The organism is Pectobacterium polonicum (genome assembly GCF_005497185.1).
Classification (GTDB): Bacteria; Pseudomonadota; Gammaproteobacteria; order Enterobacterales; family Enterobacteriaceae; genus Pectobacterium; species Pectobacterium polonicum.
In genome coordinates, this window is record NZ_RJTN01000009.1 from 1 (window position 1) to 57,671 (window position 57,671).

At 53.5% G+C, this 57,671-nt stretch carries 53 protein-coding genes, 4 tRNA genes and 1 pseudogene; 22 read left to right on the forward strand and 36 right to left on the reverse strand.

Annotated elements, in window-relative coordinates; genetic code table 11:
• From EDI29_RS10950 to EDI29_RS10970, 5 genes and pseudogenes are all read right to left on the reverse strand, one after another.
• Nucleotides 1–682 (reverse strand): annotated as a pseudogene (locus tag EDI29_RS10950) (tyrosine-type recombinase/integrase); the annotation flags it as partial.
• A 197-nt stretch (nt 683–879) separates the two neighbouring features.
• Nucleotides 880–953, reverse strand: a tRNA-Gly gene (locus EDI29_RS10955).
• Between the two features lie 81 nt (nt 954–1,034).
• A complete protein-coding gene (locus tag EDI29_RS10960; RefSeq protein WP_137740948.1) occupies nt 1,035–1,718 on the reverse strand; it encodes a LysE family translocator in 684 nt (227 codons plus the stop codon).
• A 62-nt stretch (nt 1,719–1,780) separates the two neighbouring features.
• Nucleotides 1,781–2,536 (reverse strand): AraC family transcriptional regulator, encoded by a 756-nt coding sequence (locus tag EDI29_RS10965; protein ID WP_137740949.1) that lies wholly within the window; start codon nt 2,534–2,536, stop codon nt 1,781–1,783.
• A gap of 119 nt (nt 2,537–2,655) precedes the next feature.
• Nucleotides 2,656–3,051 carry a winged helix-turn-helix transcriptional regulator gene (locus EDI29_RS10970; RefSeq protein WP_137740950.1) on the reverse strand — a complete coding sequence of 132 codons (396 nt, stop codon included), beginning with the start codon at nt 3,049–3,051 and terminating at the stop codon, nt 2,656–2,658.
• A gap of 227 nt (nt 3,052–3,278) precedes the next feature.
• On the opposite strand from EDI29_RS10970, the gene EDI29_RS10975 reads away from it, so the two are divergent.
• Both EDI29_RS10975 and EDI29_RS10980 read left to right on the forward strand, forming a co-directional pair.
• The gene (locus EDI29_RS10975; protein WP_137740951.1) at nt 3,279–3,650 is read left to right on the forward strand and encodes a nuclear transport factor 2 family protein; all 372 of its coding nucleotides are present in this window, start codon (nt 3,279–3,281) and stop codon (nt 3,648–3,650) included.
• A 22-nt stretch (nt 3,651–3,672) separates the two neighbouring features.
• Nucleotides 3,673–4,680, forward strand: coding sequence for a zinc-dependent alcohol dehydrogenase family protein (locus tag EDI29_RS10980; protein ID WP_137740952.1), 1,008 nt, complete (start codon nt 3,673–3,675; stop codon nt 4,678–4,680).
• A 156-nt stretch (nt 4,681–4,836) separates the two neighbouring features.
• Here EDI29_RS10980 and lysS read toward each other — a convergent pair whose 3' ends face one another.
• The 5 genes from lysS to xerD all read right to left on the reverse strand — a co-directional run bounded on the left by lysS (nt 4,837) and on the right by xerD (nt 11,079).
• Nucleotides 4,837–6,354: a lysine--tRNA ligase gene (lysS, locus tag EDI29_RS10985; RefSeq protein WP_137740953.1), complete on the reverse strand. Its 1,518-nt coding sequence runs from the start codon at nt 6,352–6,354 to the stop codon at nt 4,837–4,839.
• 8 nt (nt 6,355–6,362) lie between these two features.
• Nucleotides 6,363–7,461 (reverse strand): peptide chain release factor 2 gene (gene prfB / locus EDI29_RS10990; RefSeq protein WP_107167844.1). Its coding sequence is split into 2 segments (ribosomal slippage): nt 6,363–7,385 and nt 7,387–7,461, totalling 1,098 coding nucleotides; the frame shifts between segments, so codons are not numbered across the junction.
• A 106-nt stretch (nt 7,462–7,567) separates the two neighbouring features.
• Nucleotides 7,568–9,331 carry a single-stranded-DNA-specific exonuclease RecJ gene (gene recJ, locus EDI29_RS10995; RefSeq protein WP_193555659.1) on the reverse strand — a complete coding sequence of 588 codons (1,764 nt, stop codon included), beginning with the start codon at nt 9,329–9,331 and terminating at the stop codon, nt 7,568–7,570.
• Between the two features lie 6 nt (nt 9,332–9,337).
• Nucleotides 9,338–10,054 (reverse strand): bifunctional protein-disulfide isomerase/oxidoreductase DsbC, encoded by a 717-nt coding sequence (gene dsbC, locus EDI29_RS11000; RefSeq protein ID WP_137740955.1) that lies wholly within the window; start codon nt 10,052–10,054, stop codon nt 9,338–9,340.
• A gap of 125 nt (nt 10,055–10,179) precedes the next feature.
• On the reverse strand, nt 10,180–11,079 hold the full coding sequence (gene xerD, locus EDI29_RS11005; protein WP_137740956.1) for a site-specific tyrosine recombinase XerD: 900 nt from the start codon (nt 11,077–11,079) through the stop codon (nt 10,180–10,182).
• Between the two features lie 311 nt (nt 11,080–11,390).
• On the opposite strand from xerD, the gene EDI29_RS11010 reads away from it, so the two are divergent.
• Complete coding sequence (locus tag EDI29_RS11010; RefSeq protein WP_137740957.1) at nt 11,391–12,716, forward strand: MFS transporter; 1,326 nt, start codon at nt 11,391–11,393, stop codon at nt 12,714–12,716.
• Nucleotides 12,717–12,877: 161 nt separating this feature from the next.
• Complete coding sequence (fldB, locus tag EDI29_RS11015) at nt 12,878–13,396, forward strand: flavodoxin FldB (RefSeq protein ID WP_137740958.1); 519 nt, start codon at nt 12,878–12,880, stop codon at nt 13,394–13,396.
• 176 nt (nt 13,397–13,572) lie between these two features.
• Here the strand turns inward: fldB and rlmF are convergent, their stop codons facing one another.
• The 3 genes from rlmF to sdhE all read right to left on the reverse strand — a co-directional run bounded on the left by rlmF (nt 13,573) and on the right by sdhE (nt 15,411).
• Nucleotides 13,573–14,508: a 23S rRNA (adenine(1618)-N(6))-methyltransferase RlmF gene (rlmF, locus tag EDI29_RS11020; protein WP_137740959.1), complete on the reverse strand. Its 936-nt coding sequence runs from the start codon at nt 14,506–14,508 to the stop codon at nt 13,573–13,575.
• 242 nt (nt 14,509–14,750) lie between these two features.
• Complete coding sequence (locus tag EDI29_RS11025) at nt 14,751–15,164, reverse strand: protein YgfX (protein WP_137740960.1); 414 nt, start codon at nt 15,162–15,164, stop codon at nt 14,751–14,753.
• Complete coding sequence (gene sdhE / locus EDI29_RS11030; RefSeq protein ID WP_107167852.1) at nt 15,145–15,411, reverse strand: FAD assembly factor SdhE; 267 nt, start codon at nt 15,409–15,411, stop codon at nt 15,145–15,147. The genes EDI29_RS11025 and sdhE overlap by 20 nt, the downstream gene beginning before the upstream one ends.
• 227 nt (nt 15,412–15,638) lie before the next feature.
• Between sdhE and ygfZ the strand changes: the two genes are divergently transcribed.
• A complete protein-coding gene (gene ygfZ / locus EDI29_RS11035; protein WP_137740961.1) occupies nt 15,639–16,628 on the forward strand; it encodes a tRNA-modifying protein YgfZ in 990 nt (329 codons plus the stop codon).
• Between the two features lie 54 nt (nt 16,629–16,682).
• On the opposite strand, the gene trhA is transcribed toward ygfZ, so the two are convergent.
• A complete protein-coding gene (gene trhA, locus EDI29_RS11040; RefSeq protein ID WP_137740962.1) occupies nt 16,683–17,330 on the reverse strand; it encodes a PAQR family membrane homeostasis protein TrhA in 648 nt (215 codons plus the stop codon).
• 398 nt (nt 17,331–17,728) lie between these two features.
• Between trhA and EDI29_RS11045 the strand changes: the two genes are divergently transcribed.
• From EDI29_RS11045 to EDI29_RS11060, 4 genes are all read left to right on the forward strand, one after another.
• The gene (locus EDI29_RS11045) at nt 17,729–18,337 is read left to right on the forward strand and encodes an HD domain-containing protein (protein ID WP_137740963.1); all 609 of its coding nucleotides are present in this window, start codon (nt 17,729–17,731) and stop codon (nt 18,335–18,337) included.
• Between the two features lie 53 nt (nt 18,338–18,390).
• Entirely contained in the window at nt 18,391–19,395 is a 1,005-nt protein-coding gene (locus EDI29_RS11050) for a LacI family DNA-binding transcriptional regulator (RefSeq protein ID WP_137740964.1), read from the forward strand.
• 208 nt (nt 19,396–19,603) lie between these two features.
• Nucleotides 19,604–21,748, forward strand: a complete 2,145-nt coding sequence (locus tag EDI29_RS11055; RefSeq protein ID WP_137740965.1) for an alpha-galactosidase — start codon at nt 19,604–19,606, stop codon at nt 21,746–21,748.
• Nucleotides 21,749–21,842: 94 nt separating this feature from the next.
• Nucleotides 21,843–23,105, forward strand: a complete 1,263-nt coding sequence (locus EDI29_RS11060) for an MFS transporter (protein ID WP_137740966.1) — start codon at nt 21,843–21,845, stop codon at nt 23,103–23,105.
• 45 nt (nt 23,106–23,150) lie between these two features.
• On the opposite strand, the gene EDI29_RS11065 is transcribed toward EDI29_RS11060, so the two are convergent.
• The 6 genes from EDI29_RS11065 to EDI29_RS11090 all read right to left on the reverse strand — a co-directional run bounded on the left by EDI29_RS11065 (nt 23,151) and on the right by EDI29_RS11090 (nt 29,379).
• On the reverse strand, nt 23,151–24,458 hold the full coding sequence (locus EDI29_RS11065) for an ABC transporter substrate-binding protein (protein WP_137740967.1): 1,308 nt from the start codon (nt 24,456–24,458) through the stop codon (nt 23,151–23,153).
• Entirely contained in the window at nt 24,451–25,539 is a 1,089-nt protein-coding gene (locus EDI29_RS11070; protein WP_137740968.1) for an ABC transporter ATP-binding protein, read from the reverse strand. The genes EDI29_RS11065 and EDI29_RS11070 overlap by 8 nt, the downstream gene beginning before the upstream one ends.
• Nucleotides 25,539–26,363, reverse strand: a complete 825-nt coding sequence (locus EDI29_RS11075; RefSeq protein WP_137740969.1) for a phosphodiesterase — start codon at nt 26,361–26,363, stop codon at nt 25,539–25,541. The genes EDI29_RS11070 and EDI29_RS11075 overlap by 1 nt, the downstream gene beginning before the upstream one ends.
• 246 nt (nt 26,364–26,609) lie before the next feature.
• On the reverse strand, nt 26,610–27,530 hold the full coding sequence (locus tag EDI29_RS11080) for a carbohydrate ABC transporter permease (protein ID WP_137740970.1): 921 nt from the start codon (nt 27,528–27,530) through the stop codon (nt 26,610–26,612).
• Nucleotides 27,520–28,392, reverse strand: coding sequence for a carbohydrate ABC transporter permease (locus EDI29_RS11085; protein WP_039470781.1), 873 nt, complete (start codon nt 28,390–28,392; stop codon nt 27,520–27,522). Before EDI29_RS11085 ends, EDI29_RS11080 begins: the two co-directional genes overlap by 11 nt.
• A gap of 237 nt (nt 28,393–28,629) precedes the next feature.
• Entirely contained in the window at nt 28,630–29,379 is a 750-nt protein-coding gene (locus EDI29_RS11090) for an SDR family oxidoreductase (protein WP_137741050.1), read from the reverse strand.
• Nucleotides 29,380–29,483: 104 nt separating this feature from the next.
• Between EDI29_RS11090 and EDI29_RS11095 the strand changes: the two genes are divergently transcribed.
• Nucleotides 29,484–29,861 (forward strand): winged helix-turn-helix transcriptional regulator, encoded by a 378-nt coding sequence (locus tag EDI29_RS11095; RefSeq protein WP_103971800.1) that lies wholly within the window; start codon nt 29,484–29,486, stop codon nt 29,859–29,861.
• 148 nt (nt 29,862–30,009) lie between these two features.
• Here the strand turns inward: EDI29_RS11095 and gcvP are convergent, their stop codons facing one another.
• The 3 genes from gcvP to gcvT all read right to left on the reverse strand — a co-directional run bounded on the left by gcvP (nt 30,010) and on the right by gcvT (nt 34,753).
• A complete protein-coding gene (gene gcvP / locus EDI29_RS11100; RefSeq protein ID WP_137740971.1) occupies nt 30,010–32,883 on the reverse strand; it encodes an aminomethyl-transferring glycine dehydrogenase in 2,874 nt (957 codons plus the stop codon).
• 114 nt (nt 32,884–32,997) lie between these two features.
• Complete coding sequence (gene gcvH, locus EDI29_RS11105) at nt 32,998–33,390, reverse strand: glycine cleavage system protein GcvH (RefSeq protein WP_039491184.1); 393 nt, start codon at nt 33,388–33,390, stop codon at nt 32,998–33,000.
• Between the two features lie 247 nt (nt 33,391–33,637).
• The gene (gene gcvT / locus EDI29_RS11110; RefSeq protein WP_137740972.1) at nt 33,638–34,753 is read right to left on the reverse strand and encodes a glycine cleavage system aminomethyltransferase GcvT; all 1,116 of its coding nucleotides are present in this window, start codon (nt 34,751–34,753) and stop codon (nt 33,638–33,640) included.
• 754 nt (nt 34,754–35,507) lie between these two features.
• On the opposite strand from gcvT, the gene EDI29_RS11115 reads away from it, so the two are divergent.
• Complete coding sequence (locus EDI29_RS11115; protein WP_137740973.1) at nt 35,508–35,888, forward strand: hypothetical protein; 381 nt, start codon at nt 35,508–35,510, stop codon at nt 35,886–35,888.
• Between the two features lie 335 nt (nt 35,889–36,223).
• Here EDI29_RS11115 and alsS read toward each other — a convergent pair whose 3' ends face one another.
• Together alsS and budA are read right to left on the reverse strand one after the other, a co-directional pair.
• Nucleotides 36,224–37,903: an acetolactate synthase AlsS gene (alsS, locus tag EDI29_RS11120; protein WP_137740974.1), complete on the reverse strand. Its 1,680-nt coding sequence runs from the start codon at nt 37,901–37,903 to the stop codon at nt 36,224–36,226.
• A 21-nt stretch (nt 37,904–37,924) separates the two neighbouring features.
• Nucleotides 37,925–38,707, reverse strand: a complete 783-nt coding sequence (budA, locus tag EDI29_RS11125; protein ID WP_137740975.1) for an acetolactate decarboxylase — start codon at nt 38,705–38,707, stop codon at nt 37,925–37,927.
• A gap of 129 nt (nt 38,708–38,836) precedes the next feature.
• Between budA and EDI29_RS11130 the strand changes: the two genes are divergently transcribed.
• Both EDI29_RS11130 and EDI29_RS11135 read left to right on the forward strand, forming a co-directional pair.
• Nucleotides 38,837–39,739: a LysR family transcriptional regulator gene (locus EDI29_RS11130; RefSeq protein WP_137740976.1), complete on the forward strand. Its 903-nt coding sequence runs from the start codon at nt 38,837–38,839 to the stop codon at nt 39,737–39,739.
• 105 nt (nt 39,740–39,844) lie between these two features.
• Nucleotides 39,845–40,135 (forward strand): DUF1435 domain-containing protein, encoded by a 291-nt coding sequence (locus EDI29_RS11135; RefSeq protein WP_107167871.1) that lies wholly within the window; start codon nt 39,845–39,847, stop codon nt 40,133–40,135.
• Between the two features lie 101 nt (nt 40,136–40,236).
• Here EDI29_RS11135 and EDI29_RS11140 read toward each other — a convergent pair.
• The 4 genes from EDI29_RS11140 to EDI29_RS11155 all read right to left on the reverse strand — a co-directional run bounded on the left by EDI29_RS11140 (nt 40,237) and on the right by EDI29_RS11155 (nt 41,645).
• Nucleotides 40,237–40,323 (reverse strand) — tRNA-Leu (locus EDI29_RS11140).
• A gap of 61 nt (nt 40,324–40,384) precedes the next feature.
• Nucleotides 40,385–40,471: transfer RNA gene (locus EDI29_RS11145), tRNA-Leu, on the reverse strand.
• Between the two features lie 78 nt (nt 40,472–40,549).
• Nucleotides 40,550–40,636 (reverse strand) — tRNA-Leu (locus tag EDI29_RS11150).
• Nucleotides 40,637–40,739: 103 nt separating this feature from the next.
• On the reverse strand, nt 40,740–41,645 hold the full coding sequence (locus EDI29_RS11155; protein WP_137740977.1) for a LysR family transcriptional regulator: 906 nt from the start codon (nt 41,643–41,645) through the stop codon (nt 40,740–40,742).
• 113 nt (nt 41,646–41,758) lie between these two features.
• Between EDI29_RS11155 and EDI29_RS11160 the strand changes: the two genes are divergently transcribed.
• The gene (locus tag EDI29_RS11160; RefSeq protein ID WP_137740978.1) at nt 41,759–42,751 is read left to right on the forward strand and encodes an aldo/keto reductase; all 993 of its coding nucleotides are present in this window, start codon (nt 41,759–41,761) and stop codon (nt 42,749–42,751) included.
• 5 nt (nt 42,752–42,756) lie between these two features.
• On the opposite strand, the gene rsmC is transcribed toward EDI29_RS11160, so the two are convergent.
• Entirely contained in the window at nt 42,757–43,800 is a 1,044-nt protein-coding gene (gene rsmC / locus EDI29_RS11165; RefSeq protein WP_137740979.1) for a 16S rRNA (guanine(1207)-N(2))-methyltransferase RsmC, read from the reverse strand.
• Between the two features lie 159 nt (nt 43,801–43,959).
• Here rsmC and EDI29_RS11170 point away from each other — a divergent pair, with 159 nt between their 5' ends.
• The 7 genes from EDI29_RS11170 to EDI29_RS11200 all read left to right on the forward strand — a co-directional run bounded on the left by EDI29_RS11170 (nt 43,960) and on the right by EDI29_RS11200 (nt 51,620).
• Nucleotides 43,960–44,391: a DNA polymerase III subunit psi gene (locus EDI29_RS11170; RefSeq protein WP_137740980.1), complete on the forward strand. Its 432-nt coding sequence runs from the start codon at nt 43,960–43,962 to the stop codon at nt 44,389–44,391.
• Nucleotides 44,342–44,785, forward strand: a complete 444-nt coding sequence (rimI, locus tag EDI29_RS11175) for a ribosomal protein S18-alanine N-acetyltransferase (RefSeq protein WP_137740981.1) — start codon at nt 44,342–44,344, stop codon at nt 44,783–44,785. The genes EDI29_RS11170 and rimI overlap by 50 nt, the downstream gene beginning before the upstream one ends.
• Before the next feature lie 202 nt (nt 44,786–44,987).
• Complete coding sequence (locus EDI29_RS11180) at nt 44,988–45,467, forward strand: discoidin domain-containing protein (protein WP_137740982.1); 480 nt, start codon at nt 44,988–44,990, stop codon at nt 45,465–45,467.
• Nucleotides 45,468–45,690: 223 nt separating this feature from the next.
• Complete coding sequence (locus EDI29_RS11185; protein WP_137740983.1) at nt 45,691–46,233, forward strand: sigma-70 family RNA polymerase sigma factor; 543 nt, start codon at nt 45,691–45,693, stop codon at nt 46,231–46,233.
• Nucleotides 46,230–47,207, forward strand: a complete 978-nt coding sequence (locus EDI29_RS11190) for a FecR domain-containing protein (protein WP_241664925.1) — start codon at nt 46,230–46,232, stop codon at nt 47,205–47,207. Before EDI29_RS11185 ends, EDI29_RS11190 begins: the two co-directional genes overlap by 4 nt.
• Before the next feature lie 120 nt (nt 47,208–47,327).
• Complete coding sequence (locus tag EDI29_RS11195) at nt 47,328–49,823, forward strand: TonB-dependent siderophore receptor (RefSeq protein ID WP_137740984.1); 2,496 nt, start codon at nt 47,328–47,330, stop codon at nt 49,821–49,823.
• A gap of 48 nt (nt 49,824–49,871) precedes the next feature.
• Nucleotides 49,872–51,620 carry an ABC transporter ATP-binding protein/permease gene (locus tag EDI29_RS11200; protein WP_137740985.1) on the forward strand — a complete coding sequence of 583 codons (1,749 nt, stop codon included), beginning with the start codon at nt 49,872–49,874 and terminating at the stop codon, nt 51,618–51,620.
• Between the two features lie 50 nt (nt 51,621–51,670).
• Here EDI29_RS11200 and deoD read toward each other — a convergent pair whose 3' ends face one another.
• The 4 genes from deoD to EDI29_RS22745 form a co-directional block, all read right to left on the reverse strand.
• Nucleotides 51,671–52,390, reverse strand: a complete 720-nt coding sequence (gene deoD / locus EDI29_RS11205) for a purine-nucleoside phosphorylase (protein ID WP_137740986.1) — start codon at nt 52,388–52,390, stop codon at nt 51,671–51,673.
• 45 nt (nt 52,391–52,435) lie between these two features.
• Entirely contained in the window at nt 52,436–53,659 is a 1,224-nt protein-coding gene (gene deoB, locus EDI29_RS11210) for a phosphopentomutase (RefSeq protein WP_137740987.1), read from the reverse strand.
• Between the two features lie 89 nt (nt 53,660–53,748).
• Nucleotides 53,749–55,077: a thymidine phosphorylase gene (gene deoA / locus EDI29_RS11215; RefSeq protein WP_137740988.1), complete on the reverse strand. Its 1,329-nt coding sequence runs from the start codon at nt 55,075–55,077 to the stop codon at nt 53,749–53,751.
• 181 nt (nt 55,078–55,258) lie between these two features.
• Nucleotides 55,259–55,429, reverse strand: a complete 171-nt coding sequence (locus EDI29_RS22745) for a hypothetical protein (protein WP_167494502.1) — start codon at nt 55,427–55,429, stop codon at nt 55,259–55,261.
• A 613-nt stretch (nt 55,430–56,042) separates the two neighbouring features.
• On the opposite strand from EDI29_RS22745, the gene EDI29_RS11220 reads away from it, so the two are divergent.
• Nucleotides 56,043–56,342: a GIY-YIG nuclease family protein gene (locus EDI29_RS11220; protein WP_137740989.1), complete on the forward strand. Its 300-nt coding sequence runs from the start codon at nt 56,043–56,045 to the stop codon at nt 56,340–56,342.
• Between the two features lie 11 nt (nt 56,343–56,353).
• Here the strand turns inward: EDI29_RS11220 and EDI29_RS11225 are convergent, their stop codons facing one another.
• Together EDI29_RS11225 and ubiT are read right to left on the reverse strand one after the other, a co-directional pair.
• Nucleotides 56,354–56,896 (reverse strand): GNAT family N-acetyltransferase, encoded by a 543-nt coding sequence (locus EDI29_RS11225; protein ID WP_137740990.1) that lies wholly within the window; start codon nt 56,894–56,896, stop codon nt 56,354–56,356.
• The gene (gene ubiT, locus EDI29_RS11230; protein WP_137740991.1) at nt 56,890–57,414 is read right to left on the reverse strand and encodes a ubiquinone anaerobic biosynthesis accessory factor UbiT; all 525 of its coding nucleotides are present in this window, start codon (nt 57,412–57,414) and stop codon (nt 56,890–56,892) included. The genes EDI29_RS11225 and ubiT overlap by 7 nt, the downstream gene beginning before the upstream one ends.
• Nucleotides 57,415–57,671 lie beyond the last annotated feature (257 nt).

Genomic DNA, 57,671 nt, shown 5'->3' on the forward strand with positions numbered 1-57,671 from the left:
ACAATTAAACTGCCACTGTAGGTATTCAGCGTTTGAAAGAACTCAGGTAACTCTGGTGCCGTTAAAAAAGCATAGTGTTCTTTTTTATGAGCAACGAATGCACTCACCAGATCCGGCGCGGGGTTATATTCTGCTCTGCCCGTTATAATCGCGTACTTCCACACTTCGCCACATCGCTGCCGCACCTTACGCATTTTCTCGGTAGCACCACGATCATTTAACTTGGACAGTACCGCCAGGAGTTCCATAGGCTTTATTTCCGCAATCGGGCGATGCCCGATAAACGGGAAAACATCTTTCTCAAAGGTACTCATCATTTCTTCGCTGTATGACGCTGACCAGCGATCCAAGCGTTTCTCGTACCATTCACGCGCTATCGACTCAAACGTGCTTTCATTTCGTCCCTGTTTCGCCAGCTTCTGCTCTTTGCGTAAATCACTGGGGTTTATCCCTGCGGCAACCAGCTTTTTGGCTTCGTCTCGTTTTTGTCGCGCCTCATTCAACGTGATCGTAGGGTATGTCCCGAAAGACAGCATTTAGCCTTGCCATCAAAGCGGTAGCGAAAACGCCACCCTTTAGATCCATTCGGCTCGATCAGCAGCGAAAGTCCATAGCCATCATTCTTGGTATAGGGCTTTTCCTGTGGCTTGGCGCGGCGTATCTCAAGGTCTGTAAGCGGCATGTGTATAGTTTCCGGTATGTATAGCTACCTAATGTGTATAGAAATGGGTATGTATAACACCTCCTATTCACATTACTATACACATTTAACACATGATTTGGGTAGATACCAGTTGACACACAGAGGCCAACAAAAGCGTAATTACGTTGATTTTACTGGTTTTTATTGATTTCAGGAGACATGCAGAGAAGTGTTTTTGGAGCGAGTGAAGGGAATCGAACCCTCGTATGCAGCTTGGGAAGCTGCCGTTCTACCATTGAACTACACTCGCACAGAGAGGCGAGTGGCATTATAGCGCTATGCCGTTGCCGAGCAAGTAAAAAACCCGGCAAAGTGCTGTTGTTTTGACCGGTCATACAGCCGTGGCTAGCGGTAGGAACAACGTCTCATAACCATTGGAAATGACGTGCCAGGCAAAGTAGGCAAATAGCAACGCAGAGATCAGACTGCAATAGAATGAAATACGTTCTTTTAGCAGGCGCTGACCATATTTCACCAACGCTGCGAGGAAAAACGTCCACAGTACGCCTCCGGCGAAAAAGCCCAGCAGAAACAGGCCTATCATGAAAGCAGAACCATCGGTAGACTGCGCGATAATGGTGCCGCCAATCGCCGCAAACCACAGTAACGCGGTTGGTGATGCCAATGCCATGCCGACACCACTGAAAAATTCAGTGTACCGGGCTGGTGGCGCAGTGGAGTCCATAGCATTCTCTGTCGTAGATAAATCGGCGAAACGCTTAATCTGATAGTCACGCCATGCCGCACGCGCCATGCTGATCGTCATCCAGATCAGAATCAGCCCGCCACCAATCCATAACACCCAGCGTACCGGCGTAAGGTTAAATACCACCGCCAGCCCCAGCACCGACAACGTGGCATAAAACAGATCGCCGAAACAGGAACCCAGTCCGATATAAAACGCAGAACGCGCCCCGTGCCGCAACCCACGGTTAATAATCGCGGTGTTGACCATTCCCAGATCGAGACACAGTGACAGGGAAAGCAGCATCCCCGTGAAGACAACTAACAGCATGATATTCCCTTAGAGCGTTAAGCAATAAGGCGAGTGTAGAACCCAAGGGAAAAGCTGTATTGTCAAAAATTGATACGGCGGAACTGTCCCGGGGTCATGGCGTTATAGCGATTGAAAGCTTTAGTGAAATGCGCCTGATCGGCAAACCCGACATCGCCTGCGACCTGACTGATCGCTGTCCCCTGTCGCAGCAGTTCTCGTGCTTTGCACATACGTCGCTGCATTAGCCACGCCAGTGGTGGCAGCCCGACCGCCTGATTAAACGAACGTATCAGATGTGCAACCGACAGATTTTCCTGCTGCGCGAGCCGATCGAGCGTGGGGATATCGCTGAGATCGTTCAGCAGCCCCTCTTTGATCCGCGTGATCCGCTCAGCCTCTTTGACTTGGCTTTGGGGCGGCATTCGATGCTGATTTTCCATCAACCCCGCCAGCAGCAGGATAATACGTTCCTGACGCGTGCTGTCGTCCAAATCAGAGGTGACGAGCTGTTTTAACTCGGACGCCAACTGCGCCGACGGATTCCAGCCCCGTGAGAACAGAAAGGTTTGGTGGAAATAATGTTCGAATGCCCGTGGGTGAACGTACAAAGATGCGCACTGCCAGCGGTCGGAGACATTGTCGCTGCCCTGTAGCTGATTGGGATTGTAGGTCGTCACCATATCGTTGGTAGCAATAAAGGTCTCCCCATCCAGCCAGACCGTTTCCAACCCACTGAGATTGGCGCTGATGACGAACTCGTCGTGCGTATGGCGTGGAAAACTGCGGCCGTTGGTTAACAGCGCCAGTTCAAACCAGGCATCGCGGTAAGTCATCATAGTCGTGTTCCGGCAGTGAATGAATACCTGAAAATAGCATCTTCCCGCATTGGGCAACAATCACAGAATGACGAGGGAAAATCAGAAGCCAATAAGCTCATAGACTGTTTGAAAAGCGTCTACGCGGCCCCCTTCTCCCGTCTGGAATCCATGATTTTTGAAATGTTAAGTTCGATCCAGTCGGCGAGTGTCGCAATCTGGTCGGAAACCTCGCGCCCCAGCGGGGTCAAACTGTATTCCACATAAGGTGGAACTACCGGATGAGAGAAACGTAAAATAAATCCATCTTCTTCCAGACGCTTCAGCGTTTGAGCCAGCATCTTCTCACTGACGCCAGTAACCTTACGACGCAGTTCTCCGAAACGCAGTGTCCCTTCACGCAGGCTGATCAAACACAACACACCCCAGAGGCTGCTGACATGCTTGAGCACCTCCCTTGATGGACAATCCACCGTAAACAACTCCCCCTGTCTGACCTTATCAGTCAGAGCCCTACCCTGCGCTTCTAACGACATTATCACTCCTGATGTACATTCAATTGCCATGACACTAACTTTTTGGTGCGTACTGTCAAAAATAAAGTGTAGCCGCTACCATTCAATTTTTGAAGTTAAACAAGGTTGATTGGAGACTTTCTGCTTTGTGAAAACGCGGTAACCGACGTCGATATCGTCACAGAGCAGCCAACATTCCACATCCTTCGATAACTATCGATAAGCCATTTTTTATAAAAGGAGCGTCCATGAGTAATAAAGAGATCGTCATCGAATATCTGAATATCGTGTTCAATCAACGCAGTCTGGTCAAAGCAGAGATGTACTGGGCTGGCGACATGATCCAGCACAACCCCAGCATGCCCAACGGCCTGAACGTACTACGTGATTTTATCAGCAGCCCCAATCCAAGCCCCACCTACGAGGCTGGTGTTGCTATGGAAAACGGCGATTTGGTGATGGTTCATGGCCGCTATAGTAACTGGTTTGGAAAAACGATGATTGCCGTAGACATCTTCCGTCTGAATAACGGCAAGATCGTGGAACACTGGGATGTGATGCAGGAAGAAGTGACCGTGGATAAATCGGCAAACGGCAACGCCATGTTCCCAGTAAAATAGCACCCATATTGGAGATCATTTAATGAAAGCGATTCAACTACGAGCCCCCGGTGGGCTTGACCGCCTTGAGGTTGTCGATTTACCCGATCCTGGCGCACCGGGGGCAGGACAGATTCGCGTCCGTATCCATGCCAGCTCGCTGAACTACCATGACCTCGGCGTGGTGAGCGGCCATATGCCTTCAGCTGACCGCCGAATTCCAATGGCGGATGGCGCAGGCGTCGTCAAAGCCGTCGGTGCTGGCATCAGTGATTTCGCCATCGGCGATCGTGTCGTCTCAACCTTCTTTCCCACCTGGCTGAATGGCGATCCAGTGAATGGGGACTTTTCGACGGTTCCCGGAGATGGTGTTGACGGCTATGCCCGCGAGTGGGTGGTCGCCGAAGCAACAGCATTTACCCACGCGCCACAGGGTTGGAGCCATGCGGAAGCCGCTACATTGACGACAGCAGGTCTAACGGTCTGGCGTGCATTGGTCGTTAATGGCGGCATAAAGGCTGGTGATACCGTGCTGGTGCAAGGAACTGGCGGCGTCTCTGTCTTCGCGCTACAGGTCGCCAAGGCTCTGGGAGCGACGGTCATTGCAACCTCGTCTTCGGACGAGAAGCTTGAACGCGCACGCCAGCTTGGTGCCGATCATCTGATCAATTACCGACGTGAACCCGAGTGGGCCACACCGGTACTGGAGATCACCAACGGACGTGGAGTCGATCATGTGATTGAAGTCGGCGGTGCCGGTACGCTCGCACAATCGATCAAAGCGGCACGCGTGGCGGGCCACATTGCGCTCATCGGCGTCCTTACCGGCGCGGCAGGCCCCGTGCCAACCGCAGGTTTAACAGTGCGACAGCAGCGCTTACAGGGGCTGATCGTCGGCAGCCGCCAACATCAACAGGATCTTGTTCGTGCACTCAACGTCCTGCCCATCCGACCCGTCATCGACAAATCCTTCCCGCTTGCCGATCTCGCCGAGGCCTTCCGTTTACAGCAGGCTGGCGGGCATTTTGGCAAAATTTGTCTCGAATACTGAATCAAATCCTGAGCAAAAAAATGATGAACTCTTTACATGAGAAGCCGCGTGTAAAGGCGGGACTGGCAGCGTAATGAGAGGCTTGAGACGCGGTAAACATAAAAAAACCGGTGCAGTAGCACCGGTTTAAAAGGCTCAGATTCAGCTACAGCAGACTTACTTCTGCGGACGCATCGCCGGGAACAGAATAACGTCGCGGATAGTGTGGCTGTTAGTGAACAACATCACCATACGGTCGATACCAATACCCAGACCCGCTGTCGGCGGCAAACCGTGTTCCAGCGCCGTCACGTAGTCTTCGTCGTAGAACATCGCTTCGTCATCACCGGCATCTTTCGCGTTGACCTGCTGCGCAAAACGCTCAGCCTGATCTTCGGCATCATTCAGCTCGGAGAAGCCGTTACCAATTTCACGACCGCCGATGAAGAACTCAAAGCGATCGGTGATTTCCGGGTTCTGATCGTTACGACGCGCCAGCGGTGACACTTCAGCCGGATATTCGGTGATGAAGGTCGGCTGGATCAGGCTGCTTTCTGCTGTTTCTTCGAAGATCTCGGTAACGATACGGCCCAGACCCCAGCTTTTCTCGATCTTGATGCCCAGAGACTGGGCGATCGCGGTCGCTTTTTCCAGATCGTCCAGATCGGCAACGTTGGTTTCAGGACGGTATTTGCAGATCGCTTCGCGCATCGTCAACTTCTCGAACGGCTTACCGAAGTCGAATGTCTGGTCGCCGTATTCCACCGTCGTCGAGCCCAGCACGTCCTGCGTCAGCGTGCGGAACAGGTTTTCCGTCAACACAATCAGGTCTTTATAATCGGCATACGCCATATAAAGTTCCATCATGGTGAATTCAGGGTTGTGACGCGGAGAAACGCCTTCATTACGGAAGTTACGGTTGATCTCGAACACGCGCTCAAAACCACCGACAACCAGACGCTTCAGGTACAACTCCGGCGCGATACGCAGGTACATGTCGATGTCCAGCGCGTTGTGGTGGGTGATGAACGGACGGGCAGACGCGCCGCCGGGGATCACCTGCATCATCGGCGTTTCGACTTCCATAAAGCCGTTATCCACCATGAAGCGGCGGATAGCTGCCATCACGTTGGAGCGGATGCGGAAGGTGTTGCGAGATTCGTCGTTGGCAATCAGATCCAGATAGCGTTGACGATAGCGGGTTTCCTGATCGGCCAGGCCGTGGAATTTATCCGGCAGCGGACGCAGCGCTTTGGTCAGCAGACGCAGTTCGGTACAGTGGATAGACAGCTCGCCCGTTTTGGTTTTGAACAGCTTGCCGCGCGCGCCCAGGATATCGCCCAGATCCCACTTCTTGAACTGCTCGTTATAGATGCCTTCCGCCAGATCGTCGCGGGCAACATACAGTTGGATACGGCCACCGACGTCCTGCAAGGTCACGAAAGAGGCTTTACCCATGATGCGACGCGTCATCATACGGCCTGCAACGGTCACTTCGATGCCCAGTGCTTCCAGCTCTTCGTTCTCTTTGGCATCGAACTCAGCGTGCAGACGATCGGAGGTGCTGTCACGGCGGAAATCATTCGGGAAGGCGATCCCGTTTTCACGCAGCGTCATCAGCTTTTCACGACGCGTTTTTAATTCATTATTCAGATCTTGCGCCTGATCGGCACCCTGTGATTGTGATTCAGCCATGTGAATTCTTATAACCCCGCTTTTAAACTTGCTTCAATAAATTTGTCCAGATCGCCATCCAGCACGGCCTGAGTGTTACGTGTTTCCACTCCGGTACGTAAGTCTTTGATGCGCGAATCATCCAGAACATAGGAACGAATCTGGCTGCCCCAGCCGATATCAGATTTGTTATCTTCCATCGCCTGTTTCTCAGCATTTTTCTTTTGCATCTCAAACTCGTACAGCTTGGCTTTCAGCTGTTTCATCGCCTGATCTTTGTTTTTATGCTGGGAACGGTCATTCTGACACTGCGTAACAATGTTGGTCGGAATGTGGGTAATACGTACCGCAGATTCTGTCCGGTTAACATGCTGACCACCCGCACCGGATGCGCGGTACACGTCAATACGCAGGTCAGCCGGATTGATTTCGATATCAATATCGTCATCCACTTCCGGGTAGACAAACGCTGAGCTGAATGAGGTGTGGCGACGACCGCCGGAATCGAATGGACTCTTACGAACCAGACGGTGTACACCGGTTTCGGTACGCAGCCAGCCAAACGCGTAGTCACCGATGATCTTAATAGTGGCGGACTTCGTCCCCGCCACGTCACCGTCTGACTCTTCAATAATTTCGGTTTTAAATCCTTTGGCTTCCGCCCAACGCAGGTACATACGCACCAGCATGCTGGCCCAATCCTGCGCTTCCGTACCGCCAGAACCCGCCTGAATATCCAGATAGCAGTCTGCGCTGTCGTACTGGCCGGAGAACATGCGACGGAATTCGAGCTGGCCTAATTTATTTTCCAGCGCGTCCAGTTCTAGCGAGGTTTCATTAAACGTGTCTTCATCGTCTTCTTCCACCGCGAGCTCAAGCAGACCAGCCACATCTTCCAGCCCCTGGTTCAGTTGATCGATGGTGTCCACGATCGCTTCCAGCGAGGAACGTTCTTTCCCCAGTGCCTGAGCGCGTTCAGGCTCATTCCAGACATCTGGCTGTTCCAGTTCGGCGTTGACTTCTTCTAGGCGTTCTTTCTTGGCATCATAGTCAAAGATACCCCCGAAGAACGGCGCTACGTTCAGACAGATCCTGAATGCGGTTTTTTACCGGATTAATTTCAAACATGATTTTTTGTATTCTTACGTTAAGTCGTTGACAACGGAATGATGTAACCCGCCATTCTAGCGGATAAAACGCCCAGTTTATAGACTTTCTGCCCGCCGTATGTGGTTCACGCGCGCGGCCACAAATGTTGAATCAACAGTTGCACCGAGCGTTTACCGCGAAATTCGTTAATATCCAGCCGATACACCATCTCTACTTCTTTAATGCTTGGATCGGGCCAGATGGTGGGATCAATATTAAACGCGATACCATCTAACAGCGGCACGGTTCCTGTTGCACCGATCGGTTCAAACATCGCTTTCAAATGGCGTTCTTTGAGCAAGCGGGGTTGCAGAATACGGAAGCAGCCATCAAACGTCGGTTCAGGGAATGCCTGTCCCCACGGCCCCGCATAACGCAGCATTTCCGCCGTTGATAGCAAATCCAATTCCGGCAGCACTAGCTCGCCATCAGACCAGACGACCCCTTCAAGCTGAGAGGGTTCGAGCCACTCCCCCACCAATTCGCCAAAGCGCTGACGGAAATCCTCGAACTGCGTTTCATGCAGCGATAATCCTGCCGCCATCGCGTGTCCGCCGAATTTATCCATCATGCCGGGGTACAGCGTATCCAATCGTTCCAGCGCATCACGCAGATGCAAACCGGCAATGGAACGTCCCGATCCTTTCAACATGCCGTTGCCTGCGGGTGCAAAGGCAATCACCGGGCGATGGAAACGCTCTTTAATACGCGAAGCCAGAATACCCACAACGCCCTGATGCCACTCAGGGTGATACATCGCCAAACCGTAAGGTAATTCGGTACGGGTACGTTCCAGGGATTCGCACAGGCGCAAGGCTTCGACCTGCATTCCCTGTTCGATTTCGCGCCGATCCTGATTCAACGCATCTAAATCGTTAGCCAACATGCGCGCCTGAGTAATATCGTTACTCAATAGCAGTTCGACCCCGACCGTCATATCATCCAGCCGTCCGGCGGCATTGAGGCGCGGCCCGATGGCAAAGCCTAAATCGCTGGCGACCAACTGGCTGGCATCGCGGTTAGCCACTTCCAGCAACGCTCGAATACCCGGACGACACTCGCCAGCACGAATACGATTCAGCCCCTGAGCCACCAGAATCCGGTTGTTGGCATCCAGCGGTACCACGTCCGCCACAGTGCCCAGCGCCACCAGATCCAGTAATTCAGTGAGATTCGGCTTCGCCAGCCCCTGTTGCGTAAACAAGGGTTGCGTAAACCAGTCGCTGTCACGCAGGCGTACAAACAGCGCCATCATCAGATAGAACGCCACACCCACGCCAGCCAGCGCTTTGGAAGGGAATGCACAATCTGGCAGATTAGGGTTAATCATCGCATCGGCATCAGGCAGGGTTTCGCCTGGCAGATGGTGATCGGTCACCAGCACCGAAATACCGCGCCGATGTGCATCCTCGACCCCTGCATGGGAAGAGATTCCGTTATCAACAGTAACGATAAGCTCCGCACCCAAGGCGGCGGCTTGCGCCACCACGGCGGGGCTTAGCCCGTAACCATCTTCAAAACGGTTTGGCACCAGATATTTTATGTTCGTGCCGCCCATGCTGCGCAACGCCAGTACGGCAAGCGTGGTGCTGGTGGCACCATCGGCATCAAAGTCACCCACAATCACGATGCAGCGCTTCTCTGCCAGCGCTAATTGCAGCAGGTCGATCGCTTTATCAATGCCGCTGAGTAAACGGTAATTGAGTAAACCACTCAGACTACGTTCCAGCTCCTGAGCACCTTTAACACCGCGCTGCGCATAGAGGCGACGTAGCAAGGGCGGAACGGTATCAGGTAAATCACTATCCTCCACCAGCGGACGCCGGCGGAGTTGGGTAATCATGTTCACGTAGCATCAACCGCCGGTTTTTTTCGAGGCTTTGTGTGCTTCCAGCATTGCCAACATCTCTTTTGGCCCTTGATATCCCGGTACAACCAGGCCGTCTTGCAGCACGATGGCGGGGGTGCCCTGCACGCCAAACTGAATACCCAGTTGGTAATGCGCAGCGATATCAGTTTTGCACGTTGCTGGCGAGATCGCTTCACTCTTCATCGCGTTATCAAACGCTTTATTGCGATCGGCCACGCACCAGATGGACTGCATATCTTTGGCTGCTGGGGATTTCATGCCCTGGCGCGGGAACGCCAGATAGCGCACGGTGATGCCCAACGCGTTGTAATCTTTCATCTGCTCATGCAGTTTGTGGCAGTAGCCGCAGGTGATGTCAGTGAAAACGGTAATCACATGTTTTTCCTGCGCGGCTTTATAAACAATCATCTGCTCCTGTAACGCATCCATCTTGCCGATCAGGATTTGATTGGTGGTGTTGACCGGCATGGTGCCGCTCACGTCATAAAGCGGGCCTTGCAGCAAATGTTTGCCATCTTCGCTGATGTACAGCACGCCGCTCTCGGTAATGACGGTTTTCATACCCGCCATCGGCGAAGGCAAAATTTCCGCCCCCTGCATATCCAGACGCGTCAACGTCTGCTTGATCGCGGCATCGTCAGCGTGGGCAAAGTGGGTCGCCGTCGCCACCAGTAAAGAAAGCAGTAATAACCCTTTTTTCATTTCATCAATCCTGTTTGTGTCGCAACGTCATGGTGAATACGCCGCTCGTAGCAATACGCCAAGGTAGTCGGCGAGAAGCCCCGCCAGTCAGATAACATCCTGTTACTCTGTCTATTTACTCTATATCAGGCGCGCGGATGGTGCTGCTGATGAAGCTGCTTCAACCGCTCCGTCGCCACATGGGTGTAAATCTGCGTCGTGGAAAGATCGCTGTGCCCTAAAAGCATCTGTACGACCCGTAAATCCGCGCCGTGGTTCAATAAATGGGTAGCAAACGCATGGCGCAGAACGTGCGGCGAGAGCTTTTCGCTGTCGATGGACGCCAGTACCGCATAATACTTGATGCGGTGCCAGAACGTCTGGCGCGTCATTTGCCGTGCGCGATTGCTGGGAAACAGGACATCCAGCGTCTGTCCATTCAATAACCACGGGCGACCATGTTCCAGATAATACTCGATCCAATACACCGCTTCTTCACCCAGCGGCACCAGCCGTTCTTTATTGCCTTTCCCCAGCACGCGTACCACACCCTGCCGCAGGCTGACATCGCTCATCGTCAAACCGACCAGCTCGGAAACACGCAGCCCCGTCGCATACAATACCTCAAGCATGGCCTTATCGCGTAATTCCAGCGGTTGTTCAATGCTTGGGGCGTTGAGCAACGCATCAACCTGCGCCTCGCTCAGATCTTTGGGTAAACGCTGTGGCAGTTTTGGCGATGACAGCACTGCACTCGGATCGTCGCTGCGAAGCTTTTCACGATAAAGGTACTGAAAGAAACGGCGCATCGCACTCAGCAAGCGGGCCGAGCTGGTTGCCTTGTAGCCCCCCTCGACTCTGTCAGCGAGAAACGCCTGAAGATCGAGCGACTGTGCCTGTAGCAAACCGTTCTCATGATGTGCAAGCCACTCCGCGAGCGTTCGCAGATCAAGCCGATAAGAGGCCAGCGTATTCTCTGCCAGATTTCTTTCCAGCCACAGCGCATCGAGAAACTGTTCGATAAGCGCCTGATCGTGTTCTTGCATCGCCGTGTCCTTCTTCACTGATTGGCAATATTATGCCGATGAAGCGACGACTTTACATCTTCATCAAGGCGATATTCTCGCGCAGACAGAATTGTGCGCGATCTCACATATTCCGTGAATGCCAACATCACCATAACATTCTCCGGCAAAAATAAGGCCACATAACATTATATTTTATGTATCGACAGTATACTGGAACAGGTGCCTTGAAGCCTTGTTCGTACGGGTATTGACCTTACTTAATCAACGTTGAAAAGCCGATTTTTCTGTGCGTAGAATGGCTGTTCGTGTTGTTAAAATAAAGAAACATTATGCAAGCCACCATCACTCCCACTCTCGATGCCGAAGCGGAAGCGCCACCCGTAAACTCACGCAATAAGGTTATTGTGGCGTCACTCATTGGCACCGCCATCGAATTTTTCGATTTTTATATCTATGCCACCGCTGCGGTGCTGATTTTTCCGCATATTTTCTTCCCGCAAGGCGATCCAACGGCCGCGACGCTACAGTCACTGGCCACCTTTGCGATTGCCTTTGTGGCTCGCCCTATTGGTTCGGCAGTCTTCGGTCACTTCGGCGACCGCGTTGGGCGTAAAGTCACGCTGGTTGCTTCTCTGCTGACCATGGGGATTTCAACCGTTCTGATTGGACTGTTACCGACCTACGAAACCATTGGTATTTTTGCACCGATTCTGCTGGCACTGGCGCGCTTCGGCCAGGGGCTGGGTCTGGGCGGTGAATGGGGCGGTGCGGCACTGCTGGCGACCGAAAATGCCCCGTCCAATAAACGTGCGCTGTATGGGTCGTTCCCCCAGCTTGGCGCACCGATTGGCTTCTTCTTCGCTAACGGCACCTTCCTGCTGTTGTCCTGGCTGCTGACGGAAGAGCAGTTCATGACCTGGGGGTGGCGCGTGCCGTTCGTGGCGTCCGCTGCGCTGGTACTGGTTGGCCTGTATGTTCGTATCTCTCTGCATGAAGCCCCGGTCTTTACCAAAGCGGTCAAAGCCGGTAAGCAGGTGCGCATGCCGCTGGGAACGCTGCTTAGCAAGCATATGAAAGTGACGATTCTTGGCACCTTTATCATGCTGGCGACCTACACGCTGTTCTACATCATGACCGTATATTCCATGACGTATGGCACAGCCCCCGTGCCGAAAGGGCTTGGTTTCTCGCGCAACAGCTTCCTGTTAATGCTGATGATCGCGGTGATCGGCTTTGGCCTGATGGTACCCGTAGCAGGCTATTTGGCAGATGCCTTCGGCCGCCGTAAAACCATGATTGCCATCACCTGCCTCATGATCATCTTCGCCATGCTGTTCCCTTATATGCTCGGTTCAGGTAATCAGGCGCTGGTAATGGGCTTTCTGGTGCTGGGTCTGAGCATCATGGGGCTAACGTTCGGCCCGATGGGTGCGCTGCTGCCGGAACTGTTCCCGACGGAAGTGCGTTACACCGGCGCATCGTTCTCCTATAACGTCTCGTCGATTCTGGGCGCATCGGTCGCACCGTATATCGCGGCGTGGCTGACGGCCAACTACGGTCTGTTCTATGTTGGCGTTTATCTGGCGGCGATGGCGTCACTGACGCTGATTGCACTGCTGCTCACCAAAGAAACGCGTCATCAGTCGCTGGGATAATTTCCCTTCTGTGAGGGCTACGGCCCTCACTGCACCTTTCCTTACGCCTGTTCTCCTTTTAGAATACCGATATCCGGCGGCATCATTCGCCCGTCACGTCCTCTTTGTGACCTAAAGCGAACGCGCTCTTGTTTATAAAAAGTGTTTATAAAGAACTGAATATGAAAATCGGTCTGTTTTACGGCTCAAGCACCTGCTACACCGAAATGGCAGCGGAAAAAATTCGCGACATGTTGGGCGAAGAACTGGTGGATCTGCACAACGTTAAGGATGTCGACCCTCAACGTATGGAAGATTACAGTACGCTGATTCTCGGCATCCCCACCTGGGATTTCGGTGAGATTCAGGAAGACTGGGAGAACATTTGGGGCCAATTAGCGACGCTGAACCTCAAAGGTAAAGTGATAGCGCTTTACGGTATGGGCGATCAGCTTGGCTACAGCGAATGGTTCCTTGATGCGCTGGGCATGCTGCATGACCAACTGCTGCCGTTAGGTGTCACATTTATTGGATATTGGCCAATAGAGGGCTACGACTTCACCAGTCCGAAACCACTGACTGCCGACGGCAAACACTTTGTCGGGCTGGCGCTGGACGAAGTGAATCAATACGATCTCAGCGATGAACGGCTGGAACAGTGGTGCGAACAGATTCTGCAAGAGATGGCATCACTACTGTAAATGGTATGAACCGACAGGAGTAAGCACGATGAAGATGTTACTCATAGCGGTCACAGGATTGTTGCTTGCCGGTTGTGCTCAAACAGGCACAGGGAAATACGCCAGAGAGATGGGGCACTGACAGCAACACGTTCACGGATACCTTTGTGACAGATATCCGTGAACGTTACATCAGCTTAGCGCTTTTGTAACCAGCGGGTTCGCGCAGCGGTATCCAGAAAACTCCACGCCACAAAGCGGCTTTGCTTCTGGCCTTGCGCCATATCTATCGTTCTGACCTTCTCCGCGTCAACCGCTTCCAGCGCACGATAAATCTCCGGCAGGTTCTCTTTGCGCGATACCAGCGACGTAAACCACAGGCACTGACGGGCAAAACCGGCGCTCTCTTTGATCATCTGGCCAATGAAAGCTGACTCGCCGCCCTCACACCACAGCTCATCCTGCTGGCCGCCAAAATTCAGCGGTGAGCGTTTATCCAGTCCCAGATTATGCAATTTACGCTGCGATCCCTGACGGGCATCTTCAGCGGAGGCATGGAACGGCGGATTACACATCACGGCATCAAACGTATCGTTCTTGTGAATAATGCCTGCCAGTATCGCTTTGCTATTTTTCTGACGACGCAGACGAATCGACCGATTCAAACCGGGATTCGCTTCAATCGTTTCATTGGCCGCTTTCATCGCCAGCGGGTTAATCTCGCTGCCGGTAAAACGCCAGCCGTACTCGCGATGCCCAATCAGCGGGTAAACGCAGTTGGCACCGCAACCGACATCCAGTACGGATGCATCACGCGGCACCACCGAGCGGTTATCTTCCGCCAGTAAATCGGCCAGATGGTGGATATAATCAGCACGGCCGGGGATCGGTGGGCACAGAAAACCGTCAGGGATCGTCCAGTGCGCAATCTGATAAAAGTGCTGCAACAATGCCTGATTCAGCGTTTTCACCGCCTCGGGATTGGCAAAATCCACTGACTCATCACCGTAGGCATTCACCTTCACAAACGGGATCAGCGCAGGATAGCTCTGTTTGAGCGCGGGAAAATCATAACGGTCGCGATGGCGATTACGAGGATGCAGACCACTTTTTTGCACTGCGGGCTTAGTCATCAGTTATACCCAATAGGTTGTTATACCCTATAGATTGTAAGGCACGGCCAGACAGTGGCCGAATAAGAACATTTCCCCGAATAGCACGGGGAAAAAGAAAGGAAAGCCGACATTCCCGTGACGGGAACAGCCGATATCCTATCCTCACGAAGCGGCGTAAGATACCTGCTGCGATTATTTCCGTAAATCACCGTGGTGATGTTTCTACACACTGGACGTGATACCCACGCCAAAATGCGCTTTTATCTCGCCCAATGTTTCTGCTGTAAGAGAAGTTGGCGCAAATGGCGCCATTCGTCATCGCCCATGCTGTCTGATGCCAGCCACAGCTGCTGCTTGTCTTTAGCGTTAACCGCCTGCAATGACAGCAACACGCCATTCTTCAGCAGCCACGGTCGCTTAACGATTTGCCACTCCTGCTGCCGCCAGTTCAGGGTCGTTTCGCTGAGCAGAGTAATACACCCTTGCCGCGATTTGATATTCCTTTGGCTACGAATAAAACCAAACATCACCATGGTAACAAGACAGAGCCACAGCCACGCATAGCCGTCCGGCCACGGTGCCAGCAGAATGAGCAACACTAATAGGCCATGCACAACCAATGACAGCAGTTGCATACGCCAGGAAACGCGAAGGTCACATTGCCACTGGGCCACGATCTTTATTTCGCGTCTGAATAAGGGAAATCATGCGTTTCAGCTCTCCGTCTTCCGGCTCACCGTGGTTCATCAACCAATTGAATAAATCAGGGTCGTCGCTTTGTAACAAGCGTACAAACGTGTGCTTATCACTGTCATTAAGTGTGTCATAGTCATGCTCAAAAAACGGCATGATGGCGATATCCAGTTCGCGCATACCACGGCGGCATGCCCAATGAATACGTGATTTATTATCGATTTCCATATTTCATGTCCACCTTGTTATCGCTGCTTGCCGCTAGTGTACTCCGATTCCGGTAGCGGACATCAACTAATAGTAACATTTTGACATAACTTACTGACATGTACTGCGCCAGGTGTACTCATCAGCGTCAGGATGTGCGATGTCATAACGCCGCATGAATAACCACTTGCAAACCCTGAGCGCTCTTTTACCATTAGGCCATCGCCCCTAGCGCAGGATTGTACTATATGGTTAACCAACAACGCCCTTTTGCCTCACAACTCCCATTTGCTTCTGCCCAGCTCGCCGCCACACTCATCTCACTGGATGACTGGGCGCTAGCCACGCTGATCGGGCCGGATACCGTCAAATATCTTCAGGGACAGGTCACCGCGGATGTCAGCGCTCTGGCTGACGATCGGCACATCCTTTGCGCCCACTGCGACGCGAAAGGAAAAATGTGGAGCAACCTGCGTCTGTTCCATCACGGCGAGGGGTTTGCTTTCATTGAACGCCGTAATCTACGCGACGCCCAGCTTAGCGAACTGAAAAAATACGCCGTTTTTTCGAAAACCACCATCGCACCAGACGACAACGCTGTACTGCTGGGCGCGGCAGGAGCGGGTATCCGCGAGCTGCTGGCTTCAGTATTTAACCAACTCCCCGATGCCGAACACCCTGTCGTGCAACTCGAAGGGGTCACCTTACTGCATTTCACTCATCCCGCAGAGCGTTTCTTGCTGGTGCTGTCTCCAGAGCAAAGCGCTGCGCTGCTTGAACAACTCGGCGATAAAGTCAGCCTGAATGACAGCCGCCAATGGCTGACGCTGGATATTGAAGCAGGTCAGCCCATCATTGACAGCGCAAACAGTGCGCAGTTCATCCCGCAAGCGACTAATTTACAGGCATTAAATGGGATTAGCTTCAGCAAAGGGTGCTATACCGGTCAGGAAATGGTCGCTCGGGCAAAATATCGCGGTGCGAACAAGCGCGCACTCTACTGGCTGGCGGGTAAAGCAAGCCAGATGCCGCAGGCGGGGGACGACCTCGAATTGCAGCTCGGTGAGAACTGGCGCCGTACCGGTACAGTGTTGGCTGCCAGCAAATTGCAGAACGGCGATGTTTGGGTTCAGGCGGTATTGAATAACGATCTGAACGCAGAGAACCTTCTGCGCGTACGTGAAGATGCCGAAAGCCAACTCACAGTTCAGCCTCTGCCGTATGAAATAACGGATTAACCCGACGAGTGATACCGCGCATGAGCCAGCTTGGCTCATGCGTTTTATGCAGGCTTAAATATAAAGATAAATCGCCAGAAAGTGGCAGACGCTGCCGCCTAAAACAAACCCGTGCCAAATCGCATGATTGTAGGGAATACGCTTGCTAGCGTAGAAAATCACCCCCAACGTATACACCACGCCGCCCACCGCTAACAGCGTCACACTCCCTGCCGACAGCTTCATCACCATCTGATAAATCACCACCAGCGACAGCCAGCCCATCACCAGATAGGTGATCAACGATAGCACTTCAAAACGATGGGCAAACGCCAGTTTGAAAAGTACGCCCAACAGCGCCATGCTCCAGATGACGACCATCAGGCCATGCGCCAGCGGCGAATCCAGCCCCACCAGCAAAAAAGGCGTGTAGGTTCCGGCAATTAGCAGATAGATGGCGCAGTGGTCGAACTTTTTCAACCACGGTTTAATTCGCTGAGAAGGGATGGCGTGATACAGCGTCGAGGCCAAAAATAGCAGGATAATGCTGCCGCCATAGAGGCTATAGCTGGCGATCGCCACGCTGTCGGCATCGTTGTTGACCGCCTGTACCAGCAGTAAAACCAGTCCCACAATCCCGAAAATCACGCCGACTCCGTGGCTGATGCTGTTCGCAATTTCCTCTGCCAGAGAATACTCCGGCTTGTGTGCACTGTTTGACATCAATAAATTCCGCAGTATTTCGCAAAGAGAGTGTTATGACGTTATCTGCCCCACCTTTCGCGCTTTTGAGCGGAATGGCGCAGGTGTTTAACCTTTGAGCAGATTAACGGAGAATAGTTTCAGTGTACACGTGTAAGCTAAAATAATTATCCTCACGCCTTCTTCCCGTTTCTCTCTGACTAACATCAATCATGCATGTCAATCTCAGGCAACATCCCCTACAATGACCGACTTCGATATCTCCCTGTTTTTTGAAGGGCTCTGCCGTTCTTACCGGTTATTCGCGTTAACGGTCACCCGGTTCTAACGCCCACAGTGCCTTCCTCTGGTCTTATTGCATAATTTTGTCATGCACGACGTTGTCACGCATCGTTTTCACTGCAAGAGGTACGCTTTTCATGTCATCTTCCCCATCTACTCTGAATTTCGGTTCCATGACCGATGTGTTCGGCTTTCTGATAGAAATCGATAAATTAAAAAGCGTACAGCGCCGCACCAAGATTATCGCCAGCGAACGCCACGAAGATTCAGCCGAACATAGCTGGCATTTTGCCGTCGCCGCGATGGCGCTGGCCCCTTACGCGGGTGAAGGCGTGGATATTCAGCGCGTCATCCAAATGGCGTTGATTCACGATATCGTCGAAATCGATGCCGGCGATGTGCTCGTTTACGATCTTTCCGCACGTCTTGCGATTCACGATCAGGAAGTCGCTGCCGCAGCGCGCATTTTCGGCCTGCTGCCAGAGCCACAGCGCCAGCAATTCCACGATCTGTGGGAAGAATACGAAGCGAATGAAACGCCCAGCGCCCAGTTCGCCCTGATGCTCGATCGCGTCATGCCGATGCTGATGAATCTGTACAACGGAGGTCAAAGCTGGGTAGAAAACGGTATCCGTCTGGCACAGGTTCTCGACCGCGCCGAATTCATCGCCGCTATCAACCCGGAACTCTGGCAATACCTGAAGCAGCATCTGGAAGACGCCAAAGCCAAGGGATGGTTGCTATAATTCGATGTTGCCGATAAACGCCCGTCGCTGGGCATTCGCGTCAGGAGAGAGTGGTGTCTTTAAAAACAATCGCAAATAACCTGGGTTTGTCGGTGGCAGCAGTGAGTCGTGCCCTCAACGGCCATCGGGATATCTCCGAAGCCACGCGCCAGCGTATTCAGGAAGAAGCGGAACGCATCGGCTATCGCCCTAATACGCACGCGCGCCGCCTGAAAATGGGCAAAAGCGACGCAGTCGGGCTGGTCTATCCCTATGCCTCTTCTCTGAGTAACGATATCTTTTTTGAGATGATCGGCGCGATCAGTCGCAAACTGGCACAGCACGACGTCGATTTTCTCCTGCTGGCAGATGAACAAGACGAATGTCAGGGCGGTGTTCGGTTGATCAACAGCCACCGTATCGACGCGCTAATCGTCGCGCACACGTGCGAGCAGGATGCACGCCTGACGCTACTGCAACGTAACAAGGTGCCTTTTCTCGCGCTGGGGCGCAGCCAGTTACCGCATCCTTATGCCTGGTTCGATTTTGACAACCGCGCAGGCATGGCGCTAGCAACGGAACACCTGATTGAACTTGGCCATCGCCGTATCGCCATGTTGAGCGAAGACCACCCGCAGGCGTTCATCATGCAACGTCGTCAGGGCTATCGCGATGCTCTGCAACACCACAGCCTCCCCTTTCACGATGCCTACCTGCGCTGTGTCAGCCCTACGCGCCGTGCGGGCTACCAGGCCATACTCGACCTTCTGGCGCTGCCTGAGCCGCCAACAGCAATGGTGATGGATGGCAACGTTCACGGCGACGGCGCTGTCGCCGCATTGCAGCAAGCAGGCCGCCTTTCCGGTTCACACCCTATCGCGTTAGTGATGTATGACGGTTTGCCACAGGACAGCCTGACAGACATTAGCGTGACGGCGATAGAGCAGGCGACGCGGGAACAGGTGGGTGAACAGATTGCCAGCATGACGCAGGCGCTCATCGCGGGCGAAGCCGTAGAAAATTTGCAGGTGTTATGGCAGCCGACGCTACGCCTCGGTAAAACGAGCTTTCCCGCCTAAGCTATTCAGCAAGCTGCCACCGTGTAAGCGACATCGGTTGGTTTCTTACGCCAGCCGCAAGCGAGATCCCCTTCACATCGTCATCGAAATCCTTTTCCATTCCCTAATGATTATTTTAACAACATCACAATTCTTAAACGTTTAAGTTGATGACTTAAACGTTTAAGCTTTCACTGGGAAGCACGAGCCGTAATTTGGAGCCTTCCTCATGAAGCGTGATATTGTTCAATTAACCAGCGCACAGTGCGATGTCATCGTACGCTGCGCCCCAGCAGCAGAAATTCTCTATTGGGGGCCGCGGCTACGCGGTTTTTCGCCAGAAGATGTCATTTCTCTGCAACGCCCCGTCGCCAACGGCCGTCTGGATGTGGATCTCCCCCTGACGCTGGCAATGGAATACGGGCGTGGTCAGTTCGGTTCGCCGGGTATTGAAGGGCATCGAGCGGGCTACGACGCCGCGCCGATCTTCACAACCACGCAGGTTGACGTTCAAGACAACACACTCACTATCACAGCAGACGATACGCAGGCTGGTCTTCGCCTGACCAACGAACTGCACCTGGACCCGCAGACCGATGTGCTGCAACTGCGCCACACGCTACATAATCTGCGCGCTGACGCCTGGCAAGTACAGCGCCTCGCTGTCACACTGCCTGTCCCGGAACGGGCGAATGATGTCATGGCGTTTCACGGCCGCTGGCTGCGTGAATTTCAGGCTCATCGCCTCACGTTGCAGCACGGCGGCTTTATTCAGGAAAGCCGTCGGGGAAGAAGCTCCCACGAATATTTCCCGGCGCTGATTCTCGGCGAGTCCGCGTTCAGCGAACAACGTGGCTCAGTATGGGGCGTGCATTTAGGCTGGAGCGGCAACCATCGCCTGCGTGCCGATATCAAAACTGACGGTCGTCGCGTCGTACAGGCGGAAGCCCTTTATCTGCCGGGCGAAATCACGCTGGCGCAGTCAGAATCCCTCACCACACCGTGGGTCTACGCCGCGTTCTCCGATACCGGTTTGAACGGCATGAGCCAGCGTTATCACACCTTCCTACGCCAGTCCTTAATCCAATTCTGTGGTGATAAACCACGCCCGGTGCATCTCAATACGTGGGAAGGGATCTATTTCGATCACAATCCAGAGTACATCATGCAGATGGCGAGCAAAGCCGCCGACGTCGGCGTAGAGCGCTTCATTATCGACGACGGTTGGTTTCGCGGGCGTCACCACGACCAAGCCGCACTCGGCGACTGGTATCTGGATGAGGAAAAATACCCTAACGGGCTGATGCCCGTGATTGAGCACGTTAAAGCCTTGGGGATGGAGTTCGGCATTTGGGTCGAACCGGAGATGATTAATCCCGATTCCGACCTGTTCCGCGCCCATCCCGACTGGGTGCTGCAATTGCCCGGCTACGCACAGCCAACGGGCCGCTACCAGTACGTGCTGAATTTAAACCAGCCCGACGCTTTCGCTTATCTACTGGAGCGGCTGAGCTGGCTGCTGGGCGAGCATCCCGTCGATTATGTGAAATGGGATATGAACCGCGAACTGGTGCAGCCCGGCCATGAGGGACGTCTGGCCGCCGATGCGCAAACCCGACAGTTCTATCGTCTGCTCGATACCCTGCGTCAGCGTTTTCCCCATGTCGAATTTGAATCCTGTGCCTCCGGCGGCGGCCGCATCGACTACGGCGTGCTGGAGCGTACCCAGCGTTTCTGGGTATCGGATAACAACGATGCACTGGAGCGCCAGACTATCCAGCGCGGCATGAGCTACTTCTTTCCACCAGAAGTGATGGGGCAGCACATCGGCCATGCGCGCTGCCACGCGACGTATCGACGCCATACCATCGCCTTTCGCGGCCTGACAGCCCTGTTCGGCCACATGGGAATCGAGCTAGATCCTGTCAAAGCGGATGACGACGAACTGGAAGGCTATCGCCACTACATTCAGCTGCATAAGACGCTGCGCCCGCTGCTGCACAGCGGCACCACCTGGCGGGTAGAGATGCCGGACGATACGGTACAGGTCACTGGCGTGGTGAGCCGCGATCGCCAGCACGCGGTTTTCCAACTAGCCCAATTGCGTATGCCGGATTATTCGCTGGCAGGCACGCTCCGCTTCCCCGGCCTGCTGCCCGATGCACGCTATGAAGTCAAACTGTTGGATGGCCCGGAGATCAAAACGGTGCGTGAAGGTGGCGGCACCATGCGGGAGCTTCCGCCTTGGTTACGTCAGCCGATTGTGGTTTCCGGCGATTGGTTGATGCAGGCCGGCCTTGCCCTTCCCGTCCTGACGCCAGAAACCGCCATTCTGGTCACGCTTTCAGCGGTGGCTGAGACCTCCGGCAGCTAGCATTTTCACTTGCTTTAGACATTCGCAACACGACCGCGCGGGACAGCAACGTCCCGCGTCATGATGCTCGCTACCCTCTTGGGGGGAAATAAAGATGCCTACTACCTCGTGCTACTACAAAAATAACCGTAACTTCTGGATTTTCGGCGCATTCTTCTTTCTTTATTTTTTTATCATGGCGACATGCTTTCCATTTTTGCCGATTTGGCTATCGGATGTTATCGGGCTCAATAAAACTGATACTGGCATCGTCTTTTCCTTCCTGTCCTTGTTCGCCATCCTGTTTCAGCCGTTCCTCGGCATTCTGTCCGACAAGCTGGGCATGAAGAAGCACCTGCTCTGGGTAATCTCCGTGCTGTTGCTCTTTTTTGCCCCTTTCTTCCTGTATGTCTTCGCTCCGCTGTTAAAAATCAACGTAATATTGGGTGCCTTGGTCGGCGGCCTGTATATCGGCTTCTCTTTCAGCGCGGGGGCTGGAGCCATTGAAGCCTACATCGAACGCATCAGCCGGCAGCACCACTTTGAGTACGGTAAGGCACGCATGTTTGGCTGCTTTGGCTGGGGAATCTGCGCCTCAACGGCGGGTATGTTGTTTAACATCAACCCCGATATCGTATTCTGGATGGGGTCTGGGTCGGCGATTATTTTGCTCGTATTACTGTGTCTGGCAAAAACAGAGAGCAACCCAACCGCCGCCGTCATAGATTCACTGGGGGCTAACGCCTCGCCTTTTAGCCTCAAGCTGGCATTAGGGCTGCTGACTAACCGTCAATTCTGGCTGCTGGTGCTGTACGTAGTCGGCGTCGCCTGTATTTATGACGTCTACGATCAGCAATTCGCTAACTTCTTTAAATCGTTCTTTAGTTCACAGGAACAGGGCAATCAGATCTTTGGTTTTGTCACCACCGCAGGGGAAGCTGCGAATGCGCTGGTGATGTTCTGCACGCCGTGGCTGATCGGTCGGATCGGTGCCAAAAATGCACTACTGGTGGCAGGAACAATTATGTCGATCAGGATCTTGGGCTCGGCCTGCGCCACATCCGTCACGGAAGTCATCATTCTGAAAATGCTGCACGCCTTCGAAGTGCCATTGCTGCTGATCGGGATCTTCAAATACATCGCCAATACGTTTGATTCGCGCTTATCGGCCACGATTTATCTGGTGGGCTTCCAGTTCGCCAAACAGTTCATGGCGATATTTCTCTCCTCTGCCGCGGGCAATCTGTACGATCGTATCGGTTTCAACCAGACTTACCTGATTCTGGGCGGCATTGCGATCGCCTTTACGGCGATTTCCGCCTTTACGCTGTCATCATCATGTAGCTCGACGAGGATGAGTTCTCAGGCTGCGCATTAACGTGATCACGCCCCGTTGAGTCAGTATCAACGGGGCGGGACTTCCTTATTTCACGTCTCGTAACGCGGTTTTATCCACATAAGGTTTCATGATGTTATCTGCCTCTTTTTGCGCAGCCGCCGCGGCGTCCTCGACTTTTTTCGCCGGATCGTTTAGCAGCGCCGCCAGCTGATTTTCCATCGCTTTGCGTACTGCGACCGTTTCATAAGTGGCGTACCACGGATGAGCATATTGCAACTGCGACAAGGCAATGGCCGCACGCGGATCTTTCGCCAGATAGTCTTTCATTTCCGGCAGGTCGTAGGCCGCCATACGCGGTGCAAAGTAGCCGGTAAAACGGCTCCAGCTTCCGCTGACTTCCGGGCTGACCAGATAGTTCATAAACTGCCAGGCCGCTTTCTTCTGCTCCTCGGAAATCCCTTTGAAGCTCACCAAACTCGCCCCGCCGAGGGTCACACCACGACGCTCTTTTTCCGGCATCATTGCCACGCCAAGCTGGAAATCTTTGGTGTTTTCACGCATAAAGCCCAGCGCACCCGTGCTCAGCATCGCCATACCCAGCTTACCGGAGAAAAACGCGGCGCTGATCTGTTTGGAATTCAGCACGCCAGCGGGCATTGCTTTGTCGCGGTATACCAGATCGCGCCAGAACTGGAGCGCGCCCTTGGTCGATGCGGTGTTGTAATACACTTCACCCGGATAGTCAGCATTGTAATACGCTCCGCCGTTGGCACGCGTCAGTGCAGACAGCATCCAACCGCCGTAGTCATCGTTCGTGGACGGAATCATGATGCCCCACTGCCCTTTTGCCGGGTCAGTCAGTTTCTTCGCGATCGCAGCGACTTCATCCCAGTTTTTCGGCGGTTCGTTAAAGCCTGCCTTCTTCAGCATGTCTTCGTTGTAATAGAGGATCGGCGTCGAGTTGTGGAACGGGATCGCGTAAGTCACGCCCATCACCTGCGCGTTCTGATGCAGCGCAGGCCAGAAGTTTTTAGTCAGGAAAGGCGTAGCTTTTTCGTTGCCGTATTTAAACAGCTCGTCCATCGGCAGGATTTCATCTTTGATGACCAGATCGGCGGTGAAGTTAGCCGACATAATGACCAGCGCCGGAGGATCGCCCGCTTTAGCGGCCGCTTCTGCTTTCACTTTCGTCGTATCGTAATTGCCGGTGAAGATCCCACGCACTTCAACCTGATCCTGTGATTGGTTGTATTCCTTGATGATGCGCGTCATTTCCATCGTCAGCTTGCCATCAACTGGGGCGGGGAACATAAAATCGATACTCTCTTTTGCCAGCACCGGGCCAGACATCAGCAAGGCTATCGCCAGCGCCATCATACGAGGCTTACGCATTTCTTTTCTCCTGGGATAAATTACGGGCGGTTTGCCCGGAAAACCAATGACAATCCTGCGGTGAAAAATGAAGCACAACGGACGTACCAATGTTCGGCACGCCATCACGATTTGGCCGACGGTAGCGGATATTGCCCAGCGGCGTATCCACATGAATCAGATACTCTGCGCCAAACAGCTCCCGTTGCTTCACCGTTCCCGATAACGATAAATCGCCGTCTGACGCGGCGTGTTCGGTCATATGCTCAGGGCGAACCCCTAGCAGCACACTGGTTAATGAACGCGTTTCTTCACTGGCGGGCAGCACCACAGGCAATGCTTGCAAAAACGCATAACCATCGGAACAGGCCAACGTCACCATGTTCATTGCAGGCGTACCGATAAATCCGGCGACAAAAACGTTCGCCGGATGGGAGTACAGTTGTTCTGGTGTACCAACCTGTTGCAGCACGCCACGATCCAGTACGGCAATCCTGTCCGCCATCGTCATCGCCTCGATCTGATCGTGCGTGACGTAGACGGTGGTGGTTTTCAACTGCCGATGCAGATCCATAATGCCGTCCCGCACGTCGCTGCGCAGCCGAGCATCCAGGTTCGACAGCGGTTCATCCATCAGAAACAAGCGTGGATCGCGCACGATCGCTCGTGCCATCGCCACGCGCTGACGCTGGCCGCCGGACAGTTTTCCCGGCTTGCGTTTGAGTAATGGCTCAAGCTGGAGCAAGCTGGCAACGCGCTGTACCCGCTGTGGATACTCCGCTTTCGGCTCACCGCGCATCCGCATACCAAAAGTGATGTTCTGCTCGACCGTCAGGTGTGGAAACAGCGCATAGTTCTGGAAGATCATCGAGAAATTGCGCTGCTTCGGGCTCCACGTCGTGATGTCGTCATCACCCAGCAGGATTTGCCCATCGCTGACGTCTTCCAGACCGGCCAACATACGCAGCAGCGTACTCTTGCCACAGCCGGATGGCCCGACCAGCACCAAAAACTCGCCGTCGGCGATATCCAAGGATAGCGATGCCAGCGCCTGCGTGTGTTCAAAGCGTTTACTGATATTACGTAGTTGAATCACGGCCATTACGCATCCACCGGACAGCTGATTCGAGGGTCATAGAGATAAGGACCGGGGTAAGACGCAATCGACTGGCAATAGCTCACCAGCCCGGTCACCGGCACATAGCGATGCATGACTACGCTGGCAGGCTCCAGGTTGTAATACGGCGCGTCGTCTTCGTAGAAATACGGAACCTGGTGGACGGTTCCCGGTACAGTGGCAATAATCGCCTGCCGATGCTGCGTCATAATCAGACGATGCGTATGCCCACAAAATACGCGTGTGAGCTGCGGGAAACGTTCGATTAGCATCAGCAGTTCATGTCCGTTTTCGCAGGCGATACGATCCATCTGTGCCGATCCCAGCGGCAGCGGTGGGTGATGCATGAAGATCGCCGTTTCTCGCGTCGAATGCTCCTGTAATTGCTGCTCCAGCCAGCCCAACGTGGACGGCGTCAACCAGCCTTTCGATTGCCCTGCCAGACTGGTATCGATAAACAGCAAACGCATCGGGAAACCATCCACCGCATAGCGAATATTTTCCGGATCATCACCCAGTTGCGGACACAGCGGGCGCATCGCGTTAAGAAAATGCTGCTTATCATCGTGATTGCCCGGGATCACATACAGCGGGTAATCCAACATTTGTAACACGCGCTGTGCTACCTGATACTCCTGCGGACGCCCGCAGTTAACAATATCACCGCTAATCACTACGGCATCTGGCCGCTCACGCAGTGCATTTAACTGGTTGATGACTTCCGCATTTTCCCCGTTAATATCAATAAATTCATAGAGCTTGCGTCCCTCACTGCGAAAATGCAGATCGGAAATCTGTGCCAGCAACATAACAACCACCTCTATCGTTATTTCGCCCATTGGCGAACGCCAATCGTTTAAGGATCGAGATACACGGAGCGTGTCGCTCCTGATAAATAGAATTAAGTCACCCGCATGGCCTAATGCCGATAGCTTAAGCATCGAGATACACGGGGCGACCACAGGGGTGAGGCATCCCTGCGGGAACCTCCCCCTGTGTTTCCCCTAACAACGGGCTTAAGTAACCGGTATTACCCGCATTAACCCATTAGCGATTCACTTAATGCCCGAGAAGCCGAAGCTGCTCAGGAACTGCTTCTGGAACACCACAAAAGCCACCATCAGCGGCAGGCACACCAGCAGCGTGCCTGCGCAGATTAATCCCCACTGTCCGCCGGACTCTGCGCCCATCGCGAACGACACCAGCCCGATAGTCAGCACCTGTTTGTCGGGGTCATTGAGCACCATCAGCGGCCAGAGATATTCGTTCCAGTGGTAGGTAATGCTGACCGTGGCAAAGGCCAGAATCGACGGCCAGGTCATCGGAATCAGCACGTGAAACACCACTTGCCACCAGCGACAGCCTTCCATCAAGGCGGCTTCTTCGATCTCTTTGGCGATATTGAGAAACGCCTGACGCATCAGAAACACGCCAAACGCCGAGGCGAAATACGGCATCATCACGCCGGTCAGCGTATTGAGCAGGCCAAGCTGCTTGAGCGTCATCATGTTCGGCACCATCATGACGACGGGCATGATCATCATTTGAATCAGCAGCAGATAGAACAGCAGCGTTTTGCCGCGGAACTCGTGATAGGCAAAGATGTAGCCCGCCGTGGTGATCGTCACCAGCTGTACCAGAAACGTGCCGACCGCAAAGATCAGCGTATTGGTGTAAAGCCGTAACCAGTCGGCGCTGTCCCACGCATCGCGGAAATTATCGAACGTCAGCGGGAGACGCGGCAACAGCGAGGCCATGTCTACGCCAAAGCTGCTGGCGCTGACGGAAGCAGACAGCATCCAGATAAACGGGCTGAGCCACAGCAACGCGGCACAAATCAGCAGCAGCGGCAGCGTAAACCGCGTCGTGATGCGAAGAGGATGGCGGTTGGCAACGCGGCGGTTTGCAATATTCCGAACGCCAATATTCGGATTTTCAACGTTCAGGTTATCAACACTCGGATTTTCAACGCTCATAATGCGCCCCTTTCTCCAGCACCTTCAGATTCATAATGGAAAAGGCAAACAGCATCGCCAGCGTCAGGAAGGTCGCCGCAGAGGCTTTACCCAGATCGTGCGTATCATTCGCCAGATCCTGAATGTAATAGAGCAGCACGGTCGTCGCATTATTCGGCCCGCCGCGCGTCATCACGGCAACGTGGTCGATCTGGGTAATGGCGTAAATAAAAGCGATGGTGACCACGAAGGCGATAGTCGGTCGTAGCAGCGGCAGCGTGACGTAGAAAAATACCTGACGCCGGGAAGCCCCTTCCATCAGCGCCGCCTCGCGTGCGGAGGCAGAAACGGCTTGCAGACCGGCGAGAAAAAACAGCATGTAATAGCCAGCGAATTTCCAGATACCAATGACGCTCACCGCCACCAGCGCGCTATCGCTCATACCGAGATAGTTGTTGTTCATCGGGCCGAACACTTTCGCCAGATAGTAATCCAGCAGCCCCAGCCCCGGCATAAAGATGAACAGCCACAGCGTCGCGGCGCTCACCAGCGGAATAATCATCGGAAAGAAGAAAGCAGTACGCAGCCAGCGGTTAACGCGCGTGTTTTCCCACAGCAGCACCGCCAGCAACAGCGCCAACAGCACGCCGGGCACCACCGTCATCAGGATGTACAGCACGTTGTTCAGCAACGCCTGCCAAAACACCGCGTCCTGCACCAGACGCACAAAATTATCCATCCCAACGAACAGCGGCGTATCAGCATTCAGCCGAGTGTCATACAGGCTATCGATGACCGAACGCAGCAGGGGGAAATAAGTGAAGGCAAGCAAAAAAACCAGCGTCGGCAACAGCACAAGATAGGGAAAGCATTTTGCACGCATAACTCAAAGGTCGCTCAGTGTGAAACACAGAGGCCTTACCCTAGAACGCTAGCGTGTCAGTGGGGCGTCAGTTTAATGACAGTTTGTTTTCGAATTGGGAAAATATGCCTGCGAATGATTTCGCAGGCTCAGAATGAATGCCGCCAGCGCCGTTAAGAGCAGTATGGCGGTGCCGATCCTTCATCATCAAAAGCAACTGAAATTTTATACTAATTACTTTAAAAACAATGAGTTTCCCTACAGGTTGGCGACACCACCGTCGACCAGCAATTCCGTTCCAACCACAAAGCGGGACTCGTCAGAGGCAAGAAAAACCGCCGCTTTCGCCAGTTCCCAAGGGGTTCCCATACGGCCAATCGGCACCAGTTGTCGAATTTGTTCCTGCATGGCGGACTGCTGTTCGGGAGAGAGACCTAACTTATCAAGCGCAGGAGTTTCAGTCGGGCCCGGGCTCAAACCGTTAACCCGAATGCCGCGCGTCACCAACTCAGCCGACAGCGTGCGTGCCAGCGAGAGTAATCCTGCTTTACTCGCGGCGTAGGCACTGCTTTGCGGTAGGCCGATATGGGCGCTGGTCGATCCACACAGAATCACCGATGCCGGGTTGCTCAGCAGCGGCAGTAGTGCCTGAACCAGAAAGAATGGCCCTTTAAGGTTAGTCGCCATAAGCCGCTCCCAGGCCGCCTCGTCCCAGCCTTCTAACGGACGATGGGTGACATCGCCTGCATTGGCATACAACACGTCCAGACGCGGCCATTGCTGTGTCAGCGTCTGGGCCAGATCGTGCTGGGCACGGATATCTCCAGCATCGCAACGGATCGCCAGCGTGGAATGGCCTAACTGAGCCTGCGCACGTGCCAGCGCTTTCTCATCGCGTCCAGTGATGGCGACCGTCGCCCCTTCGGCCAGAAACTGACGTGCGGTTTCTATCCCAATACCGCTGGTGCCCCCGGTGATCAAAGCAAACTTATCTTGCAGCCGTTTCATCATGATGTGTCCTGTCGTGTTGCTTGAAAAACGGCAGTATTTCATCAATAGTATACTTTTGTAAGTAGGCACCAATTGGATACTAAAGAGGGTATTGGAACCTTATGTCTGTTCACGGCCCAGTAGCAAATACGTCCCCTTCCTCACCATCTGACATTGCAGAACCGTGCCCAATGGTGAATTTCGTCAACCTCATCGCGGGCAAATGGGCGATTCCCATACTGTACCGCCTGATCGTGATCGGCGACCCCGTACGTTTCAGCGCATTACAACGCGCTATCGCCCCCATCACTCAGAAGGAATTGACACGACAGCTGCGCCTGTTCGAACAGCGAAAACTGGTGAAGCGTAAGGTGTATGCCGAAGTGCCACCGCGCGTGGAGTACCAAATTACCCCACTGGGTAAATCACTCCAGCCAACGCTGGATTCACTGGCAGACTGGATGAGAACACATGGTAAAACATTGGCTGATGATGACTAAATTCGATGGGCCTCAGCGCAGCTGGTTATTAGAGGCTAGTAATGAAAAAGGAAGAATAAAATCAGTAAATTAAGCCTCCCCCTGAGTAGGAGAGGCTGGAAAAAATAATGAACAGCCAAGCCGCTGACTCAACAGCCAGCGCGATTAACTACGCATACTCGCTCATCGGCACACACGAGCAGAACAGGTTACGGTCGCCGTACACATCATCCAGACGCTTCACGCTCGGCCAGTATTTATGTTCGCTGCCTGCCGGGAATACCGCCAGCTCGCGGCTGTACGGATGCGCCCAATCAGCCACCAACTCTGCCTGCGTGTGCGGCGCGTTCACTAGCGGGTTGTCATCCAGCGGCCATTCGCCCTGCGCGACGCGGTTGATTTCGGTACGGATCGCCAGCATCGCATCAATAAAGCGATCGATCTCGACCTGACTCTCCGATTCCGTTGGCTCCACCATCAGCGTGCCCGCGACCGGGAACGACATGGTCGGCGCATGGAAACCGTAGTCGATCAGGCGCTTGGCGATGTCCATCTCGCTAATGCCGGTGCTCTCTTTAAGCGGACGAATATCCAGAATGCACTCGTGCGCGACACGACCGTCACGGCCGGTGTATAGCACCGGGTAGGCCTGCTGCAAGCACGTCGCGATGTAGTTGGCGTTAAGGATCGCCATCTGGCTAGCCTGTTTCAGCCCTTCCGCTCCCATCATGCGAATGTACATCCAGCTAATCGGCAGAATAGAAGCGCTGCCGAACGGTGCCGCAGAGACTGCGCCCTGCTCCGTCAGTACACCCTCGATTTTTACCACCTGATGACCCGGCACAAAAGGAGCCAGATGCGCTTTCACGCCAATCGGCCCCATGCCCGGCCCGCCGCCACCGTGCGGAATACAGAAGGTTTTATGCAGGTTCAGGTGTGACACGTCTGCACCGATGTAGCCCGGCGTGGTGATGCCAACCTGCGCGTTCATGTTCGCGCCATCCAGATACACCTGACCGCCATATTGATGCACGATCTGGCACACTTCGCGGATCGTCTCTTCATAGACGCCGTGGGTGGATGGATAGGTCACCATAATGCAGGAAAGCTGTTCGCCCGCCGCCTGCGCTTTCTCACGCAGATCGTGCAGATCGATATTGCCCTGTTTGTCACAGGCGACCACCACCACGTCCATCCCCGCCATCTGCGCTGATGCAGGGTTAGTACCGTGGGCGGAGCTAGGAATCAGGCAGAGATTACGGCCAGCTTCATTGCGGCTTTCATGATAGCGACGGATCGCCAGCAGCCCCGCATATTCACCCTGCGCGCCCGAATTGGGCTGCATGCAAATCGCGTCATAGCCCGTCAGTTGTACCAGCCAGCCTGAGAGCTGTTCGATCATCTGGCGATAGCCCAGCGCCTGTTCCGGCGGGCAGAATGGATGCAGTTCGGCAAATTCCGGCCAGGTAATCGGCAGCATTTCCGCCGCCGCGTTGAGCTTCATGGTGCAGGAACCAAGCGGGATCATCGCCTGATTCAACGCCAGATCTTTGCGTGCCAGACGGTGCAGGTAGCGCATCATCTCGGTTTCGCTGTGATAGCGGTTGAACACCGGATGCGACAGGATCGCGTCGTGGCGCACCAGTCCAGCAGGGATCGTTGCCGCTTTCTGGCCGATGGCCGCATCAAGCACGTCGATATCTAACCCGTGATCGCCACCTAACAGCACCGCGAACAGCGCCAGCACGTCTTCACGCGTGGTGGCTTCATCCAGCGTAATACCTACGGCACTCGCCAAATCGCTGCGCAGGTTGATGCCAAAACTTAATGCCCGGCTCAGCACCGCGTCTTTGTCCGCGACTTCAATGGTCAACGTGTCGAACCAGCTGCGATGACGCAGCAACAATCCGCCCTGCGTTAATCCTGCCGCCAGAATATCGGTCAGACGATGGATGCGCCCTGCGATACGTTTGAGCCCTTCCGGCCCGTGGAATACCGCATACATCCCCGCAATGTTGGCCAGCAACACCTGCGAGGTACAAATATTGGAGTTCGCCTTCTCACGGCGAATGTGCTGCTCGCGCGTCTGCATCGCCATGCGCAGCGCAGTGTTGCCTGCCGCATCGCGCGACACGCCGATAATACGGCCCGGCATGGCACGTTTATGTTCATCACGACAGGCGAAGAACGCCGCGTGTGGCCCACCGTAACCCATCGGCACGCCAAAGCGCTGTGCAGAGCCGAAGACGATATCCGCGCCCTGCTTGCCCGGCGCGGTCAGCAGTACCAGCGCCATGATGTCCGACGCCACGCAGGTGACGACCTTACGCGTTTTCAGTGCGGCCATCAGGTCGCTGTAATCGTGCAGTTCACCCGTTGTCCCCGCCTGTTGCAGCAGTACGCCGAACACCGCATCGTCTTTCAGTGCCTCTTCAGCCTTGCCGACCACAATCTCAAAGCCGAAAGTTTCCGCACGGGTACGCACCACGTCCAGCGTTTGCGGGTGCACGTCGTCAGCGACGAAGAAACGTTCAGCCTGTTTGAGCTTACTGATGCGTTTCGCCATCGCCATCGCTTCCGCCGCAGCGGTCGCTTCATCCAGCAACGATGCGGAGGCCAAATCCAGCCCGGTTAAATCCTGTGTGACCTGCTGGAAATTCAGCAACGCCTCAAGACGCCCCTGAGAGACTTCCGGCTGATACGGCGTATAGGCGGTGTACCAGCCTGGGTTTTCCAGCAGGTTGCGTAAAATCACTGGCGGCATCAGCACCGCGCTATAGCCCATACCGATGTAGCTTTTATAACGTTGATTGCGTCCTGCAATGGCCTTCAGCTCAGCTAACGCTTCATGTTCTGTCACCGCCTCTCCCACCGCTGGCGGGCTAGGCAATTGAATGTCCACCGGGACAATCTGGCGGATCAGCGCATCCAGCGACGTCGCGCCCACCACCGACAGCATATGCTGCTGTTGGCTGACGGAAGGACCGATATGGCGCTGGATAAATGCGCCGTCATGTTCGAGTTGACTGAGTGTCTGGGTCATTACAGTACTTTCCTTGATCAATCGTGCCTGCATTAATCGTGCTGGCTGCCGCGCCGAAATACGGCGCGGGCGCATAAAACAACACGCCCCAGCATAGAGGCTAGGGCGCGATAACTACTCGTCTTCTTCTAGCGATGCCTGATAACCTTCAGCATCAAGCAGTTCGTCCAGATCAGACTCATCAGAAATTCTGATGCGGAACAGCCAGCCATCGGTATAAGGCGCGCTGTTGACCAGCTCAGGGGAACCTTCGAGATCGTCGTTAACTTCCACGATCTCACCGCTGATGGGCGCATAAATATCCGACGCCGCTTTTACCGACTCCGCCACGGCGCAGTCATCACCTGCGGCAACCACCGTGCCCACTTCCGGCAAATCGATAAAGACCATGTCACCCAGAAGTTCCTGCGCGTGTTCGGTAATACCCACGCTGTAGATACCGTCGCCCTCATGCAGCACCCATTCGTGCGACGTGGTGTATTTTAATTCTGTTGGTACGTTGCTCATTACATCCCCTTTCCTAAAGTCGTTAATCCTGCGCGCTACCCGTCATAATTCAAGCTGCATGTGCGTTGGCAATACTCGGCTCATCGCAGAGCCTCGCCCTGACGGGCCGCCGCAAGCTGCGTTCAAATTGGCTAAGCCAATTTGTCCTCGCTCACCCCAGTCACTTACTCGTGTAAGCTCCTGGGGATTCACTGCGTCGCCGCCTTCCTGCAACCCGAATTATTTAGGGTATTACATAAGAAGTTATTCAATACTGAACGATGGCTTTTCCAGCGCGGACAAAGCCGGGTTTGGTCACGCGCACGGGCAGTTCGCGGTTGCGAATCTGCACGATAGCCTGTTCACCAATCCCCGCCGGAACGCGCGCCAGCGCGATACTGACGCCCAGCGTCGGCGAGAACGATCCGCTGGTGATCACCCCTTCGCGCATCACGCCATCACTATCAGTAAAGCGCACAGGTAAATCATTGCGCAATACGCCTTTTTCCGTCAGCACTAAACCAACCAGTTGATCGGTCCCTTTTTCACGTTGATGCGTTAATGCCTCACGCCCGATAAACTCACGATCCTCCGGCTGCCAGGCGATTGTCCAGCCCATATTGGCCGCCAGCGGCGAAATGCCCTCATCCATATCCTGACCGTATAGGTTCATCCCCGCTTCCAGCCGCAGCGTATCGCGGGCGCCCAGCCCGCAGGGCTTCACACCAACCGCCAGCAGTTGTTGCCAGAAGTCGACCACCTGCTCATTCGGCAGCGCAATTTCATAGCCCGCTTCACCCGTATAACCCGTCGTGGCGACAAAGAAGTCGCCCGCCTGCTTGCCAAAAAACGGCTTCATGCTGGCAACGGCTGCCACATCGTCATCACTCAGGCCTTTTGCCTTCAGGATTTCTTGAACTTTTTCCTGCGCCTGCGGACCTTGCACCGCAACCAGCGCCAGATCGTCGCGCTCACGGATTTCAACCCCGAACGGTGCAGCGTGCTGCCCGATCCAGGCGAGATCTTTTTCACGCGTCGCGGAGTTCACCACCAAACGGAAATCGTCTTCCGTCAGAAAATAAACGATTAGATCGTCGATGACGCCGCCGGAGGCATTCAGCATGCCGCTATACAGGGCTTTGCCTGGCTGTGTGAGTTTGGCGACATCATTCGCCAGCAGATAACGCAAGAACTCACGCGTTCTCACACCGTGTAAATCGACGATGGTCATGTGGGAGACATCAAAAATGCCGGCTTCCCGACGCACAATATGATGTTCGTCCAGTTGGGAGCCGTAATGCAGTGGCATCATCCAGCCATGAAAATCCACCATTTTGGCGCCATCGGCCAGATGTTGTTGGTACAGCGGGGTCTGCTTTGCCATTCCTCATCCCTCTTCAGCGCATAGCGTCCAGGCGATAAAACACACTGCGCAAACGATATCTTATGACTGAACTTACCACCGACGCGCAGGTTAAACCACACTCTTAGCCATAAGATAAATTATATATAAAGCGAAGAAAGCCGAGCCACTCACAAAAAACAAAGCAGCGTAATATGCTCAATAATTGATGAAATTAAGCACGTAAATTATTTTAATCAGCGTAAACCACAAATTAATGACATTAAAACTGGCTAAATCAGGGAATGTCACCCAACTGAAAATACCATTCGGATTAGATAATGTAATGATAAAAACAGGCTTAAATTAGATTTTTTCAATCAAAAACCAACGACAAATCCCAGCCTTACTCCCTCTCTTATGCCACCGCCATCACGATTTTGCGAACCGCTTCTCGGGCGTCTTTACCTCAGTGCCAGCCCGCGCTAAAAGATCACATTCGTCCGAAACGACGTTGATCCACCAACGCACATGCAACTTGAAGTATGACGAGGATTAAGGTGTAAAAAAGGATCGTCACGCAGCATTACATGAATAATTACATGACAAATTAATATTAATTAAAATGACGATCGTGATAATAGATTTGATTATAAAATTAATACTGCTATTTATTATCAAGATAAAAAAGAGAAAATATAGTTAATGGTATCTGACTGCTAATTGCATAAACCCAGATGCTCATCTAGATTTTAAATGTGATTCACCCTGTTAAAAATCATATAGGATAAAAGCTATGCAAAAAAATAGTAATACATTATTGCAACGTTCTATCGCTGCATCGGCATTTCTATTTTTGACGTTTACTGCCGACAATGCGTTCGCGGCGGATGTCAAAGGAAAATTCAACAAAGGTGGCGTGGAGTTTACTTACGCAGAGCAAAAATATGGTACTAACCGTGGAATTCGTATCATGGCGGTTACACGTGATCAAACCTACAAATTCAGCCCCAACCCGCATGATGACCCCTGGTATAATAAAAACCAAGAAAAGTTTTACCGAACGGCGGCTGAAGCGTTAGCTGATAGTTATTTAGCATCTCCACAGAAAATTTTTCCACGATATGGATTCAAATCGACAATTAACAAAATTGAGTACACTTACGGAGAAAGGTAGCACGTTATTTTATAACGATTGAATGAGCTTTTTTCATAAAATACAGAAAAATGTTAGTCCTTAACATGAATACTCTCCTGGATATTACACTTGTACTGTCTGTCCAGATTCCTCTGGGCAGACAGTGTAAGTCTGCATTAATAAAAACTAAATTCATTCCATACAGTTCGAAAAATTTATCGTCTTTTCCTTTTTAAAGATGTGGGTAAGCTCGCTCCATGTTGTACCCCCCTATTTTTTGGAAAAAAAGATAAAATAATAGTTTCAAACCGTCAGCTTACCTTGTCTGATTACAATATTAATAGATACCTGCATGCGGGCGCGATCCTGACATATCAGATCAGCACACTGATATTCAGATTCTCCATCAGCCAGTGGTTATCGGAATAATCAACGGGGATGGCAATCACCGCAGGGCCGTCGACGTCCATCGCCTGACGGAGTTTGCTGACCAGCTCATCAGCAGATTCAACGGCAAACCCTTTCGCACCAAATGCTTCCGCATACGCTTTGAAGTCAATCGGCCCAAACGACACGCCCGCCGGACGATGGTATTTATGCCGCTGCTGGATTTCTACCATGTTGTAGCCGTTATCCACCCAGATGATATGCAGAAGATTGCTTTTCAGGCGCACCGCCGTTTCCAGCTCCATACTGGACTGCATAAACCCGCCGTCGCCGGAGACGGACACCACTTTTTTGCCGGGCTGCACCAGCGATGCGGCGATTGCCCACGGTAGCGCCACGCCCATCGTCTGTTGGCCATTGGTCATCAGGATCTGCCGCGCCCGGAAGCTATACAGGTAACGCGCCAGCCAGATATGGAAGCTCCCCATATCCACACACAGCGTGACATCCTCATTCACGATATCCTGCATCGCCCGCACCAGACGCAACGGGTGGATCGCAAATCCGGCCATGTTGATGGCGCGCGTACTGAGATCGTGGCGCTGGCGCTGACGATCCCGCAACACAGACTGTGTATCAGTAGACAAGATAAACGGTTCGCTGATGCACGCATTCAGCGTGTCCACCGTCATTGCGATATTCCCAAGCAGTTCGATATCGGGACGATAAGCGCTGTCGATTTCCGCTCGCAGCACATCAATGTGGATCAGCGTCGCCTTGCCGCTGTTCCATAACACCGGATCGTACTCAATCGGACTGTAGCCCACGGTAACGATCACATCCGCCTGTTGCAGCAGCTTATCGCCAGCCTGATTGTTGAATAATCCGACACGTCCGGCAAAGTGATCGAACTGCTGCTGATCGATCACGCCAGCAGCCTGATACGTGCTGGTCACGGGCAGTTTGCTATGGTGAAGGAAACGACGCAGTGCCTGCGCATTTTCCTGCTGGCTGGCCATTAACCCGAGCAGCAGCACCGGATTTTTAGCCTGCTTCAGCCGTTTGGCTGCTTCAGCAATGTCGCTATGCGGCGCGCCGTTTAGCAACGGTAAATGCGGACAAGCCAGCACCGGGCTAATCACCGGCTCATTGACGATATCCTGCGGCAGGCTGACAAACGCCGCACCCGGACGCCCACTCTCTGCCGCCCGGAAAGCATTCGCCAACACTTCCGATATGGCGGAAGAAGCCGTAATTTCCGCACTGAATTTACTGACCGGCTGAAACAGGCTGACGGTGTCCAGACTCTGGTGCGTCAGCTTAAGTTTATCTGCCCGTTTAACCGCCCCGCCCAACGCCACGACGGCATCTCCTTCTGCGGTTGCCGTCGCCAGCCCAGTCACTAGATTGGAACAACCGGGGCCGGATGTCACCAGCGTCACGCCGGCTTTCCCCGTGAGACGCCCTATCGCCGCCGCCATAAACGCGCCGTTAGCTTCATGCCGTACTGGGATCGTTTGGATCGTCGAGTCTTCCAACTCATCAAACACGCGATCGATTTTTGCGCCGGGAATACCAAAAATATGCTTCACGCCCTGTGCTTCCAGGTGTTTTACCACCAGCTCGGCTCCGCTACTCCAGCTTTGCTGTTCGGTGGACTTTTCCATGACATGACTCCGATGAAATGACTAGCTCTCTACTGACTGGATTACGCTGTTGAGGTTTTCTGAGGACAGGTCGGCATTGAGAAACTCCCGATCCTGAGGCAGATCGATGATCAGTTTGGCAATCACACCAAACGTCAGCGTGCCGTGCTCAACGTCATAATTCAGAATATGGCCGCCGCCTTGGCGATCGTCAGTAATGAAGTGTTCGTGGTAACCCGCAACATTAATTCCCTGAGTATAAGCTGGGCTGCGAAACCCAATAACGCTGCCGCTACGGTGTTCAAAATGAAACGTCGGCTGCCCTTCAATAGCCTCCTGCATCGGTTTATAAGGCCGACACTGCCGAGGAACGGTACGCGTTTCAACGCAGCGGAAACGCCCATCAATCCGTAGCGCGCAGAACAGATTGTCCGTTCCCACGATCCCATCGATCTGGCGATGTACGTCTTCACGTGAGGTCCAGCGATCAAAATGGATCGTTTCCGTCGGGCGAAAGAACGTCATGACTGCAAATGGCGTTTTCTGTTCCGGCTTCGCCGCCCGTGCACTGCCGTCGGATAACAGCTGGAAAATCTGGCTGTTTAACGCAACCAGTTCCCCATCCAAACTGTTAAATGTTCCTAATCCAAAGTCACCATGCTCCAGTAATTCAGCCATCGTTCGGCTACCTTCGTACACGCCATTTATTAGTCCACTCATTAATGAGGTTTGATAAATAACGCTGCCTGCATGCTGTCGCCGAAAATCATGGGCGTAGCTAGCAAAGGCTTCTTCACAAGATTTTTCACTGACATTCGTTTTCATACCGTCCTTCTCACCGCACCAATTACTTAAACACCGCTAATATTTAGATAAAGATTGACGCGTGAGAGAACAAAATTCCAATATGCAATGAAGGTCATTTCAAGATCGTAAACATATGGAGTCACGTAAATGGAGCTACGTTATCTGCGCTATTTTGTCGCCGTTGCACAAGCTAAGCATTTCACGCGGGCGGCGGAAAATCTGGGGATGTCACAACCCCCTCTGAGCCAGCAGATCAAGAAATTCGAGCAGGAGATCGGTACACCGCTGTTCAAGCGACTGACGCGCGGTGTAGAAATGACGGAAGCGGGACAAGCGCTGTATGAGGATGCATACCGGATTCTACAACTCACCGATTCGGCAATCGCACGGACAAGAAGTATTGCGCGAGGTGAGACAGGGAGCCTGAAAGTAGGTTTTTCGCCGTCGGCCATGTTCCATCCCACCGTGCTTTCACTGCTGCATCGCTACTGCCAGCAACATCCACATGTTCAACCACTACCGAAGGAAGAAAATCCGGCAACGCTTATCGCCTCATTACAAGAACGCCATATCGACATCGCCTTTCTGCGCTTACCTTGCGATCTTAGTGATGAGATTAACGGAGAAATTTTGGCAGAAGAGCCGATGAAATTGGTGTTACCCGCAGGGCATACGCTTAGCCACAAAGCACAAGTTTCGTTGAGTGAGCTGCGTCAGGAGCCGCTGATTATTTTCCCACGCGAGGTGTGTCCAGGGCTGCACGACATGATAATCCGCACTTGCTATTTGTCAGGCTATGGCCCCAAACCCAGTCCCTTTGCTCCGCAGTTGACGGCCACCATTGGGATGGTCGCTGCGGGCTTCGGCATTACTCTTGTACCAGAATCACTCGCCTGTATTAAGGCGGATAATGTGACCTATCATGATATCGGCATGCCCAAAATCCACACACAGATTGCGGCTATCTGGCGTAAACATGAACGATCGGCCGCGATCGTGAATCTGATCTACCTGATTCGCCAGCATTTGAGCAGTCAGCATCGCGATTAACAAAATTAGGCAGAAAATTCCAACAATCTGCTCGTCAAAAACTAGTAATTGATATAAATTCTTATATGATATTAGTTATCATTATCATTTTTGACGGGTGGAAAAATGCTGACAGCAATGATCACAGCCTGCGGGCTATGGGGTGTGAGCTGGTGTATGGGGAAACATCTGTCCAGCGCCTGGGGCGTGCTGTTGCCTTGTGCCATTATGCCGCTACTCGCACTGCTCAATCTGAACCTGACACACTTAAAAGTGATTATCGCCATCGCCCTGCTGGCGACGCTTGTCATGCTGTTCCATCAACGCTTGCGCCACTATTTACTCCTGCCATCCTGTATTGCGCTGGCTGGCGGTTTGGCGGCACTGTCAGTTATGTTTAATCTAACGACGCTATAAAAGCCATGAATGACAAACAAACGCAGAAAAGCGCTCTAGCTAAAAACGGGATAATAGAGAATAAACAGGGGAGAACATCAGGAAGATACAGGGGCGTTCGGTGGTGCGAAGAGAGGGACTTGAACCCTCACGTCCGTAAGGACACTAACACCTGAAGCTAGCGCGTCTACCAATTCCGCCACCTTCGCACTGAGAACGTTGTCTGTCTTATACAATAAATCTGTCTTATGCGGTAAATCTATCACGACATGGTGCGAAGAGAGGGACTTGAACCCTCACGTCCGTAAGAACACTAACACCTGAAGCTAGCGCGTCTACCAATTCCGCCACCTTCGCAACTCTGTCATGCAATTTTTACTATGCGATACTGATTTACTGCTTCGGTTCGACAAACCATAACCGTCGTAGTGATGTTGGTGCGAAGAGAGGGACTTGAACCCTCACGTCCGTAAGAACACTAACACCTGAAGCTAGCGCGTCTACCAATTCCGCCACCTTCGCAACACTGCTTTACGCAATATCACTACGGGGGCGAATTCTAGAGGTTTTCGCGTTCACGTCAATGATTATTTCCTCTGGAATGCGGGGTTTGCTGTAAAAATCATCATCTCTCCGCGGCGTTGCGCGTAAAGAGTTCATCAAGCCATTCAATAAACACCCGAATCCGTGGCGCAAGAAAGCGACCAGGCGCATACATCACGTAGAGCGGCATCGCAGGCGGCGGCGTCTCCGGCAGGATCTCCACCAGTTCCCCGCTTTCCAAAAGTGAGCTTAAGCCGCGACGCGGAGCCTGAATAATCCCCAATCCCGCACGCGCGCTGGCGATGTAGGCATCGGTGCCGTTAACCTGCAACACACCGGGCAGCATACGCGTAATGCACTCATCGCCCGACATGAATTCCAGCGGATAACGGTATTCGGTACGCAGAGAGAAATAGCCAACCATCTGATGCCCCGACAGCTCATCAAGTGAGCGTGGCACGCCGTAACGCGCCAGATAGTCAGCCGACGCACAGGTGACCTGCGGCATGGACGGCAAATGGCGGGTCGCCAACGTCTCGTCATCCGTCTGCCAGGCACGCAGCACGCAGTCGACGCCTTCACGCAGCACATTAATTGCCGCATCGTTGGCGCTCAGCATTAGCGTCACCTGCGGATAGCGCGCGTAGAACTCGCCCAGCGCCGGAACGACGATTTCCCTCGCCAGCGAGTGCGGCATATCCACCCGCACTTTACCAACGGGTTGCTGCTTTTGCTGCGTGAACAGCGTGTCGATCTCTTCTATTTCCGCGAGCAATTGCAGACAGCGTTCATAGTAAACGCGCCCTTCGTCGGTGATCTGCACCTGACGAGTCGTGCGTTGCAGCAAACGTACCCCTAGCCGCCCTTCAAGCTGTTTAATGGTGTTGCTCACCGTCGCACGCGGCAGCGCCAGCCGCTCTGCTGCACGGCTGAAGCTGCCCAGCTCGACAATTCGCACAAAAACACGCATCGACTGAATATGATCCATAACCGCCACCATTGTTAGTTATTTTTGAATAGTGTTGCATAAAAAGCAGTATTTATCTTTTTCAGATAAACAACCAGACTGCTCTCACTCCCAACGAGATGAGGAAGATGACAATGCAACAGCGCAAATTAGGAGCAAACGGTCCGCAGGTTTCAGCAATTGGGCTAGGTTGCATGGGGATGAGTGATTTTTACTCCACCGCGCAGGATGAAAAAGAGTCCATCGCCACGTTGCATCGAGCGCTGGAACTGGGCGTCACCCTGCTGGATACCGCCGATATGTATGGCCCTCATACCAATGAACTGCTGCTGGGCAAAGCGATAAAAGGCAAGCGCGAGCAGGTCTTTTTGGCAACCAAGTTTGGCATCGTGCGCGACCCAGCAAACCCCCACGCACGCGGTGTCTGCGGTAAGCCGGACTATATTCGTCGTGCGGTAGAAGGCAGCCTGACGCGGCTCGGGACGGACGTTATCGATCTTTACTATCAGCACCGCATCGATCCAACGGTTCCCATTGAAGAGACGGTCGGCGCGCTGTCCGAGCTGGTTCAGGAAGGTAAAATTCGCTACATCGGCCTGAGTGAAGCCTCCGCCACCACGCTAGAACGTGCGCACCGTGTGCACCCCATTACGGCGTTACAGAGCGAATATTCACTGTGGACGCGCGATATGGAAGCCGAGATTCTGCCCACCTGTGAGCGTTTGGGTATCGGCTTTGTCCCTTATAGCCCGCTCGGTCGCGGCTTTCTGACGGGCGCGATTCGCAGCCCGGACGATTTAGCCGCTGACGATTTCCGTCGCACCAATCCACGCTTCTCGGGGGAAAATTTCGGCAAAAACCTGCAACTGGTAGAGAAAATTAACCAACTGGCGCAGGAAAAACAGGTGACGCCATCACAGCTGGCGCTGGCGTGGGTACTGGCGCAGGGCGAACATATCGTGCCGATCCCAGGCACCAAACGCCGTCGTTATCTGGAAGAAAACGTTGCGGCGCTGGATGTCACGCTAACGAGAGAGGAGCTGGCCGCCATTGATGCCATCTTCCCGCCCGATGCCGCAGCAGGTGAACGCTACGGCAAGGAGAGTATGGCAGCCCTGAATCAGTAGTTTTTTTACCGGCGACCTTTACCTGTGCGCGGCGGACGACCCACGGTGGCCTGATACACCTTGAAGCGCCCGGTCTGCGCCAGCACTTCATGGCTGCCAAATGCGGCATCTAACAGCGCCGGATAAGGCAAGAAGGCGTTAGCAACAATGCGTAGCTGCCCACCAATTGGTAGATGGGTCACAGCACCACGAATCAGCATTTCCGCGGCTTGCAGGCTGGTCTGTAAGCCGTCGTGGAATGGCGGGTTGGACACGATCATATCGAAGCGGCCGTTGATGTCGGAATAGACGTTACTCGCAATCACACTGCCTTCCAGCGCGTTCGCTGCCAGCGTAGCCTTGCTGGACTCCACCGCCGCAGCGCTGACATCGCTCAGCGTCAGGCGGATTTTCGGCGACTGCTTCGCCAGCACCGATGCCAACACGCCAGCACCGCAGGCGATATCCAGCACCTTACCTTTCATGTGCGGCTCAAACGTAGACAGCAGCAGTCGACTACCTGGGTCAAGATCATCACGGCTGAACACACCCGGAAGCGTTTTAACCGTAACGCCGTCCGTCACATACTCGTCCCACCACTCATCCAGCGCAAAGCTGGCCTGCTTATCAATCCGACCGTGGTAAAGCCCGCAGCGGCGCGCGCTGTCAATTTTTACCAGTTCAACGAAGTCAGACAGCACAGTTTCAGCACTGCGTACACCGCTGCGGTTTTCTCCAACGACGAAGATCTCCGCGCCGACAGGCAGCAAGGACAACAGATTACGCAGTTGGAATTCCGCTTCCTGTTTGCTCTTCGGCCAGTAATAAATCAGCGTATCGCTATCCGCCACCAGCGCTGCATCTGCGACCAGACCATATTGAGCGTTATCCCCAAGTGGCTTTGCCATCTGTTGCCAGTGGTGATATTGGTTGCAATGGACACGCACCGACGCCGCCTCAAATTGCGCGGGCAGGGTATCCTGCAAATCACCGGCAAACAGAACTCGGCGTGAAAGAAATTCGTCACTATGGCGCAGTATGACTTCACTGGCGGGGGTTAATGCGGACATCAGGCTACGGCTCCTTAATCATTGAACGGGGGATTATATACGCTTCGTCCCCGAAGTTGCAGAGCGAAGAGGAAATAACCGCGCCGACATTGGCGCAGCCTGACGGGGTTTGTTAGCATAGGCACGACTTATTTTCTCGCCCGCCAGACAGGACAACGTATGGAATCAAGACGTGACAGGCTGCTACAGCAACTGGGGATTACGCAGTGGACGCTGCGTCGCCCGACGGTGCTGCAAGGCGAAATCGCCGTCAGCCTACCCGACCAGGTACGTCTGGTGATCGTTTCCGCCGAACCGTTGGCGGATGATGAACCGCTGCTGGCCGACGTTCTGCACAGTCTGGCGCTGACGCCCGCGCAAGCCTATCGCCTGACGCCGCAGCAGATCGAGATGCTGCCCGCCAACGCACACTGTCACAGTTGGCGGTTGGGCATCACGGACCCCATTGCGCTACAGGGCGTTCAGCTTTCCAGCCCTCTGCTTTCCGAACTTCATCAAAATGCCGACGCCAAACGGGCGTTATGGCAACAGATCTGTGAACATGAACACGATATCTTCTCTGACGCCAGCCGATCTGGCACAAGCCTTTAAAATTGAACAAGCCAGCCACGCCTTTCCCTGGACGGAAAAAACGTTTGTTAGCAATCAGGGTGAACGTTATGTCAACCTAAAGCTGAGCCATAACGGACAGCTTGCCGCTTACGCCATCACGCAGGTCGTGCTGGATGAGGCGACACTGTTCAATATCGCCGTGCACCCCGACCATCAACGTCAGGGTTTCGGTCGCCAACTGTTGGAACACGTGATCGACGAGATGGAGCGGCGCGGCATTCTGACGCTGTGGCTGGAAGTACGAGAATCAAACGCACGCGCCATCGCACTGTATGAAAGTCTGGGCTTTAACGAAGTCTCCGTGCGCCGCGATTATTACCCCACGGCACAGGGCCGAGAAGACGCCATTCTTATGGCACTGCCACTCGGTTAACGCTTTTTCCTGTGGCACCTACACCAAGTCGGGTGCCATAATGTGAGCCCCGTCCCGCTCTGCTTTTTTTTCCGTCAGAAAAATCCCCGCAACGTGATCGCCATAAATAAAACCTCGTTTCTTTTTTATCACAATAAGGTTCCATTTCATGTTTCTGGTTTGCAGGCATGCCATGGTTTATCCGTTATCTACGAGGAATAATATGAAAAAATACACTCTGGCTACGACGCTCCTGTGCGGCTTATTCTCTCTTTCCGCTTACGCGGTACAAGTCACGGCGGTTACGGCCTCCGCTTATGATTCAGACAAAGGCCACAAGCCTGCCAACATTGCCGATGGCGACGTAAAAACGCGCTGGGCAGCAAATGGTGAGAGCTGGGTTCAGTTAGAACTGGATAAAGAACAATCTGTTGAGAACTTTGTCCTGGTTCCTTTCAAAGCAGACGAGCGCAAACTGAAGTTCTCCGTCTCCTACTCTACCGACGGTAAAACCTGGAAAAAATTGGCTGACAACCTGGTCACTTCCAGCAACGCCAAAGACGGTGAGAAATTCACCTTCCCTGCCGTTAAAGCCAAATTCTTCAAGTTGGATACGTTTGGCACCGATGTAAACAAGTGGAGCGCCATCAACGAGATCAGCTTTAACAGCGCTGCGCAGGTTCCAGCCCAGGCGATTAAGTAACGAGTTGGAAGGGTCTGGCGCGTAGACCAACCCATCTCTGTTTCGTTGAACCTCACCACGCCTGAATCGACTACCGGGCGTGGTGCATTCCAACCTTAGTCCACACTCACCTCACTCCTTTGGCTGCGTTACCCACATTTTCCTTAGCGTTGAAATAAAAATCATTCTCAACTAAGATGCGCCTGAAATTTGACCTCCGACCGATCCGTTTCAGGCACCTGACATGTCATCAGCCAATATTGATACCTCAGCAGATCTGCATCAGCTCTATTGTCAGCACCACGGCTGGTTGCAGGGGCTATTGCGTAAACGACTGGGGAATCTGTGTGACGCGGCCGATCTGGCGCAGGATGTGTTTTTACGGCTGTTGCTGAAACCACGTCAGTTCGACAGCCACGCTGGCGCACGAGCTTATCTAAGCGTGATGGCACAAGGCATGTGCATCGATCTCTGGCGTAAGCGAGAAATTGAGCGAGTGTGGCTCAGCTCGCTGGCCGAACAGCCGGAACCGGTTGCCCTGTCGGCGGAAGACAGCAACATCATTCTCGAAACCTTATATCAAGTCGATGCCATGCTGCGTGCGTTGCCAGAGAAGGTGCGTGCTGCTTTCATCATGGCGCAGGTTCAAGGGCAACCTTATCGGGACATTGCCGAGACGCTGGGCGTTTCTGAACGCATGGTGAAAAAATATATGGCACAGGCCATGCTGCACTGCGTACTGCTGGAAGCAGAGATAGACGCGGACGATCAGGCTGCTCATCCATGAATAAACCCAGCCTGAACAAGCCTAGCTTTATTGCCTTACAGCAGGCATCGGAATGGTACGCCCAGTTGTGCGATCGGGAGCCTGACGATGAGCACTACCGTCACTGGCAGCGCTGGATGGAAGAAAGCGAGGAGCATCACCGTGCCTGGGAATACGTGCAAACCGTCAGCCAGCGCTTCCAACCGCTGCGCGGCGACGGTCAGCAGCCCGCATTGAATACGCTGCTACATAAGCCGGAATCAATGGCACGCCGTCGTGCGCTCAAGCTCGCCGCGCTACTCAGCACCGGTTCACTCCTTTCCTGGCTGACGTATCGCCATACGCCGTTAAAAGGCTCGCTGCTGGCGATGACGGCCGATCATCACAGTGCGGTAGGAGAAATCAAATCGCTCACCTTGCCGGACAATACCCGGCTATGGCTAAACACCGCCAGCGCGATTGATATCCGCTACAGCAATCAGCGTCGGGAAATTGCCCTGCTGGCGGGGGATATTCTGATTGATACCGCTGCCGATGCTCGCCCTTTCTTTGTCACCACCGCGCAGGGGCGCTTGCAGGCGCTGGGCACGCGCTTCAGCGTCGCGCAGGAATCGAACGCTACCACGCTAACCGTTTACCAACACGCGGTCGACGTCAGCGCCAAATACGCCTCCGCCGCACGCCGGGTCAACGCGGGCTATCACCTGCGCTTTAACGCCGACGGTCAGGGTGACATCGTGCCTAATCAGCAGAATGATGCCGACTGGTCGCACGGCGTACTACAGGCGGACAACATGCCGCTGGGTGAAGTCGTGGAGAAACTATCACGCTATCGCCACGGCTATCTGGCATGCCAGCCTGCCATCGCTGATTTACGCGTGATGGGCACCTTCCCCTTAACCGATACCGACATGGCACTGAACATGCTGGCGCAGGCTTTCCCGGTTCGTATCCATCAGCGTTTTCCGTGGTGGGTGACCGTCGAACCGCGCTGATATCCCCCTCTTTTTCGGACACAGACAAAAAATTTTCTCTTTTGAGTTCCCCTTTTTCCACTGTCGTTCGATTCACAGTAAAACCACCAATTTTTACTCTGGGTCAGAAGGCGAATTTTCATGGCATTGATTCCATTTTTCTCTACACAGCGCACTCCTTCCAAACTGGCAATTGCCGTTCATCTGTTGCTATGCGGCGCACCGCTGATTGCATATTCCACCGCAACGGCGGCAGAAGCGACAGCCGCAGCGGCAACCAAAACCTATTCCATCCCTGCCGGGCCGCTTAACCAGCAACTCAACCAGTTTGCCGCCCAATCAGGCGTTTATCTGGTCGGTGATGCACAACTGTCGACAGGAAAAGCTGGGCAATCTCTGCAAGGGAATTACAGCGTCGATGGCGGATTTTCGGCTCTGCTGGCTGGGAGCGGGCTTCAGGTGATTCCACAGCCTAACGGCGTCTGGCGCTTACAGAGAATACCGCAGGGGGATGAAATGCTGGTCGTGGCAGGCGTCAACCGCAACGGCGTGACTGAAGGCACTCAGTCCTACACCACGCGCAGCATGAACACCGCGACACAGCTGAATCTGTCACCGCGAGAAACGCCGCAGTCGGTGAGCGTTGTCACGCGCCAGCGCATGGACGATCAGAACATGACCTCGCTGGATGAGGCCATGAAGCAAACCACCGGAATCAACGTGGTCAACCAGAATAGCTTTCAGGTGAAATACGAATCGCGTGCCTTCACGATGGACAATATCAAAGAAGATGGCGTCAACCAATCGTCGCAAAATAGCGTAATGAACGCCTCCCAATCGACCAGTGAATCACCCGATCTGGCGATTTACGATCGCGTCGAAGTTCTGCGCGGCGCTTCAGGCCTAACACAGGGCAGCGGGGAGCCCGGAGGTACCGTCAATCTGGTACGTAAAAAACCAACCTATGAATTTCAGGCCTCTGCCAGCGCAGGGATCGGTAGTTGGGACAACTACCGCAGCGAGATAGATATTTCTGGCCCACTCAATGACGATGCCAGCCTGCGCGGCCGGCTGATCAGCGTATACCAAGACAAACAGAGTTTTACAGATTATGTCGGCAGCGAACGTAAAGTACTGTTCGGGACGCTGGCTTGGGATATCACACCCGACACTACCGTGACCACCGGCATGAACTGGCAGAAAACAGATGTAGTGCCCGATCTTTATGGCGTTCCTTTCGGCACCGATAAAAGCAAATTACACCTCCCGCGTTCAACGTTTCTGGGGGCGAGTTGGAACCGGATTAATTTTGAAAGGATTAATCCATTTGCTGAATTCGAACATCGCTTTACCAACGACTGGACACTAAAAAGTGCGCTCAGCTACACACGAGCCACGTCTAAAGAGCGCTATATCGGTATTATGAATGGCACGGCAGGCGTCGATCCTGCTACGGGAGTCAGCCGATTAAACAATGCGCTGCACTATGACAACAAGAGCGATCAATGGGGCTATAACCTCAGCGTGAGTGGTCCGTTTGAGTTATTGGGACGTAGCCATGAGTTGGTGTTCGGCGGTGATTATCAGAAAGAGAACTTCGACAACGCTATTGGCCGTATTGCTAACACCACCAGTGCCAATATCTATAATTGGAACCCCAACTCAGTCGCAGAACCCGATTGGTCGAACCTTAGCCTCTACAGTTCTCGTTATAGAGAACAATATAATATTTATCAGCGCGGACTGTTTACTACCACACGCTGGGAGCTGGCCGATAACTGGAAACTAATCCTCGGCGGCCGCTACAGCGCTTATAGCTACGACTACTATTATGATAACCAGCGCAACACCAGCGACAAGGAATACAGCAGCCTGCACGTTCGCGATAAATTTGTCCCTTACAGCGGCCTGCTATGGAATTTTGCCGACAATTACACCTGGTATGCCAGCTATGCTGAAATCTATAAACCGCAGAGTGCACGCGATAAGGACGATAAGCTACTGCCTGCCATTATCGGCACCAACTATGAAACCGGCGTTAAAGGGGAGTTTTTTGACGGCGATCTGAATGCTTCACTGGCACTGTTCCGCATTATTCAGTCCAACCGTGCGCGCGCCGAGGCGGATAGTTCCGTTTGCCGAAATTCTAATAGCGGTTGTTCCAGTGCTGAAGGCAAAGTACGCAGCCAAGGGGTCGAACTGGATGTCACAGGGCAACTGGCTGAAGGCTGGCAGATTCAGACGGGTTATACCCTGACTAACAGTAAATATTTGGAAGCATCAGAGACTGATAAAGCGGCACAGTTCAGCCCGCGCACGCCGAAGCATATGTTCAAGCTGTACACCTCCTACAATCTGCCGGGTGAGTTGGATCAATGGACGATTGGTGCAGGCATGACTGCCCAAACGGGTACGCAAACCTATCCAAACCGCGTTTTTGGCCTGTCTCAGGGCGGCTATACGCTGTTTAACGCCAATGTCCGCTATCAGTACAGCAAGAACCTGAGCTTCAATCTGGTAGGCAATAACCTGACGGATAAAACCTACTTCCTGAACCTGAATAACCGCCATCTTAGCGGCAACAACTATTACGGCGACCCGCGTAATTTCATGCTAACCGCGAAGTGGAATTTCTAAGCGAATACGCCTGCCAGCCTCGGCTGGCAGGCCATCGCCCAATCCATTATGCAAACGCTTAAACGCTTTTATACGCTGGTCGCGCCTTTCTGGCTGACCACGCGCGCCACGCTGTTGTGGCTACTGCTCCTGCTGATTATGAGCCTGACGCTCTCCGTCGTGTGGATCAGCGTGCAGTACAACAACTGGAGCCGGGATTTTTACGACGCGCTGGCCGACTACTTTCAGCACGCGTCAATCTACGAGATGGCCGTGCGCTATCTGGCCTACACGCTGCTATTCGTGCTGGTGATCATCTGCGGAAACTGGCTCAAGAAACAGCTGATTATCCGCTGGCGCGATACCATGACGCACCAGTATGAACAGGATTGGCTACGCCATCACGCCCACTACCAGCTCAGCGCTGGGCTGGATAACCCCGATCAGCGCATCGCGGAAGATATCCGTCTGCTGATCGAACAGAGTCTCGAACTCCTGCTTTCGCTGCTGAAAAATACTGCCCGTTTTTTCTCTTTCATCGCCATTCTCTGGCAGCTTTCCGGCGTCCATACCTTCACGCTGGGCGGCTACCTCCTCACGATACACGGCTATCTGGTGTGGATCGCGCTGGTTTACGCCGCATTAGCCAGCGTGGTGACGCATCGGCTGGGGCATCGTCTGCACAAGCTGAATATTGAACGTCAGCGGGTAGAAGCCGACTATCGCGCCACGCTGCTGCGAGTTCGGGATAACAGCGAGCAAATCGCGTTTTATCAAGGCAGCGACGCCGAGCAGCAGCGGATGCGGCTACGCTTTCTGCCTATCGTGCAAAACTGGCAGCGTTTAATGACGCGAGAATTCCGGCTGGAAAGCTTTACCACCAGCTATTTCCGTTTCAGCCTGATTATCCCGGTTTTCGCCACCCTGCCGCTGTTTCTCGCCCGTCAGGTTAGCCTTGGAGCAATTATGCAGGCGCGATCTGCCTTCGGCTATGTGCTGGATGCTTTTGGCTGGTTCATCGATGCCTATCGTCAGCTGGTTCAATGGTCTTCCACCATTGAACGGCTGTGGGAATTCCAGCACCGCTTACAGCAATTACCGACGCCAGAGGAACCGTGCCATGAAGGGCATGCCCTGCATATCAACGCGCTATCCGTACCACGCCCCAATGGTTCGCCGTATTTCGCCCCGCTGACGCTCACGCTTCAGGCTGGCGAATGGGCGGCGCTCTGCGCAGCCAGCGGCACGGGGAAAACTACGCTGCTGCGGGCGCTGGCTGGGCTGTGGCCGGTATCGCAAGGAGAGTGTCTTTTTCCGGTAGGTCGAGCACTCTTCTTGCCGCAAAAAACCTATTTACCGCAGGATACGTTGCGTCAGGTATTGTGTTACCCACAGGCACAGCTAGCCGATACCGTACCGTTGATCACGGTACTGGAACAAACTGGACTCGCCTCACTGATTTCTCGTCTGGACGACAAAGCGAACTGGAGTCGGGAACTATCAGGCGGTGAACAACAGCGCCTGTCGCTCGCGCGTGCGTTACTGCTGCGTCCGACTCTACTTTGTCTGGATGAAGCCACCAGCCAGCTCGATGATGCAGCGGCGCTTCGGTTGTTAGCACAAATCAGAATAACGCTACCACACACCATCGTGCTGGCCGTCAGCCATCAGCCCGCCGTGCTGGATTGTTTCACGCATCGGATACGGTTAACGCCACTCGATCCAGAGGAAAAAGAGGAATCAGGGAACCACGCTATCGATCTCGCTGTTACGCGGCCAGAGGCGGACATACAGCAGATTTCTTACGGAAAGGTGTGAAGAAAACGGGAAGAGCATAGCCCGGAGCGAATGTCCGGGCTGTGATGATATTACTCGTTATCGCCCAGCAAAACGGATTCCAGCGCGATCTCGATCATCTCGTTGAACGTGTTTTGACGTTCTTCTGACGTAGTTTGCGCACCGGTACGAATGTGGTCAGAAACGGTACAGATGGCCAGCGCTTTCGCACCGAACTCTGCCGCAACGCCATAGATACCGGCCGCTTCCATTTCCACACCCAGAATGCCGTATTTTTCCATTACGTCGAACATCTGCGGGTCTGGCGTGTAGAACAGATCGGCGGAGAAGATGTTACCGACGCGGACAGAAACCTTGCGCGCTTTGGCAGCATCAACGGCATTACGCACCATGTCAAAATCAGCAATCGCCGCATAGTCGTGATCTTTGAAGCGCATACGGTTCACTTTGGAATCCGTACACGCCCCCATACCGATCACCACGTCGCGCAGCTTAACATCTTCACGTACCGCGCCGCAGGAACCCACACGGATGATCTTCTTCACGCCGAATTCGGTGATCAGCTCTTTCGCATAGATTGAGCAGGATGGGATACCCATACCGTGACCCATTACCGAAATTTTACGGCCTTTGTAAGTCCCCGTGAACCCTAACATGCCACGCACGTTGTTCACTTCGCGGGCATTTTCCAGAAAGGTTTCTGCAATATACTTAGCACGCAGCGGGTCGCCCGGCATCAGTACAACGTCCGCGAAATCACCCATTTCTGCATTAATATGTGGCGTAGCCATGCGTTTATTCCTTAATTAATCAAGTTCACGTAAAAACGACGTGTTTTACAGTATCGATTTGCCGTAGTCCATAGGCGACAGGCCAAAGTAGGTTGCAACTGTCTGCCCGATATCGGCGAAGGTTTCACGGTGACCGTATGAACCCGGCTTCACTTTCGGCCCATAGATCAACACCGGTACATTCTCGCGGGTATGATCGGTGCCATGCCAGCTTGGGTCACAGCCGTGGTCAGCCGTCAGAATCAGGATGTCATCGCCTTTCACGCGGGACATCAGCTCGGGTAAGCGGCGATCAAAAAGTTCCAACGCCGCAGCATAGCCCGGAATGTCGCGGCGGTGGCCGTAGGCTGAGTCGAAATCAACAAAGTTGGTAAACACGATGGTGTTATCGCCCGCGCTATCCATCTCTTTCAGCGTGGCGTCAAACAGCGCATCAATACCCGTCGCTTTCACCTTTTTGGTAATACCGACCTGCGCGTAGATATCCGCAATTTTACCAACAGAAACCACTTCACCGCCTTTTTCATCCACCAGTTTTTTCAGGATGGTCGGTGCTGGCGGCTCAACGGCCAGATCGTGACGGTTGCCAGTGCGTTCAAAATTGCCAGGTTTATCGCCGATAAACGGACGCGCAATCACGCGCCCAATGTTGTAGCCGCCTTCGGTCAGCTCTTCGCGGGCGATCTCACACAGCTCATACAGCTTATCCAGACCGAACGTTTCTTCATGGCAGGCAATCTGGAACACAGAATCCGCAGAGGTATAGAAAATCGGCTTGCCGGTTTTCATGTGTTCTTCAGCCAGTTGATCCAGAATCACCGTACCGGAAGAGTGGCAGTTGCCCAGATAGCCCGGCAGATTAGCGCGTTTTACCAGTTTATCCAGCAACTCCTGCGGAAAACTGTTTTCTTCATCTTTAAAATAGCCCCAGTCGAACAGGACAGGTACACCGGCAATCTCCCAGTGGCCAGACGGCGTATCTTTACCCGAGGAGATTTCGCTGGCGTGCGCGTAAGCACCGATGATGTCTGCGTTTTCATCCAACCCTGCTGGGAACGTTCCCGTTGAAGCCTCAGCAGCTTTGCCCAGACCCAGACGGCTCAGATTCGGCAAATGCAGCGTACCGCTACGCCCTTTATCCGCCGTTCCCGCCGCACACGCCTGAGCGATATGGCCTAGCGTATCCGAACCCACATCACCAAAACGTTCTGCATCAGCACTGCTGCCGATGCCAAACGAGTCGAGAACCATAATATATGCACGTTTCATTTTTTCTCTCCTGCGCAGCGATGCGCTAACGCCCCACCTATCGGCAGGGGAAAATCAATTCAAGATAACCTATTGCCAACCCTACGCAATCACGCTTCCGCACTCACCCGACGATAGACCATCGGGGTCTTTTCTGGTGCCGTGTCACCCAGTTGGATCGCAGCTCGGACTTCATTCGCTGCCTGCTGCCATTGCGCTTCCGTATTGGCATGGATCACCGCCAGCGGGCGCTGTGCATCAACGCGTTCACCCAGGCTAATCATGCTATCCAGACCGACACTGTAATCGATCGTATCAGTAGCCTGACGGCGTCCGCCGCCCAGCGATACGACGGCCATGCCTAGCGCGCGAGTATCCATTGCGGTCACAATGCCTTCACGCATTGCGAACACCGGCTTACTTAGTGTCGCCACCGGCAGGTAACGATCGTAGTGTTCGACAAAATCGCCTGGGCCACGCTGTGCGGCAACCATACGACCAAAGACGTCGGCAGCTTTGCCGTTATCCAACACGGCTTGCAGGCGTGAATGCGCGTCGTCCGCCGAGCTTGCCAGCCCGCCCGCCAGCAGCATCTCGCCACATAGCGCCATAGTAACATCATACAAGCGTGGATTACGGTGCTCTCCCGTCAGGAAACGCACGGCCTCACGCACTTCCAGCGCATTCCCCGCGCTGGAGGCCAATACCTGATTCATGTCCGTCAGTAATGCGCTGGTGCGACATCCCGCATTGTTCGCCACACCGACAATCGCCTGCGCCAACTGTTCGGACAGTTCATAAGTTGGCATAAACGCCCCTGAGCCGACTTTGACGTCCATTACCAGCGCATCAAGCCCTTCCGCCAGTTTCTTCGCCAGAATCGACGCGGTGATCAGTGGGATTGAATCGACCGTAGCGGTAATGTCACGCGTGGCGTAAAAGCGTTTATCCGCCGGAGCCAGTGAGGAAGTTTGACCAATAATCGCGACGCCAACCTGCTGAATGATACGACGAAAATGGTCATCGTTCGGGAAAATATCCAGTCCCGGAATCGCTTCAAGCTTATCCAGCGTGCCGCCGGTATGCCCTAAGCCGCGCCCGGAGATCATCGGGACATAGCCCCCACAGGCGGCGACCATTGGCCCCAGCATCAGCGAGGTCACATCCCCCACGCCGCCGGTAGAATGTTTGTCCACCAGCGGGCCATTCAGGTTCAGGCTTTTCCAGTCCAGCACTGTACCGGAGTCACGCATCGCCAACGTCAGCGCCACGCGCTCATCCATCGACATATCGTGAAAATAAATGGTCATCGCCAAAGCGGCGATCTGACCTTCAGAGACGGTATTGTCACGAATACCGTTAATAAAGAAGCGGATCTCTTCTTCGCTCAGAGCTTTTCCATCACGCTTCTTACGAATAATTTCCTGAATCAGAAACAAGGTCTGTACTCCTGATGAATTCTGATATGGCTCAGCAGCCTGTCGCTGCCAGCACATTTGCTGTTGTGAACCTATGCAGTCATAAACAAAATGCTGTCATGAATGAAATGTTTTCACGAATAAAATAGTGCGCCGTGTGCGCGTGATTAATCGCAAGTTCTGTTGAGCAGAAGCGGCATGCTCAAGCGTTGCCAGCAGACGGGCCGACGTCAGCGCCCATGATATCGTCCGCCAGTTGCAGATAGATGGCGGGGTTTTTACTCACGTAGGATCTTTTTCGCCAGAGGCAATAAAACGTGGTTAACCCCATCAGCGTCAGCGCACGTTGCGCGGCTATGGTCAGCTTGATCATATAATTCTCCAACTCGTCAGCCGGTCTAGCCGGCCATGAACATTAACTGGCGTAAACCAGCACGTTTGGCGAGCGGACTTGGTTCCTTGAAGATGGCGCTCAGGGGATACAACCTGTAACGGCACTGAGATCCTTCTCACCGCAATCAGCCTTCCTCTATCGTTCATCCTGTGATGACTTCAACACCGAAAGAACAATACGGAAAGAAACTATGTAGACACGTGAACACATCAGATATTTGAACACGCTGCGCCTGACTATTTTGTGCATTCATTCACACTTGATGTAAGAGGAATGCAATAGATGGTTATTATATGTGATTTTAATCACATAAACTGCCCCCAGGAAGGTTCATCAAGTGAATAACCTTGCGAGGTTGAATGCTCATCGCCAGGATGCCGGTGCAGCATCATGTCCCCCCTTAAACAGCCCTTCCCGCGCCAAATAGGTGAGAGGTTATTTGAAGAACGTGCTATTTATGTTTAGCCGTACTGAATCACTTTTTCCAAAAAATAATCAGCCCACCAGCAGCGACTTGCCGCTTCACGTAGCAGGATAAGCGCCCTAAACTAACCACTCACAAGACTGTTTCTGAGAATCCACTGACAACACCATGACTGAACACGCCGAAGATTCTCATTGGTACTTGTACATACTGCGCACGGTCAACGGGGCGCTGTACACAGGTATTACGACGGATGTCAGCCGCCGCCTGAATCAACATCAAACGGGAAAAGGGGCAAAAGCGCTGCGGGGGAAAGGCAAATTGACGCTGGTGTTTCACTGTCTGGCGGGCGATCGCTCAAACGCGCTCAAACTGGAATATCGCATTAAGCAGCTGAGCAAAAGCCAAAAAGAAAGGCTGGTACAAGACCAGCCTCAGACGCTTTGTATTTCAAACACGTTGTATTGATACGCTATCGACTAGAGAAAGCGGTTAAACGGCTCAGCATATTCAACCAGACCGATCGCCTGTTCAAATCCGCTTTCGCTTTCAAACGAATCTTCACCAGCAACCTGATTGTCCGCCAGTGGGTAAACCTGAAAAGTCGATTCACTGTCCGGCCAGCGACAATGTAACTGGTGCTCGGTAGCCGGAACGAAACCAAAGCGGGCATAGTAAGCAGGATCACCCAGCACGACGACGGCGGTGTAGCTAAATTCATTCAGCGCATCCAGCCCTTCGTAGACCAGCTTCTCCCCCACGCCTTGTCGGCGCAGACTTTCATCTACCGCCAACGGCGCAAGCGCCACCCACTGCCGATCCTCTCCTTCGATCAGCACCGGGCTGAAGGCCGCGTAGCCCACCACACCGCCTTCATCGTCGGTTGCTACAACGCCAAGCGTCAATAAGCCGTCTTCGCGCAGTTGATGCACCAAATCGGCTTCTGCACCCGTAGGAAAAGAACGGCGCAATAAGCTGTCGATCCCTGCGGCATCAACAGGAATTTCCACCCGAACTAGCATGATACTGGCGCGTGATTCGTTGGTTGCACGACGCCCTCCTGTAAGCCGGCTTCAACAAAGTTCGCCAGTTGCAGTAGACCAATGCGCAGCGGCGCAGGCATGGCTTCCAGCTCAATGGCATCCATCAGGTTCTTCACATACAACCCTAACTCGGTATCGCCCTCAATGCGCAGACGGCGCTGGAAAAACAGCGTATCGGGATCTTCTTTGCGCGCGGCGATCAAAATCAGATCGTTCGCGTCTGCACTAAAGCTGACATCCGGCGTCTCATCGTGGCTGACCACCAGACGACCATCACGCAGCGTCATAAACCACTGCAAACCGACATCACGCACCTCAATTTTCAGCCATCGGCTTTCAAGAAATGCCAGATCGCCCTCTTCTAGCGCCTGACGGAACTGCCAGCCCAACATCTGTTCCAAAACCTGACGCTGTAGCGCAAAGGGGGTGAACTTGAGTGGCTTACCTAATAAGCTCGGCCCCTGACGCACAATCTGCGCTCGTAGTTTTTCCAACACTGGCATACTCCTCTTAAAGCAATCTGACTGTTCAGATAATCTGCAAACATTTTGCCACATCCACCGCAAGCGGCAGGGGTCTATGTCAATAATTTAGTCGCTTATCTGATTATGCCCAACAGATTTTGTCCTTGCGCGACGATTAGCACCATAAACTGCCTTAAATCAAAGTCCTTACCTGATGGGTTAATTAAGATTCCCAATCGTTAACAACATTCATCGACTGATAACTCATCGCTTACGACGACCCGCGGGGG

Coding starts and splice junctions, on each gene's coding strand:
- rlmF (WP_137740959.1), bottom strand. CDS start 14,508: ATGACTAAGCCCGCAGTGCAAAAAAGTGGTCTGCATCCTCGTAATCGC.
- lysS (WP_137740953.1), bottom strand. CDS start 6,354: ATGGCTGAATCACAATCACAGGGTGCCGATCAGGCGCAAGATCTGAAT.
- EDI29_RS11045 (WP_137740963.1), top strand. CDS start 17,729: ATGTCATCTTCCCCATCTACTCTGAATTTCGGTTCCATGACCGATGTG.
- EDI29_RS11185 (WP_137740983.1), top strand. CDS start 45,691: ATGTCATCAGCCAATATTGATACCTCAGCAGATCTGCATCAGCTCTAT.
- EDI29_RS11060 (WP_137740966.1), top strand. CDS start 21,843: ATGCCTACTACCTCGTGCTACTACAAAAATAACCGTAACTTCTGGATT.
- dsbC (WP_137740955.1), bottom strand. CDS start 10,054: ATGAAAAAAGGGTTATTACTGCTTTCTTTACTGGTGGCGACGGCGACC.
- deoB (WP_137740987.1), bottom strand. CDS start 53,659: ATGAAACGTGCATATATTATGGTTCTCGACTCGTTTGGCATCGGCAGC.
- EDI29_RS11090 (WP_137741050.1), bottom strand. CDS start 29,379: ATGAAACGGCTGCAAGATAAGTTTGCTTTGATCACCGGGGGCACCAGC.
- EDI29_RS11220 (WP_137740989.1), top strand. CDS start 56,043: ATGACTGAACACGCCGAAGATTCTCATTGGTACTTGTACATACTGCGC.
- fldB (WP_137740958.1), top strand. CDS start 12,878: ATGAAAATCGGTCTGTTTTACGGCTCAAGCACCTGCTACACCGAAATG.
- EDI29_RS11115 (WP_137740973.1), top strand. CDS start 35,508: ATGCAAAAAAATAGTAATACATTATTGCAACGTTCTATCGCTGCATCG.
- EDI29_RS22745 (WP_167494502.1), bottom strand. CDS start 55,429: ATGATCAAGCTGACCATAGCCGCGCAACGTGCGCTGACGCTGATGGGG.
- EDI29_RS11075 (WP_137740969.1), bottom strand. CDS start 26,363: ATGTTGCTGGCACAGATTTCCGATCTGCATTTTCGCAGTGAGGGACGC.
- EDI29_RS11085 (WP_039470781.1), bottom strand. CDS start 28,392: ATGCGTGCAAAATGCTTTCCCTATCTTGTGCTGTTGCCGACGCTGGTT.
- alsS (WP_137740974.1), bottom strand. CDS start 37,903: ATGGAAAAGTCCACCGAACAGCAAAGCTGGAGTAGCGGAGCCGAGCTG.
- budA (WP_137740975.1), bottom strand. CDS start 38,707: ATGAAAACGAATGTCAGTGAAAAATCTTGTGAAGAAGCCTTTGCTAGC.
- rsmC (WP_137740979.1), bottom strand. CDS start 43,800: ATGTCCGCATTAACCCCCGCCAGTGAAGTCATACTGCGCCATAGTGAC.
- gcvT (WP_137740972.1), bottom strand. CDS start 34,753: ATGGCAAAGCAGACCCCGCTGTACCAACAACATCTGGCCGATGGCGCC.
- EDI29_RS11180 (WP_137740982.1), top strand. CDS start 44,988: ATGAAAAAATACACTCTGGCTACGACGCTCCTGTGCGGCTTATTCTCT.
- EDI29_RS11080 (WP_137740970.1), bottom strand. CDS start 27,530: ATGAGCGTTGAAAATCCGAGTGTTGATAACCTGAACGTTGAAAATCCG.
- EDI29_RS11010 (WP_137740957.1), top strand. CDS start 11,391: ATGCAAGCCACCATCACTCCCACTCTCGATGCCGAAGCGGAAGCGCCA.
- EDI29_RS11065 (WP_137740967.1), bottom strand. CDS start 24,458: ATGCGTAAGCCTCGTATGATGGCGCTGGCGATAGCCTTGCTGATGTCT.
- rimI (WP_137740981.1), top strand. CDS start 44,342: ATGAACACGATATCTTCTCTGACGCCAGCCGATCTGGCACAAGCCTTT.
- EDI29_RS11160 (WP_137740978.1), top strand. CDS start 41,759: ATGCAACAGCGCAAATTAGGAGCAAACGGTCCGCAGGTTTCAGCAATT.
- EDI29_RS11135 (WP_107167871.1), top strand. CDS start 39,845: ATGCTGACAGCAATGATCACAGCCTGCGGGCTATGGGGTGTGAGCTGG.
- xerD (WP_137740956.1), bottom strand. CDS start 11,079: ATGCAAGAACACGATCAGGCGCTTATCGAACAGTTTCTCGATGCGCTG.
- EDI29_RS11170 (WP_137740980.1), top strand. CDS start 43,960: ATGGAATCAAGACGTGACAGGCTGCTACAGCAACTGGGGATTACGCAG.
- sdhE (WP_107167852.1), bottom strand. CDS start 15,411: ATGGAAATCGATAATAAATCACGTATTCATTGGGCATGCCGCCGTGGT.
- EDI29_RS11200 (WP_137740985.1), top strand. CDS start 49,872: ATGCAAACGCTTAAACGCTTTTATACGCTGGTCGCGCCTTTCTGGCTG.
- EDI29_RS11225 (WP_137740990.1), bottom strand. CDS start 56,896: ATGCTAGTTCGGGTGGAAATTCCTGTTGATGCCGCAGGGATCGACAGC.
- EDI29_RS10960 (WP_137740948.1), bottom strand. CDS start 1,718: ATGCTGTTAGTTGTCTTCACGGGGATGCTGCTTTCCCTGTCACTGTGT.
- deoD (WP_137740986.1), bottom strand. CDS start 52,390: ATGGCTACGCCACATATTAATGCAGAAATGGGTGATTTCGCGGACGTT.
- trhA (WP_137740962.1), bottom strand. CDS start 17,330: ATGTCAAACAGTGCACACAAGCCGGAGTATTCTCTGGCAGAGGAAATT.
- EDI29_RS11130 (WP_137740976.1), top strand. CDS start 38,837: ATGGAGCTACGTTATCTGCGCTATTTTGTCGCCGTTGCACAAGCTAAG.
- gcvP (WP_137740971.1), bottom strand. CDS start 32,883: ATGACCCAGACACTCAGTCAACTCGAACATGACGGCGCATTTATCCAG.
- EDI29_RS10965 (WP_137740949.1), bottom strand. CDS start 2,536: ATGATGACTTACCGCGATGCCTGGTTTGAACTGGCGCTGTTAACCAAC.
- EDI29_RS11190 (WP_241664925.1), top strand. CDS start 46,230: ATGAATAAACCCAGCCTGAACAAGCCTAGCTTTATTGCCTTACAGCAG.
- EDI29_RS11055 (WP_137740965.1), top strand. CDS start 19,604: ATGAAGCGTGATATTGTTCAATTAACCAGCGCACAGTGCGATGTCATC.
- ygfZ (WP_137740961.1), top strand. CDS start 15,639: ATGGTTAACCAACAACGCCCTTTTGCCTCACAACTCCCATTTGCTTCT.
- gcvH (WP_039491184.1), bottom strand. CDS start 33,390: ATGAGCAACGTACCAACAGAATTAAAATACACCACGTCGCACGAATGG.
- EDI29_RS11070 (WP_137740968.1), bottom strand. CDS start 25,539: ATGGCCGTGATTCAACTACGTAATATCAGTAAACGCTTTGAACACACG.
- EDI29_RS10970 (WP_137740950.1), bottom strand. CDS start 3,051: ATGTCGTTAGAAGCGCAGGGTAGGGCTCTGACTGATAAGGTCAGACAG.
- EDI29_RS11095 (WP_103971800.1), top strand. CDS start 29,484: ATGTCTGTTCACGGCCCAGTAGCAAATACGTCCCCTTCCTCACCATCT.
- EDI29_RS11195 (WP_137740984.1), top strand. CDS start 47,328: ATGGCATTGATTCCATTTTTCTCTACACAGCGCACTCCTTCCAAACTG.
- EDI29_RS10975 (WP_137740951.1), top strand. CDS start 3,279: ATGAGTAATAAAGAGATCGTCATCGAATATCTGAATATCGTGTTCAAT.
- EDI29_RS11155 (WP_137740977.1), bottom strand. CDS start 41,645: ATGGATCATATTCAGTCGATGCGTGTTTTTGTGCGAATTGTCGAGCTG.
- EDI29_RS10980 (WP_137740952.1), top strand. CDS start 3,673: ATGAAAGCGATTCAACTACGAGCCCCCGGTGGGCTTGACCGCCTTGAG.